The organism is Acinetobacter sp. YH01025, from assembly GCF_013420185.1.
Classification (GTDB): domain Bacteria; phylum Pseudomonadota; class Gammaproteobacteria; order Pseudomonadales; family Moraxellaceae; genus Acinetobacter; species Acinetobacter indicus.
In genome coordinates, this window is record NZ_VOYR01000006.1 from 1 (window position 1) to 56,420 (window position 56,420).

The following is a 56,420-nucleotide window of genomic DNA, read 5'->3' on the forward strand; positions in this document are numbered from 1 at the left end:
CACGATTAATGAGAGCTCTGTTATATGCGGGCCAATTGGTTGTGCGGTAGATTTTGTGTGTAGGCTTCTTCATTTGAAAATTATATTGCTGAAGAAGCCGTCTATGCTAGGTTTGTGCAACAAAGTCGATGGAAAGTATCTACACGGATGAATACAGATATGGTGCTTGATGCACTGGAGCAAGCATTGCACGATCGAAGTATGCCAAAGAATGTGATTCATCATTCCGATAGAGGTGTTCAATATCTTTCTATTCGCTATACCAATCGTTTAGAAGCAGCAAATTTACGAGCATCAGTCGGTACAACTGGTGATTCATACGATAATGCTTTGGCTAAAACGGTGAATGGCTTATACAAAACAGAGGTGATTAAATATCTAAAAGCAGATTGGCAAGGTTTAGCGGATGTACAACTTGCGACATTAAATTGGGTAGATTGGTTCAATAAAGAGCGTGTACATAGTGCACTGGGTTATGTATCGCCTTTTGAGTTTGAAGCAATGTACTATGATAAGATTAACCCGTTAGGTCAGGTGGCCTAACTTAAATAAAAAGTCTCCGACAAACCCGATACGGTTCACCCTATGAACGATTAAAAGAAAAATTATGTTAATATCTTGGTGTCAGTGGAAGTACTGGTATTCACATGTCCCCTTGTCCGTTATAGGTCATTCGTCTTATGCAGCCTCCCTGATGCTCGCGTCACGGAGGCGATTTTATTAAACGCTAATGGGACAGTAGCGGTTTTGAGAGTGCCTAGAAATTATTGTACTTCTGGCGGGAAACCATCTTCATTCAGCGCCGCCACCAGCTGATCTACGCTGGCACTGCTGTCAACGGTCACGATTTTACTGTCCAGATCAATGTCAACTTTGGCATTCGGGTCCACATCTTGAATGGTGGCTGTTACACCGCGGGCGCAGCCGCCGCAAGTCATATTGGCAATATACAGTTTCATTAAGATGCTCCATGAGTCATGTGAAGATGTTTCCAGTTTAAAGCTTGTCATGATGGGAAGGTCAAGCCAAATTTTTATGCGCAGAGACTTGACCTTCCCATGATGTCAATCTGTATGCTGTAGGGAAATCCGGGTATTGGCCGAGGTAGGGCATGAGCATCTCAAATTCATCTGCTGTTTTTCGTGAAACATTGTCTATTCAGGGCATGACCTGTGCTTCATGCGTAGGCCGGGTGGAAAAAGCCTTAAAAAAAGTGGATGGGGTCGAGCAGGCCAATGTCAATCTGGCCACCGAACAGGCCGTGGTGGAATCTTCCGCACCACTTGACCGGGCCGCTTTGGTCAAAGCCATTGAGCGTGCCGGTTATGATGTGGTCGTCGCGGCACCCATCGAATTGTCAATTGATGGCATGACCTGTGCCTCCTGCGTGGCGCGGGTAGAAAAAGCCCTGAAAAAAGTGCCGGGTGTGCAGCAAGCCAATGTCAATCTGGCCACTGAGCAGGCCTGGGTCGAAGCCGATACTACGGTCAGTGCCGATAAACTGATTCAGGTCATCCGTAAGGCCGGTTATGATGCTCAGCTGCAGACTACGACCACCACTGAACAGGCGGATCAGAAAGCCAGTGAGCAGCAGCAACTAAAACGTGATCTGATAATTTCCCTGGTGCTGGCCATTCCGGTATTTGTGCTGGAAATGGGCTCGCATTTAATTCCGGCTTTTCATATGTGGGTCATGCATCAGATCGGGCAGATGCCGAGCTGGCTGTTGCAGTTCGTGTTGACCACGCTGGTATTGCTATTTCCGGGCCGGCGTTTTTATCAAAAAGGCATTCCGGCCTTGCTGCGTTTCGCGCCGGATATGAACTCGCTGGTGGCAGTCGGAACCCTGGCCGCATACAGCTTTTCGGTGGTGGCGACTTTTATGCCACAGCTGTTACCGGAAGGCACGGTCAATGTCTATTTTGAAGCTGCCGCGGTGATTGTAAGCCTGATTTTGCTGGGACGCTATTTTGAAGCCAAAGCCAAAGGCCGCACCTCGCAGGCAATTCAGCACCTGATCGGCATGCAGCCAAAAACCGCCCGCATTGTACGTAATGGCCAAAGTATGGAAGTGCCGCTGGCTGAAGTCAGCTCGGGTATGCAGGTCGATATCCGCCCAGGAGAGCGGATTCCGGTGGATGGGGAAGTGCTGGACGGCCGCAGTTATGTCGATGAATCGATGATTAGCGGAGAGCCGCTGCCAGTAGAAAAAATGGCAGGCAGCGCCGTGGTGGGCGGCACCATCAACCAGAATGGCAGCCTGAGCATCCGCGCAACTGCGGTGGGGGCAGATTCGGTGCTGGCGCAAATTATCCGCATGGTCGAGCAGGCGCAAGGCTCCAAACTGCCCATTCAGGCGCTGGTCGATAAAGTCACCATGTGGTTTGTGCCAGCCGTAATGCTAATGGCTGTGCTGACCTTTCTGGTCTGGCTGATTTTTGGTCCTGAACCGGCGCTGACCTTTGGTCTGGTCAATGCTGTAGCGGTGCTGATTATTGCCTGTCCATGTGCTATGGGGCTGGCCACTCCAACCTCGATTATGGTCGGCACTGGACGTGGGGCAGAAATGGGCATTCTGTTCCGTAAAGGCGAAGCCTTGCAGCTGTTACAGGAAGCGCAGGTGGTGGCGGTGGATAAAACCGGCACCTTAACCGAAGGCAAGCCGCAACTGACCGATTTTCATGTACAGGCCGGTTTTGAGCAGACGCAATTATTAAGCTGGGTGGCGGCGGTAGAAGCCAAGTCGGAGCATCCGATTGCCTTTGCTATTGTCGAAGCCGCGCAGCAACAAGGCTTATCTTTACCAGCTGTGAGCGATTTTGATTCGATTGTCGGGTCCGGCGTGAAAGGGCAGGTCAATGGTCAATGGCTGCATATCGGGGCCGACCGTTATATGCATCAGCTGGGTTTAAGTACCACAGCCTTTGATCAGGTTGCGGTACGTTTGGGGCAGGAGGGAAAAACACCACTGTATGTGGCGGTAGAGGATCAACTGGCGGCCATCATTGCCGTGGCCGATCCAATCAAAGACAGCACCTTTGCCGCGATTGAAGCCTTGCATCAGTTGGGCGTAAAAGTGGCAATGATCACCGGCGATAACCGGCATACCGCCGAAGCGATTGCCCGGCAGCTAAAAATTGATACTGTGGTTGCCGAAGTTCTGCCGGAAGGCAAAGTCGATAGCGTACGTGAATTGCAGCAGCAATATGGCCGTCTGGCCTTTGTCGGCGATGGGATTAATGATGCCCCGGCGCTGGCACAGGCCGATGTCGGGCTGGCCATTGGCACCGGTACCGATGTAGCCATTGAAGCCGCCGATGTGGTGCTGATGTCCGGCAGTTTAAAAGGCATTCCCAATGCGATTGCTTTAAGTCAGGCCACTATCCGCAATATCCGCCAGAACCTGTTTTGGGCCTTTGTTTATAACGTGGCCTTAATTCCGATTGCCGCCGGCGTGCTGTATCCGCTGTGGGGCATTTTACTGTCGCCGATGTTTGCTGCAGGCGCAATGGCACTGTCATCCGTGTTTGTGCTGGGCAATGCTTTACGCCTGAAGCGCTTTGCCGCGCCGCTGCAATAGCCGTTGGCGTCAGGACATTTTCGGTTTAAGATCGGAGGCAGGTCTTAAACCGCCGTATTGAGCGAGAAGCATGTGAATATTGGTCAAGCCGCAAAGCAGTCGGGCATCTCTGCCAAAATGATCCGTTATTATGAAAGTATCGGCCTGCTCACGGCTGCCCAGCGCAGTGCTGCCGGTTATCGGGTCTATTCCGAGCAGGATTTAAAAACCCTGAATTTTATTCGTCATGCCCGCGAGCTGGGCTTTTCTACCGAGCAAATGAAAGAACTGATTTCGCTGTGGAAAAATAGCGGCCGCCAGAGTGCAGAAGTGAAAGCGCTGACCTTAAAACATATTGATGAGCTGAACCAGAAAATCCAGCGTTTACAGGACATGGTCAATTTGTTGCAGCAATCTGCGCAGCATTGTCAGGGCAATCACAGCGCGGAATGTGCCATTCTGGACCAGATTGAAAAAGGCGGATAAGCCAGTAAGCAGCAGGAATCGAATTGCAGGAGGATGAATCAATGCAGATTCATCCTCCTTTTTTATGCTTTATTTACGGATTTGAATGGCAAACTGAATCACATGCGACTTCCCCTGATGCAGCTGTCCTTCATGACGTTCCACTTCACCGACAAAGAAATGCAGCAGATGATCTTGCTGGAAGATCTCTAGAAAATCACGTGGATCATACAGCATGTCAGGATTGCCCGGGCCACCGGTGGCATAGGCCAGTTGTGCTTTGGAATAGACCTCGCCAATGAACCAGCCACCGGATTTCAGGCTATGACGCACGCCGTGCAGTAATTTCTGCTGGGTCGGCTGATTGACATGACCAAACACGCAAATCGCATGCTGAAACTGGTTTTCCGGCCATTCTACCTGACTTAAATCCACCGCGGCGGTGTCCAAGGTCAGCTGTTTGGCCTGGGCATGTTTTTGGGCTTTTTCAAGCGCAACAGTCGAATAATCCCAGAGTAGTCCGGCAAACGGCAGTTGCTGTTCACGGGCGCGCTCGGCCAGATAAATCAGGTTACGGCCTTCACCTTCAGCAATGCCCAGCGTAGCGCCAGAAATCGCTAACTGCTGGGCCATCTGCTGAATAAAAACGTTGGCCGCTTCGCCATATAAATGATCGGTGCTGTGGTAGCGTTCATCCCATGGATTGCTAAAGCGAGGTGTCATATGCAGGCCCTTCATTGGTTAAAAATAAACGGGGGAGAAGATTAAGACTGGCCTTGACTATAACATATTATAAAAACATATATTGTTTTATTCGGCTTCGGCAAGTTGTATTTGGGTGAAGCCTGATGGGCCGGCTTTGCTGCGGTTAATATTCAGGGTATTTACTGCAATAGCGCTTCATCCGCAGGGCCTTCAGGCGTTATCATGGACAGATCAAAGCATTGGATTGCCTTATGAAAATTATTGCCGATGAAAATCTGGCCTTTACCGATTATTTTTTTGCCGAGTTTGGTGAAATCTCCCATCGTCCGGGCCGGACCTTAACTGCGCAGGACCTGCACGATACCGAAGCCTTACTGGTGCGCTCGGTAACCAAGGTCAATGCCGAACTGATCCAGCACAGCAAGCTGCGTTTTGTGGGCAGTGCCACCATTGGTACCGATCATCTGGATATTGCCGCGCTGGAACAGCAGCAGATTCGCTGGTCCAATGCCGCCGGCTGTAATGCACAGGCGGTTGCCGAATATGTGATTACCGCCTTACTGCATGTGCGTCCAGCCTTACTGGAAGCAGGCCAGCAGTTCTGTCTGGGCATTATCGGACTGGGCAATGTCGGTTCGCGTCTGGCGGTAATGGCGGAACTGCTGGGCTGGAAAGTGGTGGCTTATGATCCTTTGGTGCAACGTGAAAGTGTGCAGCAACTGGCATTGGCAGACGTATTGGCTCAGGCCGATGCCATTTCGATTCATGTGCCGCTGACCAAAACCGGTCCGTATCCGACTTATCATCTGTTCAATGCCGAAACCCTGGCCCAGATGAAGCCGGATGCAATTTTAATTAACTCAGCGCGTGGTCCGGTGGTGGCAGAGCAGGCATTAATGACCGATATCCAGCAGACCGGGCGTGCGGTGGTGCTGGATGTATTTGAGCATGAACCGGAAATTTCTGCCGAATTATTACATCTGGTCACGTTGGTAACGCCGCATATTGCCGGTTACAGTCTGGAAGGCAAAGCCCGCGGCACACAAATGATTTATGCCGCTTTTTGTGAAGTCTTTGGGCAAGTGGCACATAAACGCTTTGAAAACCAGTTGCCGCCGTGCAGCGATTATTTTAGTGGTCAGCCGTTAAAAGCCGCACTGCAACAGCATCTGCCACAGATGTATGATATTGCCGCCGATGACGCCAAATTACGTGCCTGCTTAAAAGACGGCAAGGTCGATCAGCAGGCCTTTGACCATTTACGCAAGACTTATCCGCTGCGCCGTGAATGGGCTGCGCATGGAGGGCCAGCCGCATGAGCCTGAACTATCAGCCGACCTGTAGTCTTGAGGCTATGCGCGCCCGCGCCAAGATGTACGCCCAGATTCGCCAGTTTTTTGCTGAGCGCGAAGTGCTGGAAGTGGAAACGCCTATTTTGTCGCAGGCCGGTGTCACCGATGTACATTTAAGCTCGGTACAGGCCAAGCGTCATGTATTGGGCCAGCAGCAGACGCATTATCTGCAAACTTCGCCTGAATTTGCCATGAAACGCCTGCTGGCCAGTGGCAGTGGCCCGATTTACCAGATCTGCAAGGTGTTTCGTGATGATGAGCATGGCCGCAAACACAATAGCGAATTTACCATGCTGGAATGGTATCGCCCGGGTTTTAGCCTGAAAGAGCTGATGTTTGAAGTCACCGATTTACTCAATCTGACCTTGGCACAGCGTTTTGGTGAAGTACGTCCAACGGTACTGAGTTATAAACATGCTTTTATGGATCGGCTGGATCTGAATCCGCTGCAAGCGACATTGCAGGAACTGAAAGCCTGCTGTCAGCGTGTCGGGCTAAGCCTCGATTTAGGTGATGATCGTCTGGGCTATATCGACCTGTTGTTCTCGCATATGGTTGAGCCTAGTCTGGGCTTTGATACGCCGGTATTCCTGACCGATTTCCCGCCGGAACTGGCCTCACTGGCCAAAACTCGTGTCGATGAAGAGGGCGAACTGGTTGCCGCCCGTTTTGAGCTGTACATTGAAGGGCTGGAACTGGCCAATGCCTATGATGAACTGGCTGATGCCGAGGTGCTCCGTGGCCGTTTTGAAGCCGACAATCAGGAGCGGGAAAAACTGGGCTTGCATGTGATGCCACTTGATGAATATCTGCTCAGTGCCTTGCCTCAGATGCCGCCATGTTCAGGTATTGCGCTGGGTATTGACCGTTTATTGATGGTTGCCACCCAGCAGATGCGTTTGGAACAGGTGATTAGCTTTCCGGCCGAACGGTCTTAAGGCGGCTTCATCCAGATCAGCACAGGGGGATGATTCATCCCTGATCAACAAAAATACCCGTGCACGACACGGGTATTTTAAATTTTATGACTCAATTTTAGCTTGCGGCGGTATATTCTGCTTTCAGCACTTCAATCGCTTTAATGCGGCGCTGAATCAGCATTTCACCAATATCGGGGCCTTTAATCTCAGGTGGTAAATCCTGCGCTTTAATGCCGCGCACCACCTGCATGGCTTTTAGCACATAATCGGCCTGCGGATAGTCCCGATCTTCCATGCCTAAACGGCCACGCGAATCACATTCACAGGCCTGGACAAAGGCTTCTACCCGTTCCGGACGACGCAATACATCCAGACGCTGTAGCAGACGCCATAAGGTGCCCGGTTTTAAGGTCAGGGCCTGATGGCATTTTAAATGTTCCTTGCACACCGCCAGCGCCAGCTGTTTGGTATAGGTCGGCACTTTCAGGCGGTCACACAGGTCAGTAACCGGCTGAATACCACGTTCTTCATGCATGATATGACGCGGTAATTCATCGGCTGGGGTCAGGGCCTTGCCCAAGTCGTGCACCAGCACGGCAAAACGCACATCCAGACTGTAATTCTGGCGGCAGGCCTGTTGCAGGGACATTAAGGTATGCACGCCGCAGTCAATTTCCGGATGATATTCCGGGCGCTGTGGAATCCCAAACAGGGCATCAATTTCCGGGAACAAGGCTTTTAAGGCACCGCAGCGACGCAGCACTTCAAAGTATTCATCGGCATGATCTTCCTGCAAGGCACGTGCGGTTTCTTTCCAGACCCGTTCCGGGGTTAAGGTGTCCAGCTCGCCAGACGCTGCCAGCGTGCGCATCAGGGCCAGGGTTTCATCGGCCACACGAAAGCCCAGCGCTTTATAACGCGCGGCAAAACGGGCAATTCTGAGCACACGTAATGGATCTTCAACAAAGGCGTCGGAAACATGACGCAGCACTTTTTGCGCCAGATCCTGCTGTCCACCATAAGGATCATAGACCTGGCCGTTTTCATCCATGGCCATGGCATTAATGGTCAGGTCACGACGGATTAAATCTTCTTCCAGCGTGACATTGGGTGCAGTATAAAACTCGAAACCATGATAGCCCTGACCGGCTTTACGTTCGGTACGGGCCAGTGCATATTCTTCTTTTGATTCAGGATGTAAAAACACAGGGAAGTCTTTGCCCACGGGCTGATAGCCTTGGGCCAGAAGCTGTTCGGGTGTTGCCCCGACAACCACATAATCTTTTTCGTGATAGGGGTGCCCCAGCAAATGATCTCGCACCGCACCGCCTACTAAATAAACTTGCATGAAAAAACCTCTATTCTTGAGGTCATCATGCAACAGAATAGAGGTTTTCTCAAGTCAGAATGCCGAGCTTTTCACTCGGCATTCAGTTTTTATAGCGCGTCTTGTTCCGCTTGCTGAATTTCTGCCACGGTTAACGCAGTCATATTCACCACACGACGGGTGGTCGCTGTTGGCGTTAAAATATGTACCGGTTTCGCTGCGCCCAGCAAGATTGGACCAATGGTCACGTTGCTGCCTGAAGTCGATTTCAACAGGTTAAACGAAATATTGGCTGCATCCAGGTTCGGCATAATCAGCAGGTTAGCTGAACCTTTGAAGCGTGAGTTCGGGAATGCGAAATGGCGAATATTTTCGTCCAGTGCCGCATCACCATGCATTTCACCTTCCACTTCAAGTTCTGGTGCAATCTCAGACAGAATATCAAACACTTTACGCATTTTTTGCGCGCTGGCATCGTTCTGGTCTGAACCAAAGCTTGAATGCGACAGCAGGGCAATACGTGGTGTTACACCAAAACGGCGTACTTCTTCAGCGGCCAGAATGGTCATTTCAGCCAGCTGTTCAGCTGTCGGATTACGGTTGATGTAAGTGTCGGCAATAAACAGGTTACGATCTTCCAGCATCAGCGCATTCAGAGTGAAGAAAGTATTGTGACCTTCTTTCAGACCAATAATATTGCTGACGAAGTCTAAGTGAATGTCGTAGCTTGAATAAGTACCACATAACATACCGTCAGCCAGACCGTGTTTCACCAGCATTGCGGCAATTAGAGTCGAACGGCGACGTGCTTCACGCTGCGCATATTCAGGCGTTACACCTTTACGCTGCATGATGCTGTAGTAATCATCAGCGAATTTTTCGTAATCCGGGTTTTTCTCCTGATCAACAATAGTGATATTCACACCATGTTCCAGACGTAAGCCCAGTTTCTTGATATTCGCTTCAATAACCGCGGTACGACCCACCAGAATCGGTTGTGCCAGACCTTCGTCCACTGCAATTTGTACTGCACGTAAAACGCGTAAGTCTTCGCCTTCTGCATAGGCAATGCGTTTCGGATCGGTTTTCGCCTGCGCAAAAATTGGTTTCATCATAAACGCAGAGTTATATACAAACTCTGACAGACGTTGATGATAAGCCGAGAAGTCCTGAATTGGACGTGTTGCCACGCCTGAATCCATCGCTGCTTTGGCAACCGCTGGAGCAATTTCAAGAATCAGACGCTGATCAAGCGGACGTGGAATTAAATAGTCACGACCAAATGAAGCAGATTTCTCACCATAGGATGCCGCATCTGCTTCTATGTGCGCCATACGTGCAATCGCGTGTACGCAGGCAATTTTCATTTCTTCGTTAATGGTGGTTGCACCGACATCTAGCGCACCACGGAAGATGTACGGGAAGCACAGCGCGTTATTCACCTGGTTCGGATAGTCGGAACGGCCGGTTGCCATAATTACATCATCACGTACTTCGTGGGCATGTTCAGGCAGAATTTCCGGGTCCGGGTTAGCCAGAGCGAAGATGATTGGATTAGCCGCCATCTGCTTGACCATTTCTTTGGTCAGAATACCGGCAGCAGAGAGACCGAGGAACATATCGGCACCGGCAATTACATCGGCCAGTTGGGTTGCTTCAATATCCTGTACGTAGCGTTTTTTCGACTCGTCCAGACCTTCACGTTTGGTGGTCAATAGACCGCGTGAGTCCGCCACAATAATATTTTCTTTTTTCGCACCCAGGGCACAAAGCAGGTCCAGGCACGACAGGGCAGCAGCACCGGCACCTGAAGCCACAATCTTGATTTCGGCAATGTTTTTGCCGTTCAGTTGTAGCGCATTCAGCAGCGCAGAACCGACGATAATTGACGTACCATGCTGGTCATCATGGAACACCGGAATGTTCATGCGTTCACGCAGTTTTTGCTCAATGTAGAAGCATTCTGGTGCCTTGATGTCTTCAAGGTTAATCCCGCCAAAGGTTGGTTCGAGTGCAGCAACGATATCAACGATTTTGTCTGGATCATTTTCAGCGATTTCAATGTCAAATACATCGACGCCGGCGAATTTCTTGAACAGAACGCCTTTACCTTCCATAACCGGTTTAGACGCTAAAGGACCGATGTTCCCTAAACCTAGTACAGCGGTACCGTTACTCACCACGGCAACCAGGTTGCCACGTGCTGTATACAGTGCTGCAGTAGAAGGATCTCGTTCAATCTCTAAACATGGTGCCGCGACACCAGGTGAGTATGCAAGCGCTAAGTCACGTTGGTTGACCAGCTGCTTACTTGGGGTAACGCTGATTTTACCTGGAGTAGGAAATTCGTGATAATACAAAGCCTGCTGTTTTAATGATTGATCGTCCATCTGAATCTCGTATGTTACTGTGTCCAGCGATGCTGGCGGTTTGTGCTAAATCTGCTCGAATATACCATTACTTACGCACTAAGCACAGTCAAAGCTGCGCATTTTTAGAACAAACTTAGAAGTTTAAGCTATAGATTAAGATTCACTAACAATAAGTGGTGTCTGCATTTTTTCACTCAGGAAGCGGGTCGCATCCTGTTGTGGCAGCGGTTTGGAGAATAAAAAGCCCTGGGCGATGTCGCAATCGAGCTTTCTGAGGTACTGAAGTTGATGTTCAGTTTCAATACCTTCAGCGACAATGGTCATGCCCATGGCTTTGCCCATGGCAATCATGGCACTGACAATGGCTTCCTGCTTGCTGTGGCCAATCTTGGACACAAAGCTGCGGTCGATCTTTAAAACATCTATAGGAAAATCGGTTAAGTAAGAGAGGGAAGAATAACCGGTACCAAAATCATCCAGCGAAATATGAATATGGCGCTTCTTGATTTCTTCCAGAATATATTTGACCTCGTCGGTATTTTCCAGCAACGACGATTCAGTAATTTCCAGTTCCAGGCTTTCACCGGAAATATGATAGGTATTGAGCGCCTCATCAATATCTTCCAGCAAATGTCCGCGTTGTAGCTGCTGCGCCACAATATTGACCGAAACCCGGATGTTATCAAAGCCCAGTGCCTGCCAGTCCCGAATCTGCTTGGCGGTTTGCTGAATTACGATATGGCCAATCTCTGAAATCAGGCTGGTTTGCTCGGCAATTGGAATAAATAAGCCGGGTGGAATCAGGCCTTTTTCCGGATGGTTCCAGCGTACCAAGGCTTCAAAACCGGAGACCTGCTGATCATGGAAATTGATTTTTGGCTGGTAATAGACGATCAGCTCATCATTTTTAATGGCCTGACGTAAATCGCGCTCAATGTGCACGTCCTGCTCTAACAGCTTGGTGGTTTCCAGCGAATAGTATTTGGTGGTATTGCCACCCAGACGCTTGGCTTCCGACAGCGCCTGTTCGGCACAGTTGTTTAAATAATCCAGCTGCCGGCCATGTTCAGGATATAAAGACACGCCCATCGACAGGGTAATAATATGGTCCTGACCCTGGATATTAAACGGCGCCGAGAAGGCTTTGGTAATACGTTCGCAATGCTGCTGCACCGATGGGCGAATATGTGACAGCTCATAAATAATGGCAAAGTCATCGCCATTTAAATGCGCCACCAACAGCGCTTCGGCATTAATGAGGCGTAAACGCTGTGCCACCTGTCTTAGCAGTTCATCGCCGCCATTATGGCTTAAATATTCATTCAGCACCCGGAACCGGTCGATGTTCAGACGAATCACCGCCAGTTGTTTAATCGAATCCTGATGGGACACCAGATACTGATGCAGCTGATAGTTATAATAAAACCGGTTAGGCAGATCGGTCAGCGTGTCATAATTTTCCAGATAGGACAGGCGCTGTTCCTGCCGGCGGCGCTCGGTTAAATCCGAGACAATCCCGACATAATGGGTAGAGCGGTTCTGCTCATTGCTGACGGTATTCATGTGCAGGCGGATGGTCAGCTCTTTGCCCGACAGGTATTTTTCATCCATTTCGCCATCATATTCGCCTTCTTTGAGCAGTTGCTTGACAATGGCATTGTGCATACTGCGCTGCCGTGATTTGTAATTGCTGGCAATATCAAACAGATGTTTGCCAATAATCTGCTCGCGACTAAAGCCGGTCAGCTGTTCAAAGCACGGATTGACCTCAATATAACGCAGGTCCTCATTCAGAATAAAAATCCCTTCTGCTGCCTGCTGTAGTACGCTGGCGGTCAGTTTCAGGCGTTCCTGATCAGTTTTTTCCTGATGGATGTCACGGCGGATACCGACCATGCGTAATGGACGCCGGGTTTCGGGGTCACGCTCAATCACACGGCCAACATCATGTACCCAGACCCATTTGCCATTGCTTTGCTGTACCCGGTAGGTCACTTCATAGCGGTCGGTCTGGCCACGCAGATGCTGCTTCATGGTGTTACGAAAATGCGCCAGATCATCCGGGTGAATCAGTTGCTGCAGTTTGTGATGATGGGCTTTGGAGCCGGACATTTTCAGCTGCTGGTGTTCATTGGTCAGGGTAATCAGGCGATGCTTGATGTCCCAATCCCATGGTTTTAACCCGGCCACTTCATGCGCCAGCACCAGATTGGCCTGTTGATCTTGCAGGGCTTTATGGATTTGCTCCAGATCAAAGGTCCGCTCTTTCACTTTCTGTTCCAGCATCTGGTTATTAAACTGCAACTGCTGCTCAATGTCTTTGGAGCGGTTCATTTCCGTTTGCAGTTGCTGGCATAGCTGGTCGGTCCAGGCCACTTGCTGTTCGGCCTGTTTTTTCAGCTGATTATTCTTGAAATAGACGCTAGATAGCCGGCGATGCATGTGCATGGAGGTATTGGCACAAATCAGCAGACAGATTAAGGCAAAGTTGGTGGCCAGATAAAACAGCGGTTCGGTGTTGCTGTTAAAGAACAGTGGGGAAATTAAATACGGCACAATGGCCGGAATAAATACCAGCGAAAAATAGCTCAGGCGCTGGGTTAAAAAGGTGAGGGCAAAGGTCTGGCTAATAATCACCAGCAAAGCCGCCAGAATAATGGCCTGATAGGTGCTCATCTCCAGACTGTACTTCGGCAGGAAATAGTACAGCAGGGCAATGCCAATACTAAGGCTAATACCAACCAGCAGGCATACCAGCTTGATCCAGCGATGTGCCATTTGAATACTGTATTGACCGGGCTTAAAGCACATTTCATTAAAGAACAGGCAGCCGGCCAGCCCCAGTTCACTCAGCAGGAACCAGGCATTAAACGCGAAAGTTGAAAAATTAAAAGAGTAGTGAAAAATAAAATAAATATAAAAACAGAGAATGAGGATGCTCAGCAAAAAGAAGCGCATCAGCCGGATTGTATTGGTGATTTGGGCAGCATACAAATACTGCTCCATGAGCTCATCCTGATGGTCTGACATATATCCCCAAAACCCTATAAATTACAGAGTATGTAAAAATCCATTTTATTTTATGAATAACCTGATATTAGGTGAAATTGTAAAATAATATTTTGAGATTAGTCAGTAAACTTTAAAAAAGCAATCATCTGACTCAGCATTCAGCTAAAAATAAGACGAATTACACGCTGAAGTTAAAATTTAAAATAGAAAGTGCGACCACAGGCGCAGTTTCAGTTCTTAACACGCGCTCGCCTATACACCAGTTCACAAAACCTTTCGTATTTGCGCTACTGATTTCAGCCTCGCTCAGGCCGCCTTCAGGCCCAATTAACAGGGCAAGTTCTGGCGTGGCATTGTGTAAGACATTCACTTCATCTTTGTTGGGTGCTAATACCAGTTTAGTCGCTGGCAGATTGGTGTCGAGCCATTTTTCCAGCGGCATCGGCGGGAGAATTTTAGGCACAATATTCAGACCACATTGTTCACAAGCAGCAATGGCGATACCTTGCCAGTGATCCAGTTTTTTCTGGTCACGGTCGTATTTCAGACGCATTTCGCAGCGTTCAGAGGTGAGGAGCTGAATCTCGGAAACGCCGAGTTCCACCGCTTTTTGAATGGCATAATCCATCCGGTCGCCCTTACTCATGACCTGACCGAGCAGGGCCTTGAATTTAGGTGTACGGTTGCCCGGATTAAAGCTGTTGACCATCACCGTTGCTGTTTTTTTCTGGACGTCGGTAAGGGTCACTTCATATTCGCCACCTTGTCCATTGAACAGGGTGGCTGTGTCGCCCACTTGTGCGCGCAGTACTTTACACCAATGGTGAAATACGGTTTCGGTCAGCGCGAGCTGCGTCTCAACCGTTAATTCAGCTTCAATATAAAAACGTGGCATAAAGTACAACTCGCAAAAAGAAAATTAGGCTAAACCAAGATCAGTCACAAGCTGACGGGTAGGCTCGGTATTGTTCATGGTGTAGAAGTGCAGACTTGGCGCACCACCTGCAATCAGGCGTTCACAGAATTTCAGCACCACTTCATGACCGAAGGCTTTAATCGATGCCGTGTCATCACCATATGTCGCCAGTTGCTTGCGAATCCAGCGTGGAATTTCAGCACCAGTACTATCGGCAAAGCGAATCAGGTTGCTGGCATTGGTAATTGGCATAATACCCGGCGCCACCGGAATATTGACACCGGCTTGCTGAATACGCTCAACAAAGTAGAAGTAGGCATCCGGATTGAAAAAGAATTGCGTTAAGGCTGCATTGGCGCCGGCATTTACTTTTTCAACAAAATGCTGAATATCTTTATCAAAGCTTTCCGCTTGTGGGTGCATTTCCGGATAGGCAGCCACTTCAATATGGAAATGATCACCGGAATGTTCACGAATAAAGCGGACTAGATCCTGTGCATATGGCAATTCACCCAAGCCAACCTGACCGGATGGCAAGTCACCACGCAGTGCCACAATACGGTCAATACCTTGTGATTTGTACAGGTCCAGCAATTCGGCAATACGGGCTTTATCATCACCAATACAAGACAGGTGAGGCGCAACCGGTGTGCCTTTGCCATTGAAGTCGTTAATGGTCGATAAGGTACGTTCACGAGTTGAACCACCAGCGCCATAGGTCACCGAGAAAAATTCTGGATTTAAAAGCTGAAGCTCTTGGTGTACGGTCTTGAGTTTTTCTGCACCGGCATCAGTTTTGGTTGGGAAGAACTCGAATGAAATCGGAATCTGTTTTGACATGTTGAAATCCTTTTTATAAATACTTTTTATTCACCCTCTCCCTGACCTCTCCCAAAGGGAGAGGAGTATTCATTACTGAATAACGCAGAGTCTTGGCTCAAATTACTTAAATTTCACAAGTAAAACTCGTAATGTAAATGATTTGAGAGTTCACCCTCTCCCTATGGGAGAGGGATGGGGTGAGGGCTAATTAATATTTATAAGCATCCGATTTAAACGGACCTTCAACCGCTACACCTAAGTAGTCCGCTTGTTCTTGCGTCAATTGCGTCAGAACGCCGCCAAAACCTGCAACCATTGCAGCTGCAACTTCTTCGTCCAATTTCTTCGGAAGCAGTTCAACGCGAATCGCGGCTTGTTTTTGATCTTCAGGAAGATCAGCAAATTTCTCAGCGAACAAGTGCATTTGACCTAAAACCTGGTTGGCAAATGAACCGTCCATCACGCGTGATGGGTGACCTGTTGCGTTACCCAGGTTCACTAAACGACCTTCAGACAGCAGGATCAGGTAATCGTTTTCATTTTCTGAACGATACACCTGGTGAACTTGAGGTTTCACTTCAACCCACTTGTAACCACGTAGGTAGTTGGTGTCGATTTCAGTGTCAAAGTGACCGATGTTACATACAACAGCACCTGCTTTTAATGTATCCAGCATGGCAGCGTCACAAACGTGGTAGTTACCCGTTGTTGTTACGATCAGGTCAGTGTTTAAAAGAAGGTCAGCGTTAACGTCTTCTTTCTTGCCGGTTTGAACACCATTTTTGTATGGAGAAACCACTTCATAACCGTCCATGCAGGCTTGCATTGCACAGATAGGATCGATTTCAGAAACACGTACGATCATGCCTTCTTGACGAAGTGATTGCGCAGAACCTTTACCTACGTCACCGTAACCAATGACCAGCGCACGACGACCAGATAAAAGCATATCGGTTGCACGTTTGATGGCATCGTTGAGTGAGTGACGGCAACCGTATTTGTTGTCGTTTTTAGACTTGGTTACTGAATCGTTTACATTGATTGCAGGTACTTTCAGAGAACCGTCTTTCCACATTTCAAGCAGACGTTGTACACCTGTGGTGGTTTCTTCAGTAATACCGTGGATTTTCGCCAAAACTTCTGGGTATTTTTCGTGAACAAGTGCAGTTAAGTCACCGCCATCATCCAGAATCATGTTGGCATCCCAAGGCGTGCCATTCACGTTAATTTGTTGCTCTAAGCACCACACGTATTCTTCTTCAGTTTCACCTTTCCAAGCGAACACAGGAACACCAGACGCAGCAATGGCAGCAGCAGCGTGGTCTTGAGTCGAGAAGATGTTACAAGAGGTCCAGCGTACTTCAGCGCCAAGTTCAACCAAAGTTTCGATCAGAACTGCTGTTTGGATTGTCATGTGGATACAACCCAGGATTTTAGCGCCCGCAAGTGGTTTAGCCGCAGAGTAGCGTTTACGCAGACCCATCAGGGCTGGCATTTCAGCTTCTGCAAGTTTGATTTCTTTACGACCGAAGTCTGCTAAAGTGATGTCTGCTACTTTGTAATCAGTAAATGAAGCATTAACCGCGTTCATCACGATCTCCTTAATAAAAACAATTGATCATTCAGTTCGCGGATGCCGTTGTTGATCAAAGCGGATGTTTGACCGATGGTCGAGCCTAGCGCTTTTACATTTCGTACCTGTAAAACGTCGCAGCATCCCTCGACTAGCGCAGTATTGTACTTGGAAATTGCCCAGAGTTCCAATCTGAAATTGTTGAATATCTGGCTAAACTGTTCCGGTTTCTCGCTGTAGTGTTCTTTGATCTCCAAAACAATTAAAAATTCCGGCTAATCCAGCGCCTATCTCCATGCATCAATATAAAAAAGCCCATCATCTGATGAGGTTTTGATCGGGTTGAATGGGTTAATCGGCAGCTTTGGCTTTTTCGGCCCAGTAATCTGCCTGTGCTTCATTAATCTCGACCCCCAGGCCATGTTCATAAATACAAGCCAAATCGCGCATGGCCTGTGCATCACCGAGTTCAGCCGCTTGCTGAACCAAATTTACCGAGGTCGGAATATCTTTTTCTACCACATTCCCACGACGATAATAGCCAGCCAGCTCCAGAATTGCGCCTGCATGTTTCTGTTCGCTTGCTTGTTTCAACCAGTAATAGGCTAACTCAAAGTGAGTTTTGGAATCTTCAGGATCATCTTCCTGCACGTCTTTGGCATAGACGGTATAGCCTTCGCCCAACCAGTACATGGCTTCCAAGTGACCATTTTCAGCGGCTTTTAAGGCCCATTCTTCAGCCAGCAGGTTGTCATCTTCATGCTCGCTTTGCATATACAATTCAGCCAGCTCAAACTGGGCATCGGCTTGGCCTGCAAGCGCACGGTTAATCAGGGCGGGAGGAACTGTGATGGCGTCCGACATGGTCATATCCAGAAAATATTTGCTATAAGCCTAAAAGGTCTGCCGGAAAAAAGCCAATCTGAAATGAAATGTTTTGAGTCATAGCGCAAAATTGCTCGCTAAATTGTGGTAATTTTCAACTTTTAAAATATCAAGTATAGTGCAAATTACTATATAAAATTACAACAATAGCCTTGTATTTTAACCCTAAATTCTCCGAAGATAAGATTTTAAACGGTTATAAAAATCGAGTTTCTATGCAGCTCACTAAAACCTGTCTTAGCTTGGGGTTAGCCATGAGTATCTCTCAGTTTGCTTTTGCAGATTGGGTGGATGATGCCCTACAAAAGTCGAGCAGCATACCATTCAATTGCGTCATCATATTCACGCCAATCCTGAACTTGGCAATATGGAATTTAAAACGTCGGAACTGGTGCAAAAAGAATTACGTTCTTACGGCATTGAAGTGAAAAAAGGCTTTGCCAAAACCGGTGTGATTGGCGTATTAAAAGGTGTAAAACCGAGCCCGATTATGGCCTTGCGTGCCGATATAGATGCCTTACCGATGGAAGAAAAAGCCCAGGTACCTTTTGCCAGTAAAGTCAAAGGTATTTATCAGGGCGCAGAAACACCGGTTGCGCATGCCTGCGGACATGATACCCACACTGCCATGTTGTTAGGTGCAGCTAAAGCACTGGCAGAAAATAAAGATAAAATTGCCGGAACCGTGGTCTTTGTATTCCAGCCTGCGGAAGAAGGTGGTGCCGATATTGATAACTTCCTGAATGGTGATCAGGTCGGTGCACGTAAAATAATTGCCGATGGCGCACTGAATAATCCAAAACCTGAAGTGATTTTTGGGATGCACGTGATGGCGGGTATGCCAAGTGGCAATATTTTCTATAAAGATGGTGTGGCTTTAAACAGTGCCGACAATATTCGAGTGACTTTAACCGGTCAGCAGGTACATGGTTCCATGCCGTGGAAAGGACGTGATTCTATTGTCGCCGCGGCCGATATTATCCAGAATGTACAGACTATGGTGTCTCGTCGTGCTGACTTGAGTAAAGGCATGGGCGTGGTCAGTATCGGGCAGATTCAGGGTGGTACCAGTGGTAATATCTTGCCTGAACAGGTGTCAATGATCGGGACCATTCGTTCCAACCATGAAGATATCCGTCAAAGCATCTACAAAAACCTGCCAACCATGATTAATCACACCGCGCAAGCCAATGATGTAAAAGCCAAAGTAGAAATTTCACCGTATGCACCGGTCACAACCAATGATAAAACCTTAACTGAATTGATGGCGCCATCTTTAATTCAGGCCGCGGGTGAAGGTAAGGCGCATGTTTTAGAACATAACCAGAGCGCCAGTGAAGACTTTTCTTATTATGGCCAGCTGATGCCATCTTTATTTGTATTCCTGGGTGCGACACCAGCTGATCAGGATATGAGTAAAGCCGCACCGAACCATAACCCGTACTTTATTGTCGATGATAAAACCTTAAAAACCGGGGTAGAGTCGCATATGCGTTTTATTCTGGATTATCCAAAAGTTGCCAGCCAGGTACAAAGTGCATGGAAGGCTAAAAAATAATGGTCTTGAACCTATAAAACTCAAGAGAAAAACGGAGCAAATCGGCTCCGTTTTTTATGGCTCATAGATAGAACAATCAAATATCCGCTTTGAAATATAAAATTGAGCAGGAGAGAGTTAGGTAATAACGATGGAAGTTTAACGGAACCCATATATCAAAATAGCCTAAGTTATTTAATCTCTTTTACCTCTCAGAACCTGATCATGCGTTAATTATAAAATGAAGATTAAATATTCCTTGTTTGCGTCTGTTATGACTTAGAGAGAAAACCAGGATAAGGGAGTTTTTGATTTATCAGAGGATGGATAACAGCAGTCGATGTAAACCAATTCATCTTTAATTTAAATTACTTACAAAAATAGAGTTGAGCGGAGCCGTAGCATTTTTTAAGTTAGACCCATACAACGGAACAAAAAAAGAGAAGAAAAAAATGGTGAACTTTCTAACCGCAGAAGATGCAAAAGTGCTTTCGGCGCATGCCAATCTGGACATCAACCTGTATAAAGCGCGTTTAGCCAGTTTAATTGAAGAGAATGCCAAGCAGGGCAACACTGCAGTATTTACGGTATTGCCCAAACATTTGCCTTTGGAAGAAATTCGCAATCTCTCTGCCGAACTGACCCAGCTTGGTTATCAGGTACGTTTTGAAGTCAGTGAATTCTTTTACAGCTTTAATGTGTACTGGATTTAAACCCGTTCGAAATTTACGAGTTGGCCTGATAGTCCTGAATGACTTCTAACGCCGCACGGAAGGCCTCTTGCGTAGCCGGTGCGCCGCAATAGGGCAGGCTATGTAGCAGCACTTCCTGAATTTCTTCCACTGTCGCGCCATTATTTAAAGCCCCGCGTACATGACCTTTTAATTCAGTCGGGCTTTTGAGCGCAGTTAAAAAGGCAATTGTCACCAGTGAACGATATTTGCGCGGCAATACATCTTCACGTTGCCAGGTAGAACCCCAGGCATGTTCATTAATCCAGTCCTGCAAAGGCTGGGTAAACGGCACAGTATTGTCCTGCGCACGTTTCACAAAACTTTCACCCATGACTTCTGTACGTACTTTTAAACCATTGTCATAATCTTGTTGTGACATCTTGTTTCCCTCAATATTGTTTTCGATGTAGCTTAACGGCTTATGTAGTCTATACCATTGGAAGATGGTCGTAGAATGCCTGTCAGAAGTGTCATTTCCAGTCCATAAAAAAGTGGCCCGAAAGCCACTTTATTCAATATTCAGCATATAACTAAAAACGGATAAACGGTTCCGGATCCTCTTTATGATGATCTGTGGCCAGTTGTGCGGTGCCACCGGTTTTCGGTTCTGCCGATGCTGCCGGAGGATGAGCTTCCGTATCGACACCTAAAGGTTCAATTAAATGCGGATTGTCTAGTGGCAGGGTCTGTTCCAGCTGCATATCGAAAATATCGGTCAAAATACTGTCAAAGCGCTGCGCGTTATAACTGAGTAGCTGGCTAGCTTCTTCGGGTTGAATCGCGCCGGTATTTAGGGCATCGGCAATGTGTTCTTCAAAACTGAGGCCATCAAAACTGCCTTTGGCTTCAGCTTTTTTAAAGCGATCCCACAGCGGTTCAATCTCGGTTAAGCTCTGGAAGGTACTTTCCATCCGGCCAAAGACATCGTCCGGGTCCGTGTTATAGAAAACATGCTGTTTCAGCTGCTGGCGAAAAGCATTATCCTGCATCATGCTCATGGCCACATCACGTTTCAGCTGATCGCTTGGTGGCTGCAAGGCACGGCCCCACGGGAAGCAGATCAATTTCACGACGCCAGCCGCCAGTTGCATAGGGAAATTATTGAACAGTCCAAAGAAGGCTTCTTGTGCATTAAACAGTGCTTTGTCTAAAGCCAGTTGCGCATGCAGTTGCTCATCTGCGGTTTTTTGCCCATGTGCATAGTATTTTAAGATGGCGGTGGCAATAAACAGCTGCGCATGAATATCGGCCAGGCGTCCGGACAGCATTTCCTTGCGTTTAATATCACCGGCCAATAAACCCAGACACATATCGGCAGTCAGGGCAAAGGCCGCACTAAAACGGTTGATGGTTTTGTAATAAGGCCGGCTAAATTCATCGGCTTGTTGCGGAGCATCGGATGAACCGCCAAACCAGCCAAAGGCAAATGCGCGCGCAGTCCGGTTAAGGGTATAGCCCAGATGATGATAGAACAGTTCATTAAATTGTGTCAGCGCGGCATCTTTATCAGGGGCTTGTAGCAGTTGTAATTCTTCATACAAATACGGATGGCAACGCATCGAACCCTGGCCAAAAATCATCAGCGAGCGGCTTAAAATATTGGCCCCTTCAACGGTAATGGAAACTGGAATGGCCTGATAGGTCAGCGCCAGAAAGTTCCGTGGACCCAACTGGATGGCGCGGCCACCGACCACATCCATACCATGATTAACCACACGGCGCATAGACTCTGTGGCATAGTACTTGGCCATCGCGGTCATCACGGCAGGTTTGCCGCCCTGATTCAGTCCACAGGTCACCAGATAGCGAAAGGCTTCCAGCATATAGGTTTCACTGGCAATATCACTGGTGACTTCCTGTACGCCTTCAAATTTCCCCACCGACAACTTGAATTGCTGGCGGATTCGCGCAAAAGCACCGACATTTAAATAGGTTATTTCCCCGGCAGCGGTTGACAGTGCCGGTAAGGAAATCCCGCGACCGACGGCCAGACATTCCATTAACATGCGCCAGCCTTTACCGGCATTTTCCACACCACCGATAATCCAGTCGAGTGGAATAAACACATCCTGACCTTCGACCGTGCCATTCATAAATGGTGAACCGGGATGATGGCGCGGCCCGACTTTCACTCCGGCGTGATTGGCCGGCAGCAGCGCACAGGTAATGCCGTAGTCGGTTTTAGTCTTATCGCCGAGTAAACCGTCCGGATCATACAGTTTAAAAGCCAGACCAATCACGGTGGCAATGGGTGCCAATGTAATCCATCGTTTGGAGAAATTCATTTTCAGACCCAGTACGTGCCGGCCTTCAAACTGGCCATAGCAGACCACGCCAGTATCGGGGATGGCACCGGCATCGGAGCCGGCTTCCGGGCTGGTCAGCCCAAAGCAGGGAATTTCTTCGCCTTTGGCCAGACCGGGCAAGTAACGTTTTTTCTGCTCATCGGTACCGTAGTGCAGCAGCAACTCACCCGGGCCTAAGGAATTGGGCACCATACAGCTGACCGCGGCGGTTAGGGAGCGTGAGGCAATTTTGCTCATAATCCGGCTTTGCGCAAAAGAACTGAAAGCCTTGCCGCCGTATTCCTTGGGAATAATCAGGCCCAAAAATCCATGGGTTTTAATAAACTGCCAGGTTTCAGGAGATAAATCTTTGTGCTTATGATGGATTTCCCATTCATCCAGCATGTTGCACAGCTGTTCCACTTCATTGTCTAAAAAGGATTGTTCCTCCGCACTGAGCGTAGGATAGGGATATTGCTCAAAGGTATCCCAGTTGGGCGCACCCATAAACAGCTCTTTTTCCCACCAGCTGGTGCCGGCATCCAGTGCTTCACGTTCGGTGCTGCTCATGCTTGGCATGGCTTGTGACAAAGCCTTATACGCGGGTTGGGTGATGATTTTCATGCGCAAGGCATCCACCATCACAATTATGCTCAGCACAATTAACGGAATGCCTAAAATTAAGGACCAGGGATTAATAAAGGCAGAGACAATACTGACCGCGATCAGGGTCATGGCACCGCTGTTGCGAGACAGCTGAAAATAGAAAATCGCCCACAGTGTAAAAACAAGAATGACGATACTGAGTATAAAAAGCATTATTGTATTTCTCCCGGCTGCTACAGCATCACCGTGCCTGCAAGGAAAAATGAAAGAAATGCTGCTTCATTTTGTCTGAAGTCATCCGGTGAAGGCTGTTCTTGGAACGTCGGTATCGTTTTTTTAAATATCAAGACCATTAAAACGATTGCTAAAAACAAACTCTATGGATGAAGATTGGTTGAAAAATGATCGCTATTCAAGTAAAAACGCGCAACGAAATGTGAAGATAAGTAAGGGATTAGCAGCTAGGTCAAAGAAGGATAGAAATTTATTTCTGATTTGAATGGGGTGTTTTTTTAAAGATGAGCCGTCTTTGGATTTAAGAGGAAATAGATGATCTCTCTGGGCTAAAAATTCTGATTCGAGGACGAAGTAAAAATTTAAGTAAAAGATGACCTTGTAAAAAAGCCCCGAATCCGGGGGCTTGTTTTCTCAGCTTAGTTTTCTCAGCTTATGCTTCGATGGTTTGTACACTAATTTTCTTGGCAGGATCAGTCTTGCGACGTACTTCTGGAACTGGCTCGCCGTAGTATTGACGGTCTGCAAAATAACTTGAACGCACCATTGGTGCAGACCAGATATTTTTAAAGCCCAGTTTGCGGCCATGTTCTGCATAACGCTCAAATTCTTCTGGTGTTACAAAGCGGTCAATTGGTGCGTGCTGTTTTGATGGCTGTAAATATTGGCCAATGGTCACATAATCTACATCATGTGCTCTCAGATCATCCAATAATGAAATCACTTCTTCTTCAGTTTCACCAATACCCACCATCAGGCCACACTTGGTTGGAATTTCTGGGCAGTATTCTTTAAACATTTTCAGCAGGTTTAAAGAGTGCTGATAGTCTGAACCTGGACGCATGGCTTTATATAAACGTGGCACGGTTTCAATATTGTGGTTAAACACATCTGGCGGACATTCAGTCATAATGCGCAGCGCAATATCCATACGGCCACGGAAATCCGGAACCAGAATTTCCAGCAGGGTATTCGGACTTAAGGCACGGGCTTCTTTAATACAGTCAACAAAATGCTGTGCACCGCCATCAAGCAGGTCATCACGGTCTACCGAGGTAATGACCGCATATTTCAGGCCTAAGTTGGCAATGGTTTCTGCCATATGACGCGGCTCATCCGGATCAAGCGCATTCGGACGGCCATGGGCAACGTCACAGAACGGACAGCGACGAGTACAAATATCACCCATAATCATAAAGGTTGCAGTACCGCCACCAAAACATTCTGGCAGGTTCGGACAGGCTGCTTCTTCGCAAACGGTATGCAGTTTTTGCTGACGCAGTGTCGATTTGATCCGTTGAACTTCTTCTGGTGCCGCCATCTTGACCCGAATCCAGTCCGGTTTGCGCGGCGTTTCAACCGTAGGCACAACTTTTACAGGAATACGAGCGACCTTTTCTGCGCCACGAAGTTTAACACCCTGTTCTGGTTTACGGTTTTCAGACATATTCAACTTTTCCACTGTTTTGACGGGGGAGATATTCGAAAAATAGCGCCTCCATTATAACGGACTTGGGTGCAAATAGGAAAAAAACGATATTCATTTAAAAAATGTGGCTATCACGCAATATATGCTAGGTAAATACAGAAAATCATGATGTTTTCAGTCATAATATGCATATGAGATATAAACAGAATAGATTAGTTTAAGGAGCGTTGAATGCCACGTAAAAAAGAGGTGGTTGCCGGAACTTTCGTTAAATATGATGCGGTGGTCTTAGGTTCTGGTCCTGCAGGTGAAGGCGCAGCAATGAAACTTGCCAAATCGGGCATGCGTGTTGCTGTGGTGGATATGCGTGAGCAACTCGGCGGTAACTGTACTCACGTGGGCACAATCCCAAGTAAGGCGCTGCGTCAGACGGTATCCAGCATCATCCGTTACCAGCGTGATCCGATGTTCCAGAAAGTGGGCGACTGGAAACAGTTCACCATGAAACAGGTGCTGCGTAATGCACATAAAGTGATTCAGCAGCAGGTCGATACCCACTCGCGCTTCTATGACCGCAATAAAATTGATATCTATCACGGTCGTGCTTATGTGCAGGACAAAAATACCGTGCTGGTATTCAGTCCGGAAGGCATTAAGGAAACCCTGATTTTTAAGCAGCTGGTGATTGCAACCGGTTCACGTCCGTATCGTCCAGAAATTTTAGACTTTAACCATCCACGTGTATTCGATTCAGACAAGATTCTGGATCTGGATTTCTCGATTCAGAAAATCATCATTTATGGTGCCGGTGTCATTGGCTGTGAATATGCCTCGATCTTCATTGGTCTGGACCATAAAGTCGACCTGATTAACACCCAGCATAAATTGCTCAGCTATCTGGATGATGAAATCTCCGATGCCTTGTCCTATCACTTGCGTGAACAGGGCGTGTTGATTCGTCACAATGAGCAGATTGATCATTTGGAAACCTTTGATGATCACGTAGTGCTGCATTTGCAAAGTGGCAAGAAAATCAAAGCCGATGCCATCTTGTGGTGTAACGGCCGTTCAGGCAATACCGATGGTTTAGGCCTGGAAAATGTTGGCTTAAAACCAAACAGCCGCGGTCAGCTGACGGTAAATGAGCAATATCAGACTGAAGTAGAAAATATTTTCGCTGCTGGTGACGTGATTGGCTGGCCATCTCTGGCGTCTGCTGCCTATGACCAGGGTCGCTGTGCAGGGGCCAACATGAGTGGCGAAGAAAATGTGGCACCGGTGACTGATATTCCAACCGGTATTTATACCATTCCGGAAATTTCTTCAATTGGTAAGACCGAGCAGGAACTGACTGAAGAAAAAATTCCGTACGAAGTGGGTCAGGCTTCTTTCCGTCATCTGGCACGTGCGCAAATTACCGGTGATACGGTTGGTGAACTGAAAATTCTGTTCCACCGTGAAACTTTAGAAGTATTAGGTGTACATTGCTTCGGGAATAACGCGGCAGAAATTATTCACATTGGTCAGGCGGTAATGAACAGCCCGAACAATACCATCAAGTATTTTGTAGAAACCACATTTAACTATCCAACGATGGCAGAAGCGTATCGTGTGGCGACCTTAAATGGTATGAACCGTCTGTTCTAAGCGGTTGCTCATACTGAAAAACCCGTAAACACAGTTTGCGGGTTTTTTTATGGTTGGATGAAAAGGATAAATATCCTGCAGTCAAAGTCCTGAACACGGGTGCATATTCAGTATCTCTAGTTCAGTTCCTGCTTAAAAAGGTCGGCTTCCGGCAAGGCTGATACGTTTTAACAGACGGCGCTGTTCGGCCGGAAATGGACGGCGGGAATGCAGGGTGGCCTGATTATCCCAGAACACAATATCACCGACTTCCCACTGATGCTCATAGGCAAATTCTGGTTGAAGCAGATGGGCACGTAACTGGGCAATCAGTTCGCTACCAGCCTGATCTTCATAGTTTTCCAGTTCCACTTCGGTATGGGTATTGAGCCACAAGGCTTTACGCCCGGATTCTGGATGGGTGCGCACCAAAGGATGTGGATAGGCATGGCTTAAAACCGGTTGATCTTTAAAGCGATACAGCGGACTGTTGCCATAAACGCCGTCTTGCGACGAGGCTTGGGTTTTCTGCCGGCGAACAAAAGGGTTGTAAGTAATTAATTGTAGCTGGTTGATATGTGCCTGAGTGTCGGCATCTAGGGCATTATAAGCTTTGATGGTATTAATCCAGCTGGTCTGGCCACCATTTTGTGGCAGTTCAATAGCATAGAGCAAAGAGCCAAAGGAGGGCAGCGGTGTCCATTGATGATCGGCATGCGGGCTTAATTCACCATGACCAGTATAATCGCCTTGTCCTACTGCATTGGAAACAGGCACGACATCGGGTGGTACACCGCTATCATCCTGCGCGGCCAGTACAGGCGTGTCGGCAGCGGGACGGAAAATTGAACCGAAATAGGTGGCAAAGGCCAGATACTGTAAATCATCCAGCTGTTGCTGTTTGAAAATTAAAACTAAATGTTCTGCCAAGGCCTGTTTCAGCCGGAAAATGGTTTCACCCGATTGAGCCTTGCGCGCATCTAATCCATACACCACCGCACCAAGAGCCTGGTCAGTGTGTGGAACAATACGGATTTCGCTGCCGTCCTGGAATTGATTGGCCTGATGCCAGCGCGGTGCATGGTGAATGGCTTGGGAAAGTTGGGTCAGACTGGTCATGTTTAAGTTTTTCTCTCAGTGTTATTGCTTCAAGAAAATTTAGAAAAAAACGCAGGCCAAATAAAATCAGAAGAAATGCTAAACTTATGAAAAGGCTATAAAAATAATTAAATATATGATTTATATTCTTTTAATTAAAACAGCAAACCAAATAACTGAATTTGCTGTTGATGCTGCGGGTTTTTAAACATTAATGTGCACAAAACGCCTGATTAAAGTATTCAAACAGCTGCGGGGTTTTCATCCATAACAGCAGCGATAAAATAAAAAAGCTGATAATGCACAGGCCAATCAGAATTTTTAACAGCGACATTGAATTAGTCATGCACCACCGCCTGTTCATTCACAAAGAAATGTACCCAGACGCCAAAAGCACTTAGCGCAATCGAGAACATCCAGATGGCATTATAGTTGCCGGTTAAGTCATGGTTCAGGCCGCCCAGCCAGCCACCAAGGAACGAACCAACCTGATGGGTGAAGAATACAATCCCACTGAGCATGGTCAGATATTTCACCCCGAACATATTGGCTACAATGCCATTGGTCAGTGGCACGGTCGATAACCATAACAGTCCCATAATGACACCAAAGCCATAAATTGTCCAAGTACTGAGCGGTAACAGTAAAAAGGCGATAATGGCCAGGCCACGCAGACCATACAGCCACATCAGTAAATGCGGTTTGGAATATTGGCCGCCCAACCAGCCAGCCGTATAGGTGCCGATAATATTGAATAAACCGACTAAGGCCAGGAAGATGGTGCCGGTGGTGGCGTTAAATCCATGATCAATTAAATAACCTGGCAAATGAATACCAATAAACACCACCTGAAAGCCGCAGACAAAAAAGCCCAAAGATAAAAACCAGAACGGCTTGTGGTTTTTGGCAATCACCAGAATCTGCTTAAATGTTAACGCCGGTTGCGGTTTGGTGGTCGCTGCATTCGGGTCGGTATACATCGGTGCTTTTAAAGTCCATGCCAAAGGAATTAGCAGGGTCATTAAAATGGCGCTAACCACCAGCGCACCTTTCCAGCCTAAATTCTGCAATAACAGCAGCGTGGTCGGCAGCATAATAAACTGACCGAAAGAACCCGCTGCACTGGCAATCCCCATCGCCAGGCTGCGTTTTGAAGGATGGGCTGCACGGCCAACTGCGGACAGTAAAATCGGAAAAGAGGTGGCAGAGAGCGCCAGACCTAAAATTAAACCGGCACTTAAATTCAGCAGCCAGCCGGTCGAGCTGACCGCCATCAGCAATAAACCCAGTGCATATAAGGTACCACCAACAGCGACCACAATTTTACTGCCATATTTGTCGGCAAAGGCGCCGGTAATTGGTTGTACCGCACCCCAGATCAGGTTTTGCATGGCAATAGCCAGACTAAAGACATTATGCCCCCAGCCAAATTCATGGCTCATTGGCACCAGATACAGGCCAAAGGCATGTCGTACCCCCAATGACAGCGCCAGAATAATGGCACTTCCCATCAGCATATAAATCAGGGCTTTGGAAAAACGGGTATCTGACATAAAAAGTCCGGCAGCCAGGAAAGACCTGCTTATGTTAGTAGATTGCTGCGCGGGAGGCGATAGAATAAAAATTAAATAAAAGATAAAATTTTTTTATGGCTGCATCAAAAAAGACAGCCCGAAAGGCTGCCTGATGATAGACTGAAAAAATTAAAGCCTAGAAACGGATACCAATACCGGCATAGGCCAGAATCGGATTCACTTCAATATCGGCCTTAGAACGAATAAGTTCGCCATGTGTGGCATCGGTCACGGTAATGGTGGTGTCATTTTGCAGATGTGCATAGGACAGCGAACCAACCGCAAACCATTTTTCATTAAAGTCATAGGTGAAACCGACTGTGGCTACCGGTGCGAATGCGTCGGATGCTTCAAGTTCAACTTTCGGATTGGCATTACTTGGTGTACCTTCCAGTGATGCACCGGCTTGCCCCTGTTTGATATTGGCAATCATATGACCGGCGGCAATCAGATCCTGTTCGGTACGCGGGTTAATTTCCAGTTCGTTAAAGTAGGCATACATTAAACCTAGGCCGACATAAGGACGGAATTTATTTACACCGGTTTTACCGAAATGATACTGAAACTCAAATGCTGGTGTCCAGGCACGTGCCGAAGCTGCAGGACCATGCGCTTCTAGATCGGTAATGAAAATATCATTTTCAAGCTCTAAATTTCCTAAAGCTCCGCCCATAGGTGTTGCAGTTGCTGAAAAAGGTGCATAAATTTTTCCTTTACCTTGTAAATCGACTTTAGGCGGAATACCAGCTTTCATTTCAAAAGAAATATTGTCGGTAAAAAAGTAATTGGTCATGATGCCCAATGTGGTGACATCATCGGCTTCCAGACCGGTGCCCGGGTTATTCCAGCTTTCCAGACCATGAATCTCAGCTGTACCACTCATGGCTGCCGGAATAGTGTCTAGGGTATTGAGGGCGGTTTCTAGTAAAAAAGGGGGATCAAAACCTTCTTTTAAATTGTCTTTTACAGTTTGCGATTGAATGTCACCGACATCAGCGACTTCACCTTCTTTAACCGCGGTATTAACCTGAAAGGGTTGTGCCTTGCCTTGCGGCATGACATGCAATGCCCCGACTGAAACAGAAAAACGTTTAAAACCATCACCATCTTGCAGGCTAAAATACGGTGAGGCATAAGAAACAGCAGGTAAGGCCAACAGCGTGCTGGCAAATAATAAGGTCTTCTTCATATAAGGGACTCCATGTCCAATTTGTTGCTCGTTTTTATAAGGGCCATTATTTAATAGTTAGATAAAGCAAGACTGTTGTTTTTGAAGAAGATTGTTTTATTACATTTGTAACATTCTTGAAATAAGTTTGCTGCTCTGTGACTTATTTATGACTTGTGTAGCTAGAAATAGTGATACAGTTTTTAGGGATGAAACCTAAATCTTTAGATAAGTTGTTGATTAATAAATTTTAAGTAGGAATTTTGGGTGATAAAAAAGGCCACATCAATGTGACCTTTCTGACAATTTTTTTAGTTTTTACGCCAATGACAGCTTAAGACTGGAAACGTGACAGGTCTTCTTCAGGACGTGCAGTCAGGACTTCCAGACCGTCTTTAGTCACTAAAATAGTGTGTTCATATTGCGCTGAAAGTTTGTGATCTTTAGTCACCACAGTCCATTTGTCGCCCAGTAATTTGGTTTGCCAAACACCCGCGTTTACCATTGGTTCAATGGTAAAGGTCATGCCTTCTTCTAAAATCATGCCGGTATCTGGCTGGCCATAATGCAGCACTTGCGGTTCGTCATGGAAGGTTGTTCCAATGCCATGACCGCAATATTCGCGCACCACACTAAAACGCTCAGATTCGACATATTTCTGAATGGCATGGCCAATATCACCAATGGTCGCGCCCGGTTTTACAACTTCCATACCGCGGTACATGGCTTCCTGTGCTACTTTGCATAGACGGTTGGCAAGAATAGAAGTTTCGCCGCCCACCACGTACATCATGTTGGTATCGCCGTGGTAACCATCTTTAATGACCGTGACATCAATATTCAGGATATCGCCTTTTTTTAATGTCTTGTTTTCAGATGGAATACCGTGACACACCACGTGGTTTACCGAAGTACAGATGGTATGCTGGAAGGCTGGACGACCTGGGGCTGCACCATAGCCCAGGCAGGCTGGAATGGCATTTTGTACATTGACAATATAATCGTGACAAATCGTATCAAGCTCAAGTGTGGTTACACCCGGTTTGATATGTGGCTTGATCATATCCAAAACTTCCGCTGCCAGTCGTCCCGCTACCCGCATTTTCTCAATTTCATCTGCGGTTTTAATTAATCGACGAGGCGCTTGATAAGTACTGTTCATGATCTCTAAAAACTTTTGGAAATTTATATGTGACTATGGTATAAATAGCCGCCCATTTTATCAAATGCTTTTTCGTGAATAAATTTCGCGGGCATTGTGCGATGGGGCAACAAAATCCGCACATATATCGTCACATTACTCTGGGTGCCCTTTGGGGTGGAGAATGCGGATATATGGAGGCCTAACCCAAACTTTAAGGTAAAGAAAATGGCAGATTACAACGTAAGCATGCGCGACCTTCTACAAGCTGGCGCGCACTTTGGTCACCAAACTCGTTTCTGGAACCCAAAAATGCGTCAATACATCTTTGGCGCGCGCAACAAAATTCACATCATCAACCTTGAGCACACTGTTCCTGCGTTAAATGATGCTTTGAACTTCGCTAACCAATTAGCAAGCAAAAAGAACAAAGTTTTGTTCGTTGGTACTAAACGTGCTGCTTCTAACATCATCCGTGAACAAGCTCAACGCGCTGGTCAACCATACGTAGATCACCGTTGGTTAGGTGGTATGTTGACGAACTGGAAAACACTTCGCCAATCTATCAACCGTTTAAAAGATCTTCAAACTCAATCTACTGACGGTACTTTCGCTAAGCTGACTAAACGTGAAGCTTTAGAGCGTAGCCGTGAGATGGAAAAACTTGAACGTGCTTTAGGCGGCGTTAAAAACATGGGTGGTTTACCTGACGCATTATTCGTAATTGACGTTGACCACGAAGCAATCGCGATCAAAGAAGCGAAAAACCTAGGTATTCCTGTAATCGGTATCGTTGATACAAACTCTAACCCAGACAACGTAGACTACGTTATTCCGGGTAACGACGATGCGATCCGTGCAGTAACACTTTACGCTTCTGCTATGGCTGATGCGATCATTGCTGGTAAAGAGTACGCTCAAACCCAAGCAAATGCTCAAGCGAAAGGCGAAGAAGCTCCAGCTTCTGAGGCTTAATGCGTTTTTGACGCAAGCTTGTCATTTTTGCGACATGTGATGGTGGCAAAGTAAGCGTCATGTATGCAGGCGGCCCATGAGTATCCTCTGGGCCGTTTCTGTTCTAAAAAGAATTCATTTTCTACCGAATTAGGAGATTCACATGACTGCTATTACTGCAAGCATGGTTAAAGAATTGCGTGACCGTACTGGTTTAGCAATGATGGAATGTAAAAAAGCTTTGACAGAAGCGGGTGGTGACATCGAATTAGCGATTGACAACCTTCGTAAATCTGGTCAAGCAAAAGCTGCTAAAAAAGCAGGTAACATTGCTGCTGACGGTGCGATCACAATCGCTCAAGAAGGTAACAAAGCAATCCTTCTAGAAGTAAACTGCCAAACTGACTTCGTTGCTAAAGACGAAAACTTTGCTGGCTTCTCTGCGAAAGTTGCTGCTGCTGCACTTGCTGCTGGCGAAACTGACGCTGCAAAAATTGCTGAACTGAAACTTGAAGATGGCCAAACTGTTGAAGAAGCGCGTATTGCTCTTGTTCAAAAAATTGGTGAAAACATCCAGGTTCGTCGTGCGCAAATCATTGAAGGTGAAAACCTTGCAGTTTACAAACACGGTCTGAAAATCGGTGTTGTTGTTGCTTACACAGGTGAAGCTGAAACTGGTAAAGGTATTGCAATGCACGTTGCTGCGTTCAACCCGGTTGCAGTAACTGCTGAACAGGTTCCTGCTGAGCTGATCGCGAAAGAGAAAGAAATTGCTGAAGCAAAAGCAATCGAATCTGGTAAGCCAGCGAACATCGTTGAAAAAATGGTAACTGGTTCAGTTGAAAAATACCTGAACGAAGTTGTTCTTGAGCGTCAAATGTACGTAATCGACAACGAGAAGAAAGTTGCTGATGCATTGAAAGCTGCTAACACAACTGTTGCTCAATTCGTTCGCTTCGAAGTAGGTGAAGGTATTGAGAAGAAAGCAGAAATGAGCTTCGCAGAAGAAGTTGCTGCTGCTCAAGCTGCTGCAAAATAATTTATTTTGCGAAAAAGCCCCGTTTCGGGGCTTTTTTTATGACCAAGACAACAACAGGAAGAACAATGTCGAAGAAAACCAATATGGGCATTGGCGCAGTAATTGCGCTGCTGGTTGCGGCTTATTTAGGTATCGACCTACAACCGCAAAACTCCGGTTCAAATACCTTCACTCAACAGCAGTCTGAAACCACACTGCAAGCTCCCGTTCAGGATGATACCGCCAAAATTGCCCAAGCCTTTCAGCAACGAAAAAATGATGTACAGGTACAAGCTACTGGTACAGTAGTGGCACTGTTAAGTGATGACAATGAAGGTTCGCACCATCAGCGTTTTATTCTGGAACTTGGCAATGGGCAAACCTTGCTGGTTGCCCACAATATTGATTTGGCTCCACGCATCGACCGTCTGCAAAAAGGCGATACTGTCGAGTTCTTTGGTGAATATGAATATACCGACAAAGGTGGCGTGATTCACTGGACCCATCATGATCCGCAAAAACGCCATGTTGATGGCTGGTTAAAGCATCAGGGAAGCATCTATCAATAAGCCCTCCAGCACTGGAGCAAAATGCTTCCTGATGTGTAAGCGTCTTTAGGTTTGGACATCCAGATGCGTGGTGTGCTGGCGAGATTTCCAGGATGGTAAAATCTTGCCTAAATAGGCATCCATACACCAGAGCGGTCCAATCAGCAGGAATTGCAGATCTTTAAAGAACGATGGTTTTTTGCCTTCGACCTTGTGGCCATAGAACTGTCCAATCCAGGCAAAAACAAACAGCGCAATATAAAAACCAACACCAACCGGTAAAATCCAGATTAACCAAGCCATCACCAGAGTCAGTGCTGCCATGGCCACGGCCAGTACCAGATCCAGACGTGCATAAAAAATAAAGGCCAGCACCAGTAACAGGGCAGTAAGCAGGGCGCTGAAATGCGCAATGATGCCAATAATGGAAAAATAGATGGTCGGTACACAGACCCAGTGAATCAGTTTATTGGTCTTGTTTTGATGACTTTCGCTATATTCATCCAGCCATTCTGAAATTGTTTTCATGCAGCACTCCTTTTGCATTATTTTTCTGAGTTTTCAAGAATGTTCTCACTATAAACGAGAAACAGAAAACGGTCAAAATTGGCCGGCAAAAATACCTGAAAATCTCAAAATGAGGGAAATAGGGAAATTCCTGTATAAAGGAATAGGGCTAAATGCGCATAGGATGCGTTTTAAGCGCAGAAAAAAATAAAAAGCTACCTAAGGATTCAAAAAGGATGAAAAGCACGCTAAGCGTGGAAATGAATGCAAATCTGTATTTTCAGAACAGATCATTCACTTTGATGACCAGATCAGCGTATTTAAAATCCAAAAAATGGATAGGGAAGTAAGCGTCTTTCCCTGAATTTGGGCATTAAAAAAGCCACCTGAGGTGGCTTTTGGGTCATATGGTGCAGGAGCTTAAACGGGTATTAGGAGTTTGGACCATCTACACGTTCAATGCTGACTTTGGCTACGCCGGCATTGGTAATGCCTAAACGTTTCGCAGCACCGTAAGATAAGTCAACTACACGGTTACCATGGAATGGACCACGGTCATTAACCTTAACGATTACGCTTTTGCCATTGTTCTTGTTGGTCACACGGATATAGCAGTTCAGTGGCAGACTGCGGTGTGCTGCAGTCATGGCATTCATGTCGAATGTTTCGCCGCTGGCAGTTTTACGACCGTGGAACTGACGACCATACCAGGAAGCCATACCAGTCTGGCTGAACTTACGAACAGTATTCGATGCTACGGTGTTTAACTTTTCAATGACAGAAGGCTCTTCTTCTGGGATTTCAATTTTTGCAGCGATGGTTTCGCGGCGGATTTTATCGCCAGAACGTTCTGTAATTGAAAGGCTATTTAAATTAGAGAAGTGAGTATTAAAGCTTTGTGCTTCTTTGTTCAGCACACGGGCAGCCAGGCTAGAACTTTCATTGTCGTTATTGAACGATGATGACTGTACCATTTCGGCTTGCGACTGACTTAAGGTAAATACCGTCGACAGCGCCAGTAAATATTTAATTGAAGAATGCATATGTTTAAAACTCCTGCAGCTTGATGCCGTGAATCAACCCTAAGTGGTTGATATAGCAGACATCATGCCTGTTATTTCACTTTTGCAACCATATTTGACGAAATGGATAATATTCATCGTTTACTAAAGGTGTCTAGTCTTTACACGGAAATAACGACAAAAAATACCAAACTTTTACCTCTTTTGGTTAAAAAATAAACAATATTGTAACAAAGTGTGTGAAAAGTCGTTTTTGTGCGCAAAATCTCGTAAAAAAATCTTGACTTTGTAACTTTTGAGTAAAAATAAGTTCTTATCGACTGACAATTTCAGTGCCCAATAACCAGAGTGCAGTAGCATACATACGGCTGCGGTTATAGGTGGTAATCACCTGAAAGTTTGGATAGGTGATGTAATAAATTGGACCATAATTTTCTTGTAATTGAATGACATTGACCAGATCGAGATCATCAATTTTCACAATCGGATTCAGCGGACTGATGCCCTGATTTTTCAGCACACCATACGGGGTAGGCAAGGTTAGATCTTTGGCAATCACTGCATCTGGAGTTGAGCCGCTATAACGGGCAGGGAATGCAATCGGCTGATTACGCTGCCAGCCATGCTGGGCCAAATAGTTGGCAATCGAACCAATCGCATCTACTGCTGAATTTCTTAAATCAATATGTCCGTTGCCATCATAATCGACGCCAAATTTAGGAATATTGCTTGGCATAAACTGTGGATAGCCAATTGCACCGGCATAGGAACCGACCACAGAATGGGTGGCAACACCATCTTTATAGCTCCAGGCAATTAGCGCAGACAGTTCACTCTGGAAATATTCGGCCCGGCGTGGATAACCAAAACCTAAAGTGGCCAGCGCATCCCGGGTAATAAAAGAGCCTTTATTGGAACCAAAACCGGTTTCCACACCTAAAATCCCCAGAATAATCGCTTGTGGCACGCCAAACTGCTGTTCAGCACGATTCAGGGTATCGGCATATTGCTGTTTGAAACGCACACCGCGTTGAATGGTGCTTTCAGCCAGAAAATTGGTTTTATAGGCATACCACGGTTTGCTTTCACCGGGACGATTCATGATGTTGATAATATTCGGCAGATTTTTGGCACCGCTCATGGCACGATCAATCTGCTCGGAACTGAGCCCATACTGCTGCATGGTTTTTTGCTTAAAGTTTGGATAGTCCGGATGGCTGAGGAAGTCATTGGCCTGAACAACACTGGATAAGGAAAGAGCACCAACAAGTAAAGAAAGACGCTGTAATTTTTTATAGAAATAACGATTCAACATATTGGTTCAATTTCCCAATGTATTATCAATTTAGTGACAAAAAGCAGATGGTGTTTAAAAATTAAAACAGGTTGAGCAAAAGTGTCGATTTAAAAAGACAGTTCACACAGGCAATTAAGATAACATTCATTCTGGCGCTACAGGCAAGCGCATATACAAAAAGTGACAAAGCCTGTCTAAAAAATGCGCGCTGTTTGTAACAAAGTTCAACCGGGGCTTCATCATCCCTTCTTTATAGAGAAATGTTGCGGGAAAAGTGGCATAAAAAAACCTGACCGGAGTCAGGTTTATTGAAGGTGTTTCTACTTATGCATGAAACAGGGTGTCGTGATATTCCGCCAGCGCGACCAGTTCATCTTTGGTCAGATTCGGAATAATTTTATCCACCGCAATATGTACAGCTTTAATAACCGCAGCTGAGCCAATATCAGCTGCTTTACGTTTGATCATGCCCAAATCGAGGGTTTTATTAAAGTCATTCATAAAATGACGCACAGTAGCTTCAGCAAACTGTTTATACAACTCGGCCAAAGCAGACTTGTTAATGTCTTTGCCGGCTTTAATTTCGGCATAGGTGTTTTTTAGATTGGTCACCAGGCTGGCATCTAAACTTTCACCGACACGCGTGTTGCCGTCTGCATCTTTAAACAGGCTGCGTTCAGAAAATTCAATTGATTGCTTGACCACATCGTTCGGGGCTTTACTCAACAATTGCTTGAGTAACACCGCTACGGTGGATTTGACATAACCGGCCAGTTTTTCCGCAGTATCGCGTTTGTCACTTGGCGGGAAACGGCGGACAAGCTCGGTTAAAATGGCATCAATGATTTCATCATTAATCATTAATGCTGTTTTATCACGTAATGGATACAGCGGTTCGCTTGAATTTTTTTTCTGCTGCGCAGTTTGAATGGTATTTAAAAGTTCCTCGGAAGGAATAAAACCAAAAAATGGCATCTGTTAACCTCAATGTTTTTTTATTGTCGCGCTAAACGAATAGGGCGAGGCATCCATGTTAAATCCGATACACGACATGGATTAATGTCTAATCCGCCACGACGTGTATAGGTGGCATACACCATCAGTTTTTCAGGATTCAGGTTTTGCCAGATGTCGGCAAACATCTGTTCAACACATTGCTCATGAAAACCGTTATGCTGACGGTAAGAAATAATATAAGCCAAAATACTGCGATAACAAGGTTTTTTACCCTGATAGCGGATAAAAACTGTGCCCCAGTCAGGTTGACCGGTGACCGGACAGTTACTTCTCAGTAAATGTGAATACAGTTGCACTTCGACCTGTTCGTCTTGCTCGGCATCGTGCTGTAATAAGGACGCATCCGGATGATTTTCCAGTCGGGTCGGGCTTAAGTCATCAATACATATGCCTTCAGGATGGCTAATTGCCAGATCATCGACAGATAACAGTTCCAGATTGACCTGTGCCTGTGCCGCGGCTGATAAATCCTGCTCGACGGTATTGATCAGCGCGTCTGTTGAAGCAAAGGTGCTAAAGTTCAAACTGTTGAAATACAGCTTTAAAGATTTCGACTCGATTAAATTTGGTGAGGTGGCAGGCAAGTGAATCCGGCCAATAGCAACTTGCGGAACGCCGGCTGCATTTAACCAGGACATCTCAAAGACATGCCACCAGTCTTTACCTTGCTGAATACCAGCCACATGCGCATATTTTTCCCGCGCTTCTGCACGCGCAATCGGAAACAGCACATCAGGTTGATAAGTTGTTGGGTACTGAGTGTCTTTACCCAATAAAGAATTTTCTACGCTCATTATTCACGCATTCCTGAACCACGAGAGAGTAAATGATAGGCAATGCCATATAACACAGCACAGCATAATGTAATCACGCCTAAGGAAACGGTCACGTTGACATCGCTATGTCCTAAAATGCCATAACGGAAGGCGTTGACCATATAGACCACAGGGTTAATTAAAGAAAGGTTTTGCCAGAACGGCGATAATGCACTAATTGCATAGAACACACCACCTAAATAGGTGAGCGGTGTTAGCACAAAGGTTGGAATAATGGAAATATCATCAAATGATTTGGCATAAACGGCATTAATAAAACCGCCTAAAGACAGTAATAATGAAGTGATCAGTACGGTATAAATAGTCACAAACCAGTTGGTAATGTAGAGGTCGGTGAAAAACAGGCTCATTAAGGTCACAATAATGCCGACCAGTACGCCGCGACATACTCCACCCAGCACATAGCCCCACAAAATGGCATGTAATGGCACCGGACTCATGATCAGTTCTTCAATGCTTTTCTGGAATTTGGCACTAAAGAAACTAGAGGAGACGTTGGCATAACTGTTGGTAATGACCGCCATCATGATCAGGCCGGGCACAATAAACTGCATATAGCTAAAGCCGCCCATTTCCCCAATACGTGAACCGACCAGATTACCGAAAATCACGAAATATAGACTCATGGTGATGGCCGGTGGTAACAGGGTTTGTGGCCAGATCCGCATAAAACGGCGGATTTCCTTATGAACCAGCGTATACAGCGCAACTCTTAATTGATTAAAGTTCATTGCGCGACTCCTGCAAGATTTTTCTCTACCATCTTCACAAATAATTCTTCAAGACGATTGGCCTTGTTGCGCATACTGCGCACCTGTACCCCTTGTGATTCCAGTAACTGGAACAGCTCATTCACGGTATGGGCCTTGTCCATAGTCACTTCCAGGGTCAGCGGATCGACCAGATTAAAACGTACCCCGATAATATCCAGATGAATGGGCTGAATCGGCTGAACCAGATCGAAAATAAAGGTTTCTTCATTCAGCTGGTTCAGGAAGCCTTTCATGGTGGTGTCTTCTTTAATCACACCGCGGTCAATAATGGCAATCCGGCGGCACAGCATTTCCGCTTCTTCCAGGTAGTGGGTGGTCAGAATAATGGAAGTGCCACTATTGTTCATTTCAATCAGGAAATCCCACATCGAGCGGCGCAGTTCGATATCGACCCCGGCGGTCGGTTCATCCAGAATCAGCAATTTCGGTTCATGCATCATGGCGCGGGCAATCATCAAGCGGCGTTTCATCCCGCCAGATAGCATTCGCGCTTGCGTGGCACGTTTATCCCACAGCCCCAGTTTTTCTAAATACAGTTCGGCGCGCTGCTGCGCCACTTTTTTGGGAATACCGTAATAACCGGCCTGGGTCACCAGAATATCAAAGGTTTTTTCAAAATGACCAAAGTTAAACTCTTGTGGTACCACGCCCAGACACTGTTTGGCTTGAGAGGGATGGGTATCCAGATTGTGGCCAAAAATTTCCACGGTACCCGAGGTTTTCTTGGTTAAGGAGCTAATGATACTGATCGTTGTAGATTTGCCTGCACCGTTGGGACCCAGCAGCGCATAAAATTCACCTTCAGGTACGGTCAAATTGATACCTTTTAAGGCCTGAAACCCGTTGCGATAGGTTTTAGACAAGTCTCTTAACGTCAATGCATCAGTCATGAAAATCTCGCATGGTGTAGGGAGAGGCTATTGTGAGCGATATTGCCCAATAAACCAAGTAATCTACCGGGAATTCTGCATCGTATATTTGGAACGATTGCTTAAAGCATAAGCATAAAAATAAAGAACTTATATATAGTTGCTTTACCTTGTGCATTTTTTTGTTATGATGTGCGACGCGCGCTCGTAGCTCAGTTGGATAGAGTACAAGTTTCCGAAGCTTGGGGTCGTGGGTTCGATTCCCGCCGGGCGCACCACTACTATTTATAAAATCAATAACTTAAACTACCTTTGGCGTAAATTTGGCGTAATCCGTTTTTTACGCAAGAAAAACCCCGCTAAATTCTGCGGGGTCTGCCTACTGCTTTTTTCAGGTCTTCTGGTCTACTTTCTAACCAATCAGACAATTTTTTTAAGTTCCATCTTCGTCCTTTTGTAGTCTCAGTGATGTACTTTGGTTTCGGGAACCCCTTCAGGCAAATAATAGATGCTTTGAAATATCCTTTTTCGTAACTTAAAAACTCTGCCGCCTGATCATCTGTTAGCCAAATGTCAGAGGGCGGCAGGGCAACAACCAGGCTGCCCATATTCGCCATTGCTGTCATTTCATCACCTCCAATCTTTTACCTGCTTTGATTTCGTCGTCGGTGGCGTGGCGAATATCCGCTAATTTAAATCTAGACCATCTAGGTTCACCATCAACCTTTCTGATTAAGTCGGCATGCCCTTCATCAATGGCAGTAATTTTAAGGACATTAGCAAAGCCATCTTTTCTTAGTACATAATCCCCAACCTCAAAAATATTATGCTGACGGCGGTATTTAAGCATGTGCTCGCGCAATCCATGAACATTCATAATAAAATCAATGTTGGGCTGGCTTAAAATATCCTTGCACTTTTCATAACCGCCAAAATCGCTGATCACTCTTTCATAAAATTTCACAACACCCCTCCCAAAGCCTTTACCACACCACTCGGCAGTCCACTCAAATAACAAGTAAATAAGTGATACAACTGATCCGCATTCATTTCATTCACTTCAATCATTGCACCGGTGCCAGACTTAACTCTTTGACGTGACCAGCCTCGCATGTTGTACGTGAACTCATTGTCATAATCCACTGCATTTAAAATCGCATTGAATGAGCCAACGTCACCAGCTGACCACGACTCGATGTATGGTTTATCTTTTGCGACAAGATTATCGAGCTGAAGCTGGGCGAACTGTACGTTGGTTAATTGAATTTCAGTCATTGGTTGGCTCCTGTGCTTCGAGCATGGCTTGCTTCACATAAGCGTCATACAAGCTATATGGTAGAAAGGCATCACCCTCATGTTCTTTTACAACTGCCATAACCATTGTTTCAGTTGGCTTGATTGGCATAAGAACATATCCATCAGGAATGGCTTGGGCTTTGGCTTTCAACCATGATGACCAGCCCCAGTTAATGCAGTCGATAGTTGTTGAGGCTAAATGATCTGAATAAAACATATTCATCCCATCACTTAATTTAAGCGTATCGCACTGTTCTTGAGTTATTGCATTCTCAGCCACCAACATGGCTGTGTAGTCCCATTTCTCTTGATGAATATCCATTACGCATTCGCCCCAGTTAGTTTTTCAATTTCTTCAGCAAGTGCATTTGCATCAACAGCACAAACAATATCGTTACCATCTTTAGCAGCAAAAGAGTGAACTGCTACCCATGATTGCAATTCATTGCCGACATTAATCACTTCCGGCACCGCTTGGGCTTTGGCTTCCCTCCATGCTTTCCAGCTAAAAATCAGAGCTGTAATTAAGTGCCCACACTTCTTTTCAACATTGTCAGGTACGTCAGTTCTTTTGAGATATGCTCCGAACTCAAAGAATGTGTACTGGGCAACGTGTTCAAGTTTTTTAAAGCATTCAGATTGTTCAAATTCAGCCTTTAATTTTTCTATATCCATCACGCCACCACTTCTTCAGACAAATGAACACCAACGAAACGACCACCTTCGACACAGAATTTCACTGTGTTCAGATTAAACAGATCGGCAAGTAAGCTGCCCAGCTGCTCTTCATGAATCGTCAACTGGCTTTTACGTGTGACCACAGTTTCAATCTGCTCTTTAAGTTCATTCAACGGCAAAAAGAATTGTTCAGAGCTGTTTTGCTCAGTTGCCACAGGTGTTTCTTGAGTTTCCATTTGTTCTTCAGCTTGAATTAATTGATAGTGAAAGTTGCCCAGGCTGCCAGTACGCTCAATCTGGTGGTATCTGCGCAGGTTGTACAAGGCCTTTGAAAATTGCTTATCTGTGATCTGCAGATGTTCTTTGATTGAGCTTAAGAACAGGCCATCCGGGTGATCTTGCAGAATGGCCAGCAGATCAACCTGAATATCTTTAACCGCCTTGGTCGGTACAGCAGATTCTGTTGTTTCAGTTGTTTTGGCCACTGGTACAGGTTGCGGCTGCAAATCAATAACCGGGCGCGGGGCATCTGCCAAAAAATAAACGCCGTCTTCTTCACGAACATCAATTGCAGACAGGATGTTCTTAACGGTTTTAATGCTCAGGCGACATACGCCCATCAATTGGTTGACGGACAAACCCATCGGATCATTGCGCAAAGCTTCGACCACTTTGTCTTTTGATTTTTGTAGAGCTGTTTGCTCATGTTGTCTTTTAATTTCGGCTGCAGAACTCATCACGCCACCTTTAAATCAACGCTAATTAAATGATTTTCAAATTCTTGTCCGAGCTCGAAAGCTGCTTGGTTACCACCCAGATCCGCCGTCACCAAAACATGGTGATGGCGTTTCTTGATTTGGCGGTCACTGGTGTTGGCAACAAAGCCTTGACCAGTAATTCGGACAACGTATCCTAATTTTTCAAACCAGATTCGGAATGCCAGAGCATTACGTGGCTTGACCACCTTTTTCATGCCACAACCTCCAGTGCTTTACGCAAATATGAATCAATGTTGTCTTGGCCCAAAAACCACTTCACATAGTCTTTTGGTACTTTGTTCAGTTCCACGCCCTTGTGCTTACCGAATGGCATCACTTTAGGAATACGTGCCTGCTCAGAAAGTACATACAGGCTGTTCATGTCTTTAATGCCCAGCTTTGAGCAGATGTTTTTTAAGATGATGTAGGTGAACCAGATGTCATATTTCGCGCTGTGTGCATTGCGCAAAAGGTCACGGGCCTTGTTCTTGTCAGCGCTCAGGAAGTAAAACAGGGCGCTTAATGTGCGTGAATCATTCTCTGGCCAGACTGTACGTGCCAGGGCCAGCGTGCAGATTGTTTTAATGTCACCCGGAACCGGGCCACATTTACCGATTGCTTCAATGTCATAACCGATGTTGTGGCCAATGATGTAGTCCACACCCTCTGGCAGCTTGAAAGTGTCATAACTCGGCTTGTCAGCAATATCACTTTCCAGAATGTGATGCACTGCCATGGCACCGTATGCGATTGGCTCAGGGCATGAGAAATATTCATCAAACAAACGCGATGAATCAAACTCCAGTGCACCCTCTTTAAAGAAGCAAGGTGCATAGGCGATTTCAATCGGGTACCCATTAATTGTGTGGGTTTCAGTATCTAAAATTATTGCTTTCATGCGCTGATGGTTTCCCTCGCTAATTTTTCAATGTCTTTTTTCACTGCTGGTAGTTTTTGAGCTTCGATTTCAGCTAAAGCATCCAAGCCCAGGTATTCACAAACGGTTTTAGTGTCCAGACCGCGTTCATCAATAAAGCCCTGCAGATCTGCCAGCTGCTGATCATTCAGTCCGTTAAATTCCGGTGGATCAATCCAGGCGTTGCGCTGCTTATCAAACGTGCACCCCAGTTCTTTTGCACGCTGGACCATTTCGGCACGCATAGCCTTGTAATTCAGATGCGTGTCATCAAGCGCTTCAGTCAGCTGGTTTAAGTCACTTGCATACTGAGCTTCAGCACAGCTTTGCTTCCAGTTTTCAAGTTCTTCATTGGCTTTAGCCGCGGCCAGCTGGGCAGGGGTAAGCGTGTTGATATGGTCTTTGGCCTGCTGAATCAGATCCGCTAAAAACTGCGGATGATCTTTCAGGTCTGGTACCCACACTTCACCGGTATCACCACCTAAGGCGCCTGAATTTTTGGCATGGTGAGTTGGCGACGGTCGAAAGCTGATTACCCGGGCATTCTTGCCTTCACCGGTAGTGACAGTGGTCAAATAACCCATGATGTCTGCAATGCGGTACAGCTCATTTCGGTTTTTACCGCCCAGATCTGGACGATAGATAATCTGGTCGCCGTTTTGATCTTCCGAAGCATGGGCAATAAACACGACATCTTTACCCAGACTGATCAGCATGTTGATGTAGTTCTTAAAGGTCTGGTTAGCCAAGCCCTGGGCTTTCAGTTTTAAAGCACCATCTTTCTGGCGGTTGTTGGCCGTCAGCAGCAGGTGGGTTTTGATGCTTTCCAGCATCGCGCCCACGGTATCAATCACCACAGTGTTGTACGGTGCCAGGTCTTGTGGGGTGAGGTTCGTCACATCTGCCCATTGCTGGACCTGTACCACAGCACCGCGACGCAGCTCACCAGTACGGTGCGCACCACGGTCGAAGTCAAACGAGATTGCTTTGTCTGCAGTAAAGCCAAGTGATGTTTTGCCCAGACCAGGATCGGCGTAAATGTAAGTGATGATGGCACTCACATTTAAAACCTGATCTGCAGTAATAATTGGTAAAGCCATGACAGATGCTCCTTATCTGGCCCAACCCATACGACGCTTATATGCTTTGCGCTCGTAGGATGGGATGTGTGATGCCTGTAATGCCTGAGCCAAAGTTTTACGACGCTGATAAGCAGCTTCACGCTCAAAATTGCTCATGATCCACGGGCGGGCAACGTGTGTTTCAAGAGTGACCAGTTCAAGGCCATCATCGCGTTCGATGTAGAAGCGGTGGCCGATGCGTACATAGACATGAGGGCCAAGGCGCATACGCATATTGCCGTTGGCATCAGTGCCCAGGTAGTTAGAAAATTGTTTGGTGTTAGTCGTCATCACGCAGCCTCCACTAAACGGTGTTTTTCGATATAGCCTTTGATCAGCTGGTTGATGTTGTAGTGGTCAACGTGATCGGTGAAATCGTTGTAAGGATTGCCATTGGCATCAAAAACTTTGATTTCACCCAGCTGCTGAACTTCAACCGCATTAAATTCCGAGCCTGGAACGCCGTAGCTGTCCTGGAAGGCTTCAACAGTGAAAGGAACGTGAACGCTAAAGCCATCCAGATTGATGACTGCACGACCTTCGGTTTCAGAAGTCATGACCAAGGTGCTGATGCCGTACTCAGAAGGCGCAACCTTAGGCTGATAAACAGGTGCGCGGGCCGCCTGTTGTGGCTTGTATGCCAGGGCCAAACCGCCAACGCCAACAGTTACAGAAGCTGTAACAATTGTGATGGCCAGGGTATTGAAAGGAGTGAGTTTTCTGTTCATACTTATCTCGCGTTTAGCAAAAGCCCAGTTTCCTTCCAAAGTCGCTGGGCTTTTTTATTGGGTATGAGATAAATATGAACTATTGGTTCAATTAAGTCAAGAACTAAAAGTTCAATATTTTGTATTATTGAATTATTAGTTCTGATTTGTGCTTTAATAGGCAAAAGAAAACCCACCGCTGGGGTGGGTTGATCTTAAGTGAACACTTTATTTTTTTACTTCAGTAATACTGATCGGCTTGTCTTTCATAAATTCTACAATTCCTTCACCACCTTTAAAGTGGATAGACACACCGTCATCGTTTGCTAAGCGAACTCCACTGCCAGAAACAGCGCGTTTAAGATGGTAAATCTTCCCAGAGTTGTCGGTCATTTGTGCCGTTTCAAAGTTATCTGCTGATTGAAGTTTGATAGTTAGATCCATTGGGCCTGTGAAATGAATTACCTGTATATTTGAGGAAGTACCACTCACGACTTTTTCTTGTGAAACATCTTTGCTGTGGTTAGTTGTACAAGCACTAAGCGCGAATCCCAATAATGCAATGCCTAATATATATTTCATGCAATGTACCTTTTTATAAGTAGGAGTTAGGTTGGCTTATTTTAAATGTTATACTATAACATTTAAAGGCAGGGTTACACTTCCATTACACTAAATAAAACCCACCGATGGGGTGGGTTCTTGTTCCAATTTTTTGACTAATTAGTTATCAACTAAACCTTTGTAGCCAAGATAGTTGACACCGACTAGTGTAAGTATAAGTAACTGAAAAATAAAAAATAAAGAAAATAAACTAATCAGAAAGTAGACTATAATACTCAATTCATTCGAGCATGAAAAAACTATAAAGTTTGCATCTTTATTGAGCACAAATAGAAATTTAAAAAGCGCTAAAGTTAATGCGAGTATTAAACTTACGCTTGAAAGGTATGCAAAAAGCATAGTAAGAAAAACGCGACGGGTTAACTTTTGTTTAAAAGTTTCAGACCTATCTGGTTCGAATTTTTCTATATATGGAGCATTCTTCTCATTGATAATCCTATCGATTGCTTTTTTGTTAATAGCTGCAATAGCTGATAGAGATGCAATATAGAAACCCGGAAGAATGGCCAATAAAGTGAATAAATCACCAAACCTCTCACTTAAAAAATAGTTACCATTTTTAAGGTTAAATGCTGCCCATGTAGCAATAATGCTAAACATAATTGCAAGTAAAAGGGGGACAATAAATACTGCACCATAGTGAGCATTGTCGGGATATTTAATTTTAAGAAAATCAAATACTTTAATAGCTTGATTTAGCATATCCCCCCCTTAAAAAATAACATCTCTTAAAAATTGTCCTGCATAATCGCAAAACATTGAGTAATTGGTTTAGGTTCTTTAGATTCCAATCCATTAATTGTATTTATATCACGGTCTTCCCAATTGAGATAAGCCCTTTTAGTTAAACCTAGTGTTACATCATCAATGTATTCATATTTAGTTTCGCCCTTATTATGTTGATTTCTAATCATAAGATAAGTTTTAGGGTCTGCCTTAAATTCACTTTTATAATTCTGTTTTGTATTCTCCAGCCAGTTCTTCAGAGTATTCGGCGTTAATTTACTCAGGAACGAACTGTTATTACTGATCGTAATTCCTAAGCTTTTAGTTTGGTCCTTTAGTACACTATGTTGGTCGAAACTTTGTGTAACTTTGGTTTGTTCAACTAAAACAATACTTTGTAAGAGCCCTTTATTGACAGCTTCAATAATGCTACTTGTTGTAACAGGGGTAACATTAACTTGTGGTTTACATTTAATTTCATCTTGAGTCATCGGATCTGTTGCGATCCAAAACTGTGAATCATAAGTTAGTGAAAAAAGTTCAGTAAATAAAGCAGGAATAAACTTCTGACTCATGCCTGGGACTAATTGAACACATAAATTTGCTTCTGTTTTTGATACAGGTTTTGTCTTGATAATTACATGAAGTAACGTACGAAGTCCGTGTTCTTTTGGGATTTTTTGAGTTAAGACATTATTTTTAGTGTTCTCAAGAATACGAGGATCAACTTCTAGATCATTAAATGTAAATAAAAGCTTATATCCCTCTTTTATCTTATCAATTGAAACCCATTTTATCCATTTTTTACCACTATTAAATTCTTTAATTATTTTCCCATTAGTGCCAAATGCGCTTCTGTTTAAATTATAATAAGATTCTAGTTTTTGACAAAAGTCCAAAGTTGGGATTTCGCCAAAAAAATATTGAGCATCCTCTTTTCTACGCACTCGTGTTCTATCTGCCCGAAAATGAAAATAATCAAATCTAATATTAATTGCCATACTTATCTCCCCCCGATTAAAGAGTCGCTCGGGTTGCGACTTTCATAAAACACCCAAGCCGCATAAGCGGCTTTTTAATTTTTTAATATTTAAATTCTCTGTGGTGCTGGACCACTACACCAATAATCGAAATTTCAATCTGTGTGGAGTTATAGGTCGGGTAATCTGGGTTTAGCGGCACCAGCTCGATAATGTCCACGCCATGCTCATTGATCCCGATGACACGATATTTCTTGAAAGTAGTTAAGGCTGAGCCATGTTGAATTTCTTGAGCTACAACTAAGGAACCGGGTACTGGAACCTTTGCTGCATCCACAACAATTTCATCACCCGGTTTAAACTCGGGTGCCATACTCATCCCGTCTACAATAAGCGAGAAGACAGCCTTGGGGTTTATGCCTTCATAAGTCGTATATGTTTCACTTTTTGGATTTAATCCATCATAAGCAACTTCACGCCATGCGCCGGCTTGAACAAAATCTAACACAGGGATCTTTCTCAGTAATTTTTCTGATGGTCTTACATTGCCAAACACCTCGCCGGCATATGTTTTTTGTTCTGAATCACCAGTTCCATTTAACAGCCACTCAGCAGATACGCCAAGGAAATCAGCCAGCAGGGGGATTTTTGACGTTTCTGGAATTGCTTCACCTTTCAGCCACTTTCCAGCGCCCTTATCAGAAACATCAAACTCTCGGCTCAGTACCCGTGCACGTCCACGAACAGGATAATTTTTATCATCCATAGCCTTATGAATTCGCTTGGCAAACTCTTCCTTAATTTTTTCTGTAGAACTATTCATTAGAAAAACCCTGTGAACCATGAGTTCAATAATAATTAGTATTGAAAGAACTATCAGTTCTTGTTAAAGTTGAACCAAAAGTTCAGTATGGAGAATTAATGTGAACTTGAAGTCATATATAGATCAGGCTGGTGGAGTGTCCGCCGTAGCAAATATGCTCAATATCTCAAACCGCGCTGTTTACAAGTGGTTGCACAAAAATGAGTTACCGCGAACTGAATATACCGGCGAAACAAACTATTCAGCGACTATTGAGAAGGAAACTGAAGGCAAAGTCCTTAAGCAGAACCTTTTAAAAGTCGGTAAGCCTAAAAATGCCACCGCCGCATAAATCAATTATCAACTGATTGATTCTAATTAAATACGTTCAAAGGAATCACAAATGAACATTGTAGACGCGGCTTATCACACGGTGCACGACTACCCAGGCGGTGCAAATGCACTGGCTCCACGCATGGGTATTAAAAGCCCGGCTGTTCTCAACAGCAAAGTAAATCCGAATACCGATACGCACCATATTTCACTTGTTGAAGCCTCAAAACTCATGGCCATTACAGGCGATCCACGCATTTTGCAAAGCCTCAATGCTGAACATGGGAAAGTCGCTATTGATTTACCGGTCATTCCTGAATGCCGGGATTCTGCACTGACAGAACTGATTTTGAATATGGGAATTGCTGGTGGAGATATACAGGCGGTTTTCAAGGAAATGATGGCTGATGGCCGGGTAACGCTGGGAGAGGCAATGGATATGTCCAAAGTCATCCACACGCTTCACATGGTCTTAGCTGAACTGGATGCGCAGGTCCATGCCTGTGTTGATGAAAAAGAAAAAGCCTGATGGTTCAGATCAGGCTTTTGGGATTCTTATTCGAGGTAAATCAAATATGAATGCAAGAGCAAATTTAGCACATGAACCAGCAGCACCTCAAGCTGAAGTGGTTTGGTTCCCCAAAAAAGAGCGACAAGTAATGTCAAAAAAAGAAGAGGGCTACACAAGAACGCCTAACTCTTTAATTGACGACCAGATAATGGCGCAATTAAACGATAAAGCTTTTAAGTGCCTTATGTTCATTGTGCGGCAAACATCCGGCTTTGATCGTGCATCTCACTCAATCTCAATTACCCAATTTCAGAAGTATTGCGGCATCAAAAAACGTGACACGGTGATGACCTGTATCAAGGAACTGGAAGATAAAAAACTCATCAAAGTTGAGCGCAAAACCGGCTGTTTAAATGTGTACAGTTTGTCCCTTAACCAGTCCCATGAAACGGGACTACCTTCAAACGGGACTAGTACCATTGAACGGGACGGGACTAGTACCACGAAACGGGACGGGGGTAGTCCCATCAAAGGGGACGGGACTAGTACCGTTGAACGGGACCCTATTAAAGAAACACTTAAAGAAAATATTAAAGAAAATTTTAAAGAGTGTAGCGCGCAAGAAAATTCAGTCGATCAGGTTTTACAAATCTGGACACCTGATTTGCACTCACTGAATTCCTGGTTACAGCGATCAGGTGAAGCCAAAATGACCCAAGAGCAGGTCGATCAAATTCTGCTTGAGGTGAATGCGTATTACGAACCCCGTTTGAACGCTGGCTCACTCACACCGACCCAGATGTATGCAAATTTCGTGAAGTGGGTGAAACGCAGCAAGGTTGGCCAAAGATCGGCTCAATTCGAAAAACCACTGAGTCAGCCGGACCATTCCCGAAACGTCAACGATGCCTGGGGAGAGATCCAGCACTACGCACCGTGTACCGATGACATTGAGCTGGGGGATTTGATATGAACTCAACCGCTGTTACTCAACAATTCAATCTTGAAGTCAGTCACGAGCTTTGTGCAATTCACGCCGAGCCAAAACTGATCACCGGTGGTGGCCCGATTTGCGGTACCTGTGCCAAAGAAAAACTGAACCAGGCAAACCGTGAACACCAGAAGCAGGTGGATACCGAAGTGCGTAAAAAACACTTTGCCGGTGCCAGGTTGCCAGCCCGTCATGCTCAAAGCGGCTTTGCTGAATACCAGACCCAGAACGATGGCCAGAAGCTGGCAAAAATGACCTGCGTGAAATTCACCAAGGATTTTATTGCCGGTAAAACCCGCAACCTCATCATGGTGGGCCGTACGGGTACCGGTAAAACGCATCTGTCCTGTGCGGTGGCAAGAAACGTATTGGAGCGCGGTAAATACGCCCGTTACATCACTTCCGAAGACATGGCCAATGAGATTGCCAATGCCTGGAAGAAAGAGGCTAATGACAGCGAATCAAACGCAATCTACCGGTTTACGGAATATGACCTCCTGATCCTGGATGAATATGGCCTGCATGATCGACATGAAAACCGTCTGCAGCTGGTCCACAAGGTTTTGTATTCCCGCTATGACGAAGGCAAACCAACGATGCTGATTTCAAACTTTACGCTTGAAGAACTGCGCAAGGATTTGGGTGATCGCCTGTGGTCCCGTTTCCAGCACGATGGCTTAGACATGGTTGAGTGCAATTGGTCTGATGCGCGTATGAGAGGTGGGGTGTGAGTGTAATTTCTGAATACAAAGACTCAAGCGGTCTTACAACTTATCCAGCGCCGCTTACTGATCATGCGTTTGCTGGATTGAATGAGCAGGAAAATATCGACTTCAAAATCTGGCTTGGCTTGATTGGTGAAAATGAAATCGAGGTCGCAGCTGATCAAAAGTTAGAAACCTATTTTGTTAAAGCTTTTAAAGAACAAAAAGAAGATCGCTGCCAGTACATGAATCTAGCTCAAAAAACATCTCTTATTAGCTTTTGGTTTCTTCAGGCGCAAGCTGATAAGGCTTGTGCAGGCTTGAGACATGGATGTGAATTTTGGCAGCTGGTTGATTGGGTCCCGACTCAAGAGGAATTTAATAAAGCATTCCCGGCACCAGAGTCGCTGGAGCTTGAATATGCGCCACCCATGGAGCCAGTGGTTAAGCCAAAACCTATAAAGCAGGCCGAAGCTAAAGCAAAACCAGTTCGTGATGAATGGACTTTGGATTTATTTGGGGGCGCAGCATGAACAATCGCAAAACCTATGTCGAAAACTTTGAGGTGATGCTGGAAATTTTGCTCTTCATCACCTACTCAGGCAAAGCAGCAACCTGGCAGGATATTCACGACAACGTAATTGATAAGCATAGAGCTACGCTGAATCGCTACTTAAAAGCTCTAGCCGAACTAGGTTTTCTGACCAGGTGTGAAAGAACTAAAAACGGAATTTTTAGCTATGCGGCATCAAGCAAGGCTAAAGAGTTATTTGGAGTGAAGGGATGAGAAGTCTAAATAAAGCTTTGCGTGAGTGGTTGTTAGAAAGACGCGGCAGAGGTATAGCACTAGCTAAAAAGCTTAACTGCTCAAAGCAGTATATCTCGGAAATATCGAAGATGGAGACCGGGCTTTCACTGGCGAAATGGGATGAAATTCAGTGGGCCATGCTTGAAGTGGAAGGCAATGAGCGAGGAGTAAAGGGATGAACTTAACAATCGAAGAAATGCGGAAAATTGTGGAGGGGGCGCCTGTGGGAGCGACAGATTTTCTACATGATACCTACTTCCAAAAAAGAAATGCAGTTGAGTGGTATTACTGGGAGGAGGATCAATGGAAATTTACTAGCTATTCCGAGCGTTTTAAGCACCTTCTAGTTTGTCTTGGGGATCTGCGCGCAACCATCGCCGACCATGACCGCACCGACCATGTGAGTGATATTCGGAATCATATTAGCCCCACTACGAAGGTGATTGAGCATGAGTGATTTTGAAAAGTGGCTTGAAGACCAGGACTTCTACACAAACATGCGATTCATACACGGTGACAAGCTGTTTGATAGGGATGGCGATGTTTATCGGGTGTTGCCGGTGCAGATGGCTTATCAGGCTTGGGATTATCGAAAAGCCCAACTCAACAACATGGAGGCTTGTTATATCGAGAAGAAGAAGCAGGTTGAGGCTGTTTCTCACATGCTTGAAGGGGATTTGAAATATGTGGAGCAAGACAGGCGAGGAAATTTTGATTTTCTTCAAATGGCAATGATTCGTTGCTTGGGTGATGCGATCAAAGCCCTGCGAGGTGACAATGACTAATCTCCGTATCACCGCAGCACAGGCACGAAAAGCCGGTATTGGTCCTCGATTTGGTGTAACAACCAAGTCGGGGAAGAAGAAATCCAATCCAGATCCAATGCCAAAGGTTCCAGCCCACCTGGTCGAAGGGAAAGGGTTTGGTGTGATGAATGATGAATTGCTCTGGTGTGAAGTTTTTATCACACCCCCTTCGGTAAATCACTACTGGATTCGCGGGGCCAACAAAACCAACCGATTAAGTAAGCGCGCAATCCACTTTATTGAGGTTATGAAGCGTTTTATTGAGCCGGCAGGGTATCAGGGCAGAGTTCGCGTAAAGATCGAATACGCGCCACCTGATGCGAAAATACGCGACATCGATAACATCGTAAAGCCTTGCTTTGATGCTTTATCAAAAGGCGGTTTGATTCTGGATGATTCCCAGGTGGATGAATTGCTCGTGAAGCGGTTGCCATCAGAAAAGGGTGGGAAGCTGATTATTCAAGTTGAAAAGTTAAGGGCTTAAGAGGGAATAGGGATGAATGCGGCGACAGGGTTAAAAATGAATTGGTCTAAGCGTTCTGCGCACCAATGGCTTGAGCAATATGGGGCTTGGGTAAGAACAGTAAAAACAAACGTGTCAGCCAATCCGCTTGCTGTGTTGATTGACCAAAATGACAAAACAAGAATACGCGCAAGCAAGGTGTCAATTCCAGTTGAGATTGAAGATCATGAAGCGGTGCGAGTTAGTCAATTGTTGGCAAAAATGCATAATGATAGTCGGGAGTTTATGCAGGAAAGAGCTTGGTTTTTAATCCTTTTTTATGAAAACAATTGGTCGTATTTGAGTATTGCAAATGCTCATGATTGCAGTAAAGCAAAGGTACGTGCTGAGATTGATAAAGGACTTTCGTATCTTGATGGTGTGATTGAGAATTTGCCCTATTGACAGTGCAGCACACTTTGTTTAAATTTGTGATAAGTGGTCGAAGTTATGTATACGCACTTAACCACCTGAAAAGCAAATGACGATCAGGAAAGACTGATAATTACCGTAAAGGCTCACAGAAATGTGGGCTTTTTGCGTTTTGGCGGCTTTCTTTATTCGTAGTGGTTTAAATTGAATGCCGCCATTTATTAGTTTTAAAAGGTGAGTATTACTTGAGCCTGGCGAACTCTTAACACAATCAGTTATGAGCCATTAAGCACACACTACCAAGCCAACTAGGAAGAATTATTTCTTAGTTGGTTTTTAATGGGCCTTAAGCTTAAGTGGTATAAGCGTCCCGCTCATAACGGGGAGATAGTCGGTTCGAATCCGATGGGGCTAACCAGATTCTTTTAGGAGATTGCGATGCTCCGATTCCTATTCTGTTTATTCGGCTTCCATGGTGCAACCGAGATTGATTACACGATTGATGATGAAGAAATCAAAGTGTGTCGAGAATGTTTAAAAGAGATTGATTAATTTCTCCATCGCCGGACGGATTACGGCACATAAAACCCTGCCACATACTGGCTATTGGCAGGGTTTTCTTTTCTTATTGGTGGTGTTTATGACTCAGTATAGCGATGAAGCTATTGCGCAAGAGTTGCAGGCTGAGCTAATTCAGGCTGTGAAGCGCACACAAGACAAGCTTGATGTGAAATTTATAACCGTGAATATGGACCTTGATATTTATGGCGAGGGTTCAAAAGTGAAATTCTCAACAATACCAGAGCATGTTTTAAAGCCTGTGAGTTGATTTTATTTGGTGGCGGTCATGACAGACAAAGTACAAGCGAAACGAGACTTAGAATTTTGCAGTGCTGAGCTGTCTAAGTATCAGAATCTCAGCCGTTCAGGTCTTAAGCGTCATCAAATGATCGCGATTGATGAAATCATGATTGAGCTTAAGGAACGCATCCGAAACTTACGGAACGTACTGCAATGATCAATGAAGTCGGACAAGCCATACCAGTTCGACCATATCCACCAAAAGAAATATTCGATTTAGATACGCCTAACTTTATCCCAGCACCAGAACTGTGGGCATGGATTAAAGCGGTATTTCTAAATGAACATTCCGAAGTGTTTAATCCTGATCATATTCATCTGGACTCATTTTACTGGCCACAGATCGCCGTGATGTGGGCAAATGGTGGATTCATCAAACAGGGTCGCTTTGTTGTTGGCCAGGCTGAAAAAGTCATGATCAATGTGGGTGGATGGAAGAAAGCACGCCAAGAGGAACAATTTGAGCAATGGTTCGGTCAAGTTCCTGAATACCTCATTACCGTTGATGCCAAATTTGCCCAAGTGGCGAATGATATTGCCTTTTGTGCACTGGTTGAGCATGAGCTTTACCACATTGCACATAAGCGTGATGAATGGGGTATCCCACAATTTAACCGTGAAACAGGTTTACCAAAGCTTGAGATCAAAGGGCATGACGTGGAGGAATTCACTGGTGTGGTACGCCGTTATGGTGCAAGCGAAGAAGTTCAAACCATGATTGATGCAGCGAAACAGCGACCTGAAATTTCAAGAGCCGATATTTACCATGCGTGCGGTACTTGCTTTCTGAAGGTCGTTTAAATTTTTTTGTCCATTGAGTTGGACGAAGTTGGACGGATAAAGAGCAATGGCAACGCTAAATCAAAAGCACAAACTCTTTATCGTGCGTAGCTTGGCGCAGTGGAATACACCTACTGAAACCGTTGAGCTTGTCCAACAAGAGTTTGGCATCACTATTTCACGTCAGCAGTGTGAGGCATACGACCCGACCAAACGGACAGGGCAAAACCTCAGTAAAGCATTAGCTGATGAGTTTTATAAAACCCGGGAGCAGTTCCGTAAAAACACAGATGAAATGCCCTTGGCGAATCTAGCCGTGCGCTTACGTCATTATGAGAATTTGCTGAATAACCCACAGAACAAACGCAATCCGATTTTACAGCTGACCATTCTTAAACAAGTGGCTGAAGATGTCGGTGGCAAGTACACCAATAAAACAGAATTGACTGGCGCAGGTGGTGGACCATTACAAAGCGAAAATGTTACCTACGTGGATGCTAGCCCTGAATTAGTGAAGCAGGTGTTAGATGAACTCGAAAGTAAATACTAGACCGCTTGAGATAAAGATCGAACGTGAGAAATGCGAACGTGAACATCTATTTTTCACACGCCGTTTTTTCATGCCTCGTATGGGCTTTAAATTTTCAGTCAATTGGCACCATGAATATATTGCATGGGCAATTGATGAAGTCATTGCTGGTCGCATTGAAAACCTAGTCATTAACGTTCCACCAGGTTCAGGTAAGACTGAATTACTGACCAATCTGATTGCACGTGGTATCGCACGTAATCAGCGTTCACGATTTTTATATTTGTCATTCTCCCAGTCTTTGGTCGAGGATGTGTCATCCACTGCCCGAAACATCGTTAAATCGGATGATTTTCAGGAGTTATGGCCGGTTAATATTTCGACCAGTACCGATGCAAAGGCTAGCTGGAAAACGACTGTAGATGGCTATGAAG

Annotated in this window: 63 protein-coding genes, 2 tRNA genes and 2 pseudogenes (1 of these 67 running past the window's edge); 28 read left to right on the forward strand and 39 right to left on the reverse strand. The window is 45.5% G+C overall.

Going from position 1 to position 56,420, the window contains the following annotated elements; genetic code table 11:
• Positions 1-129: 129 nt before the first annotated feature.
• Positions 130-543 (forward strand): annotated as a pseudogene (locus FTT89_RS07640) (integrase core domain-containing protein); the annotation flags it as partial.
• A gap of 221 nt (positions 544-764) precedes the next feature.
• Here the strand turns inward: FTT89_RS07640 and FTT89_RS07645 are convergent.
• Complete coding sequence (locus FTT89_RS07645; RefSeq protein ID WP_127799610.1) at positions 765-959, reverse strand: heavy-metal-associated domain-containing protein; 195 nt, start codon at positions 957-959, stop codon at positions 765-767.
• 152 nt (positions 960-1,111) lie between these two features.
• Here FTT89_RS07645 and FTT89_RS07650 point away from each other — a divergent pair, with 152 nt between their 5' ends.
• Positions 1,112-3,580, forward strand: coding sequence for a heavy metal translocating P-type ATPase (locus tag FTT89_RS07650; protein ID WP_180006461.1), 2,469 nt, complete (start codon positions 1,112-1,114; stop codon positions 3,578-3,580).
• Between the two features lie 72 nt (positions 3,581-3,652).
• Positions 3,653-4,045: a Cu(I)-responsive transcriptional regulator gene (gene cueR, locus FTT89_RS07655; RefSeq protein ID WP_005179173.1), complete on the forward strand. Its 393-nt coding sequence runs from the start codon at positions 3,653-3,655 to the stop codon at positions 4,043-4,045.
• Positions 4,046-4,114: 69 nt separating this feature from the next.
• Here the strand turns inward: cueR and FTT89_RS07660 are convergent, their stop codons facing one another.
• Positions 4,115-4,747, reverse strand: coding sequence for a class I SAM-dependent methyltransferase (locus FTT89_RS07660; RefSeq protein WP_005179171.1), 633 nt, complete (start codon positions 4,745-4,747; stop codon positions 4,115-4,117).
• 233 nt (positions 4,748-4,980) lie between these two features.
• Between FTT89_RS07660 and FTT89_RS07665 the strand changes: the two genes are divergently transcribed.
• Both FTT89_RS07665 and epmA read left to right on the forward strand, forming a co-directional pair.
• Positions 4,981-6,048, forward strand: coding sequence for a 4-phosphoerythronate dehydrogenase (locus FTT89_RS07665; RefSeq protein ID WP_005179168.1), 1,068 nt, complete (start codon positions 4,981-4,983; stop codon positions 6,046-6,048).
• Positions 6,045-7,019, forward strand: coding sequence for an EF-P lysine aminoacylase EpmA (gene epmA / locus FTT89_RS07670; protein ID WP_180006460.1), 975 nt, complete (start codon positions 6,045-6,047; stop codon positions 7,017-7,019). Before FTT89_RS07665 ends, epmA begins: the two co-directional genes overlap by 4 nt.
• 97 nt (positions 7,020-7,116) lie before the next feature.
• On the opposite strand, the gene FTT89_RS07675 is transcribed toward epmA, so the two are convergent.
• The 7 genes from FTT89_RS07675 to FTT89_RS07705 all read right to left on the reverse strand — a co-directional run bounded on the left by FTT89_RS07675 (position 7,117) and on the right by FTT89_RS07705 (position 17,887).
• Positions 7,117-8,349, reverse strand: coding sequence for a multifunctional CCA addition/repair protein (locus tag FTT89_RS07675; RefSeq protein ID WP_075168179.1), 1,233 nt, complete (start codon positions 8,347-8,349; stop codon positions 7,117-7,119).
• Positions 8,350-8,438: 89 nt separating this feature from the next.
• Complete coding sequence (locus FTT89_RS07680) at positions 8,439-10,718, reverse strand: NADP-dependent malic enzyme (RefSeq protein ID WP_104488292.1); 2,280 nt, start codon at positions 10,716-10,718, stop codon at positions 8,439-8,441.
• A 135-nt stretch (positions 10,719-10,853) separates the two neighbouring features.
• Entirely contained in the window at positions 10,854-13,730 is a 2,877-nt protein-coding gene (locus FTT89_RS07685; protein ID WP_180172774.1) for an EAL domain-containing protein, read from the reverse strand.
• A 160-nt stretch (positions 13,731-13,890) separates the two neighbouring features.
• Positions 13,891-14,607: a 16S rRNA (uracil(1498)-N(3))-methyltransferase gene (locus FTT89_RS07690; protein WP_127799600.1), complete on the reverse strand. Its 717-nt coding sequence runs from the start codon at positions 14,605-14,607 to the stop codon at positions 13,891-13,893.
• Positions 14,608-14,631: 24 nt separating this feature from the next.
• The gene (gene metF, locus FTT89_RS07695; protein ID WP_016659212.1) at positions 14,632-15,468 is read right to left on the reverse strand and encodes a methylenetetrahydrofolate reductase [NAD(P)H]; all 837 of its coding nucleotides are present in this window, start codon (positions 15,466-15,468) and stop codon (positions 14,632-14,634) included.
• Between the two features lie 190 nt (positions 15,469-15,658).
• Positions 15,659-17,041, reverse strand: a complete 1,383-nt coding sequence (ahcY, locus tag FTT89_RS07700) for an adenosylhomocysteinase (protein WP_005179150.1) — start codon at positions 17,039-17,041, stop codon at positions 15,659-15,661.
• Between the two features lie 333 nt (positions 17,042-17,374).
• Positions 17,375-17,887 (reverse strand): tetratricopeptide repeat protein, encoded by a 513-nt coding sequence (locus tag FTT89_RS07705; protein WP_180054973.1) that lies wholly within the window; start codon positions 17,885-17,887, stop codon positions 17,375-17,377.
• Positions 17,888-18,123: 236 nt separating this feature from the next.
• Here FTT89_RS07705 and FTT89_RS07710 point away from each other — a divergent pair.
• Both FTT89_RS07710 and FTT89_RS07715 read left to right on the forward strand, forming a co-directional pair.
• Positions 18,124-19,466 (forward strand): annotated as a pseudogene (locus FTT89_RS07710) (amidohydrolase).
• A gap of 431 nt (positions 19,467-19,897) precedes the next feature.
• Positions 19,898-20,158, forward strand: a complete 261-nt coding sequence (locus tag FTT89_RS07715; protein ID WP_005179143.1) for a hypothetical protein — start codon at positions 19,898-19,900, stop codon at positions 20,156-20,158.
• A 13-nt stretch (positions 20,159-20,171) separates the two neighbouring features.
• Here FTT89_RS07715 and FTT89_RS07720 read toward each other — a convergent pair whose 3' ends face one another.
• The 3 genes from FTT89_RS07720 to lipA all read right to left on the reverse strand — a co-directional run bounded on the left by FTT89_RS07720 (position 20,172) and on the right by lipA (position 24,751).
• Entirely contained in the window at positions 20,172-20,558 is a 387-nt protein-coding gene (locus FTT89_RS07720) for a carboxymuconolactone decarboxylase family protein (RefSeq protein WP_104484600.1), read from the reverse strand.
• Between the two features lie 151 nt (positions 20,559-20,709).
• The gene (locus FTT89_RS07725; protein ID WP_180061381.1) at positions 20,710-23,283 is read right to left on the reverse strand and encodes an acyl-CoA dehydrogenase; all 2,574 of its coding nucleotides are present in this window, start codon (positions 23,281-23,283) and stop codon (positions 20,710-20,712) included.
• Between the two features lie 454 nt (positions 23,284-23,737).
• Entirely contained in the window at positions 23,738-24,751 is a 1,014-nt protein-coding gene (gene lipA / locus FTT89_RS07730) for a lipoyl synthase (protein ID WP_180061382.1), read from the reverse strand.
• A 213-nt stretch (positions 24,752-24,964) separates the two neighbouring features.
• Here lipA and sthA point away from each other — a divergent pair, with 213 nt between their 5' ends.
• Positions 24,965-26,380: a Si-specific NAD(P)(+) transhydrogenase gene (gene sthA, locus FTT89_RS07735; RefSeq protein WP_005179136.1), complete on the forward strand. Its 1,416-nt coding sequence runs from the start codon at positions 24,965-24,967 to the stop codon at positions 26,378-26,380.
• A gap of 132 nt (positions 26,381-26,512) precedes the next feature.
• Here sthA and FTT89_RS07740 read toward each other — a convergent pair whose 3' ends face one another.
• From FTT89_RS07740 to map, 5 genes are all read right to left on the reverse strand, one after another.
• A complete protein-coding gene (locus FTT89_RS07740; RefSeq protein ID WP_180061384.1) occupies positions 26,513-27,478 on the reverse strand; it encodes a TauD/TfdA family dioxygenase in 966 nt (321 codons plus the stop codon).
• Between the two features lie 190 nt (positions 27,479-27,668).
• Positions 27,669-27,803, reverse strand: coding sequence for a hypothetical protein (locus tag FTT89_RS14545; protein ID WP_005179131.1), 135 nt, complete (start codon positions 27,801-27,803; stop codon positions 27,669-27,671).
• Positions 27,796-29,010, reverse strand: a complete 1,215-nt coding sequence (locus FTT89_RS07745) for an MFS transporter (RefSeq protein ID WP_180172775.1) — start codon at positions 29,008-29,010, stop codon at positions 27,796-27,798. The genes FTT89_RS14545 and FTT89_RS07745 overlap by 8 nt, the downstream gene beginning before the upstream one ends.
• Positions 29,011-29,167: 157 nt before the next feature.
• Positions 29,168-30,220 carry an OmpW family protein gene (locus FTT89_RS07750; protein WP_180172776.1) on the reverse strand — a complete coding sequence of 351 codons (1,053 nt, stop codon included), beginning with the start codon at positions 30,218-30,220 and terminating at the stop codon, positions 29,168-29,170.
• A 313-nt stretch (positions 30,221-30,533) separates the two neighbouring features.
• On the reverse strand, positions 30,534-31,361 hold the full coding sequence (gene map, locus FTT89_RS07755; RefSeq protein WP_005179123.1) for a type I methionyl aminopeptidase: 828 nt from the start codon (positions 31,359-31,361) through the stop codon (positions 30,534-30,536).
• 207 nt (positions 31,362-31,568) lie between these two features.
• On the opposite strand from map, the gene rpsB reads away from it, so the two are divergent.
• From rpsB to FTT89_RS07770, 3 genes are all read left to right on the forward strand, one after another.
• A complete protein-coding gene (gene rpsB / locus FTT89_RS07760; RefSeq protein ID WP_005179120.1) occupies positions 31,569-32,315 on the forward strand; it encodes a 30S ribosomal protein S2 in 747 nt (248 codons plus the stop codon).
• A 142-nt stretch (positions 32,316-32,457) separates the two neighbouring features.
• Positions 32,458-33,333 carry a translation elongation factor Ts gene (gene tsf / locus FTT89_RS07765; protein ID WP_005179118.1) on the forward strand — a complete coding sequence of 292 codons (876 nt, stop codon included), beginning with the start codon at positions 32,458-32,460 and terminating at the stop codon, positions 33,331-33,333.
• A 65-nt stretch (positions 33,334-33,398) separates the two neighbouring features.
• Positions 33,399-33,881, forward strand: coding sequence for a DUF3465 domain-containing protein (locus tag FTT89_RS07770; RefSeq protein ID WP_180172777.1), 483 nt, complete (start codon positions 33,399-33,401; stop codon positions 33,879-33,881).
• A 45-nt stretch (positions 33,882-33,926) separates the two neighbouring features.
• On the opposite strand, the gene FTT89_RS07775 is transcribed toward FTT89_RS07770, so the two are convergent.
• The 7 genes from FTT89_RS07775 to FTT89_RS07805 form a co-directional block, all read right to left on the reverse strand.
• Positions 33,927-34,388, reverse strand: a complete 462-nt coding sequence (locus tag FTT89_RS07775; protein ID WP_016659199.1) for a DUF962 domain-containing protein — start codon at positions 34,386-34,388, stop codon at positions 33,927-33,929.
• A 410-nt stretch (positions 34,389-34,798) separates the two neighbouring features.
• Complete coding sequence (locus FTT89_RS07780; protein WP_005179113.1) at positions 34,799-35,410, reverse strand: septal ring lytic transglycosylase RlpA family protein; 612 nt, start codon at positions 35,408-35,410, stop codon at positions 34,799-34,801.
• Positions 35,411-35,702: 292 nt separating this feature from the next.
• Positions 35,703-36,704, reverse strand: a complete 1,002-nt coding sequence (mltB, locus tag FTT89_RS07785; protein WP_005179112.1) for a lytic murein transglycosylase B — start codon at positions 36,702-36,704, stop codon at positions 35,703-35,705.
• A 306-nt stretch (positions 36,705-37,010) separates the two neighbouring features.
• On the reverse strand, positions 37,011-37,661 hold the full coding sequence (locus tag FTT89_RS07790) for a hypothetical protein (protein WP_005179111.1): 651 nt from the start codon (positions 37,659-37,661) through the stop codon (positions 37,011-37,013).
• A 20-nt stretch (positions 37,662-37,681) separates the two neighbouring features.
• Positions 37,682-38,497, reverse strand: a complete 816-nt coding sequence (queF, locus tag FTT89_RS07795) for an NADPH-dependent 7-cyano-7-deazaguanine reductase QueF (protein ID WP_005179110.1) — start codon at positions 38,495-38,497, stop codon at positions 37,682-37,684.
• Entirely contained in the window at positions 38,497-39,270 is a 774-nt protein-coding gene (locus tag FTT89_RS07800) for an ABC transporter permease (RefSeq protein WP_005179108.1), read from the reverse strand. The genes queF and FTT89_RS07800 overlap by 1 nt, the downstream gene beginning before the upstream one ends.
• Entirely contained in the window at positions 39,267-40,202 is a 936-nt protein-coding gene (locus tag FTT89_RS07805) for an ABC transporter ATP-binding protein (protein WP_005179107.1), read from the reverse strand. The genes FTT89_RS07800 and FTT89_RS07805 overlap by 4 nt, the downstream gene beginning before the upstream one ends.
• Before the next feature lie 180 nt (positions 40,203-40,382).
• Between FTT89_RS07805 and FTT89_RS07810 the strand changes: the two genes are divergently transcribed.
• A tRNA-Arg gene (locus tag FTT89_RS07810) sits at positions 40,383-40,459 on the forward strand.
• A gap of 81 nt (positions 40,460-40,540) precedes the next feature.
• Here the strand turns inward: FTT89_RS07810 and FTT89_RS07815 are convergent.
• The 15 genes from FTT89_RS07815 to FTT89_RS07885 form a co-directional block, all read right to left on the reverse strand.
• Positions 40,541-40,807 (reverse strand): hypothetical protein, encoded by a 267-nt coding sequence (locus FTT89_RS07815; RefSeq protein WP_180036716.1) that lies wholly within the window; start codon positions 40,805-40,807, stop codon positions 40,541-40,543.
• The gene (locus tag FTT89_RS07820; protein WP_180172778.1) at positions 40,804-41,145 is read right to left on the reverse strand and encodes a hypothetical protein; all 342 of its coding nucleotides are present in this window, start codon (positions 41,143-41,145) and stop codon (positions 40,804-40,806) included. Before FTT89_RS07820 ends, FTT89_RS07815 begins: the two co-directional genes overlap by 4 nt.
• Positions 41,142-41,456, reverse strand: a complete 315-nt coding sequence (locus FTT89_RS07825; protein WP_180172779.1) for a hypothetical protein — start codon at positions 41,454-41,456, stop codon at positions 41,142-41,144. Before FTT89_RS07825 ends, FTT89_RS07820 begins: the two co-directional genes overlap by 4 nt.
• Positions 41,449-41,799 (reverse strand): hypothetical protein, encoded by a 351-nt coding sequence (locus FTT89_RS07830; protein ID WP_180172780.1) that lies wholly within the window; start codon positions 41,797-41,799, stop codon positions 41,449-41,451. The genes FTT89_RS07825 and FTT89_RS07830 overlap by 8 nt, the downstream gene beginning before the upstream one ends.
• Positions 41,799-42,152 carry a hypothetical protein gene (locus FTT89_RS07835; RefSeq protein ID WP_180172781.1) on the reverse strand — a complete coding sequence of 118 codons (354 nt, stop codon included), beginning with the start codon at positions 42,150-42,152 and terminating at the stop codon, positions 41,799-41,801. Before FTT89_RS07835 ends, FTT89_RS07830 begins: the two co-directional genes overlap by 1 nt.
• Positions 42,152-42,892 (reverse strand): hypothetical protein, encoded by a 741-nt coding sequence (locus FTT89_RS07840; protein WP_180172782.1) that lies wholly within the window; start codon positions 42,890-42,892, stop codon positions 42,152-42,154. Before FTT89_RS07840 ends, FTT89_RS07835 begins: the two co-directional genes overlap by 1 nt.
• Entirely contained in the window at positions 42,892-43,128 is a 237-nt protein-coding gene (locus tag FTT89_RS07845) for a hypothetical protein (protein ID WP_045796584.1), read from the reverse strand. Before FTT89_RS07845 ends, FTT89_RS07840 begins: the two co-directional genes overlap by 1 nt.
• A complete protein-coding gene (locus tag FTT89_RS07850; protein ID WP_180172783.1) occupies positions 43,125-43,811 on the reverse strand; it encodes a putative quorum-sensing-regulated virulence factor in 687 nt (228 codons plus the stop codon). Before FTT89_RS07850 ends, FTT89_RS07845 begins: the two co-directional genes overlap by 4 nt.
• Positions 43,808-44,929, reverse strand: coding sequence for an ATP-binding protein (locus FTT89_RS07855; RefSeq protein ID WP_180172784.1), 1,122 nt, complete (start codon positions 44,927-44,929; stop codon positions 43,808-43,810). The genes FTT89_RS07850 and FTT89_RS07855 overlap by 4 nt, the downstream gene beginning before the upstream one ends.
• A 12-nt stretch (positions 44,930-44,941) precedes the next feature.
• Positions 44,942-45,241, reverse strand: a complete 300-nt coding sequence (locus FTT89_RS07860; RefSeq protein ID WP_075175333.1) for a hypothetical protein — start codon at positions 45,239-45,241, stop codon at positions 44,942-44,944.
• Positions 45,241-45,678 carry a hypothetical protein gene (locus FTT89_RS07865; RefSeq protein ID WP_180172785.1) on the reverse strand — a complete coding sequence of 146 codons (438 nt, stop codon included), beginning with the start codon at positions 45,676-45,678 and terminating at the stop codon, positions 45,241-45,243. Before FTT89_RS07865 ends, FTT89_RS07860 begins: the two co-directional genes overlap by 1 nt.
• Before the next feature lie 207 nt (positions 45,679-45,885).
• Positions 45,886-46,239, reverse strand: coding sequence for a hypothetical protein (locus FTT89_RS07870; RefSeq protein WP_180172786.1), 354 nt, complete (start codon positions 46,237-46,239; stop codon positions 45,886-45,888).
• Positions 46,240-46,380: 141 nt separating this feature from the next.
• Positions 46,381-46,983, reverse strand: coding sequence for a hypothetical protein (locus tag FTT89_RS07875; RefSeq protein ID WP_180172787.1), 603 nt, complete (start codon positions 46,981-46,983; stop codon positions 46,381-46,383).
• Positions 46,984-47,009: 26 nt separating this feature from the next.
• Positions 47,010-48,008 (reverse strand): hypothetical protein, encoded by a 999-nt coding sequence (locus tag FTT89_RS07880; RefSeq protein WP_180172788.1) that lies wholly within the window; start codon positions 48,006-48,008, stop codon positions 47,010-47,012.
• Positions 48,009-48,090: 82 nt separating this feature from the next.
• Positions 48,091-48,810, reverse strand: coding sequence for a LexA family transcriptional regulator (locus tag FTT89_RS07885; protein ID WP_257229703.1), 720 nt, complete (start codon positions 48,808-48,810; stop codon positions 48,091-48,093).
• Between the two features lie 100 nt (positions 48,811-48,910).
• Here FTT89_RS07885 and FTT89_RS07890 point away from each other — a divergent pair, with 100 nt between their 5' ends.
• The 16 genes from FTT89_RS07890 to terL form a co-directional block, all read left to right on the forward strand.
• Positions 48,911-49,141 (forward strand): YdaS family helix-turn-helix protein, encoded by a 231-nt coding sequence (locus FTT89_RS07890; protein ID WP_075174451.1) that lies wholly within the window; start codon positions 48,911-48,913, stop codon positions 49,139-49,141.
• A 51-nt stretch (positions 49,142-49,192) separates the two neighbouring features.
• A complete protein-coding gene (locus FTT89_RS07895) occupies positions 49,193-49,651 on the forward strand; it encodes a phage regulatory CII family protein (protein ID WP_075174452.1) in 459 nt (152 codons plus the stop codon).
• A 46-nt stretch (positions 49,652-49,697) separates the two neighbouring features.
• Complete coding sequence (locus tag FTT89_RS07900; protein WP_180172831.1) at positions 49,698-50,606, forward strand: replication protein; 909 nt, start codon at positions 49,698-49,700, stop codon at positions 50,604-50,606.
• On the forward strand, positions 50,603-51,355 hold the full coding sequence (locus FTT89_RS07905; protein WP_180172789.1) for an ATP-binding protein: 753 nt from the start codon (positions 50,603-50,605) through the stop codon (positions 51,353-51,355). Before FTT89_RS07900 ends, FTT89_RS07905 begins: the two co-directional genes overlap by 4 nt.
• Positions 51,352-51,861, forward strand: coding sequence for a hypothetical protein (locus tag FTT89_RS07910; RefSeq protein ID WP_180172790.1), 510 nt, complete (start codon positions 51,352-51,354; stop codon positions 51,859-51,861). The genes FTT89_RS07905 and FTT89_RS07910 overlap by 4 nt, the downstream gene beginning before the upstream one ends.
• Positions 51,858-52,115: a hypothetical protein gene (locus FTT89_RS07915; protein WP_163170159.1), complete on the forward strand. Its 258-nt coding sequence runs from the start codon at positions 51,858-51,860 to the stop codon at positions 52,113-52,115. The genes FTT89_RS07910 and FTT89_RS07915 overlap by 4 nt, the downstream gene beginning before the upstream one ends.
• Before the next feature lie 196 nt (positions 52,116-52,311).
• Positions 52,312-52,593, forward strand: coding sequence for a hypothetical protein (locus FTT89_RS07920; RefSeq protein ID WP_180172791.1), 282 nt, complete (start codon positions 52,312-52,314; stop codon positions 52,591-52,593).
• Positions 52,586-52,921, forward strand: a complete 336-nt coding sequence (locus FTT89_RS07925; RefSeq protein WP_180172792.1) for a hypothetical protein — start codon at positions 52,586-52,588, stop codon at positions 52,919-52,921. The genes FTT89_RS07920 and FTT89_RS07925 overlap by 8 nt, the downstream gene beginning before the upstream one ends.
• On the forward strand, positions 52,914-53,426 hold the full coding sequence (locus FTT89_RS07930; RefSeq protein WP_180172793.1) for a RusA family crossover junction endodeoxyribonuclease: 513 nt from the start codon (positions 52,914-52,916) through the stop codon (positions 53,424-53,426). The genes FTT89_RS07925 and FTT89_RS07930 overlap by 8 nt, the downstream gene beginning before the upstream one ends.
• A 12-nt stretch (positions 53,427-53,438) precedes the next feature.
• Entirely contained in the window at positions 53,439-53,849 is a 411-nt protein-coding gene (locus tag FTT89_RS07935; RefSeq protein WP_180172794.1) for an antiterminator Q family protein, read from the forward strand.
• A gap of 307 nt (positions 53,850-54,156) precedes the next feature.
• Positions 54,157-54,234: transfer RNA gene (locus tag FTT89_RS07940), tRNA-Ile, on the forward strand.
• 222 nt (positions 54,235-54,456) lie between these two features.
• A complete protein-coding gene (locus FTT89_RS07945; protein ID WP_180172795.1) occupies positions 54,457-54,645 on the forward strand; it encodes a hypothetical protein in 189 nt (62 codons plus the stop codon).
• 18 nt (positions 54,646-54,663) lie between these two features.
• Complete coding sequence (locus FTT89_RS07950) at positions 54,664-54,834, forward strand: hypothetical protein (protein ID WP_180172796.1); 171 nt, start codon at positions 54,664-54,666, stop codon at positions 54,832-54,834.
• Positions 54,831-55,478, forward strand: coding sequence for a putative metallopeptidase (locus FTT89_RS07955; protein ID WP_180172797.1), 648 nt, complete (start codon positions 54,831-54,833; stop codon positions 55,476-55,478). Before FTT89_RS07950 ends, FTT89_RS07955 begins: the two co-directional genes overlap by 4 nt.
• A gap of 46 nt (positions 55,479-55,524) precedes the next feature.
• Positions 55,525-56,007 carry a DUF2280 domain-containing protein gene (locus FTT89_RS07960; protein WP_168396906.1) on the forward strand — a complete coding sequence of 161 codons (483 nt, stop codon included), beginning with the start codon at positions 55,525-55,527 and terminating at the stop codon, positions 56,005-56,007.
• A protein-coding gene (gene terL, locus FTT89_RS07965; protein ID WP_180172798.1) for a phage terminase large subunit crosses the window boundary here: on the forward strand, positions 55,985-56,420 show its beginning. It continues 1,091 nt past the right edge of the window; the window shows 436 of its 1,527 coding nt (coding positions 1-436); the start codon lies at positions 55,985-55,987; the stop codon falls past the right edge of the window. Before FTT89_RS07960 ends, terL begins: the two co-directional genes overlap by 23 nt.

Coding starts and splice junctions, on each gene's coding strand:
- FTT89_RS07865 (WP_180172785.1), bottom strand. CDS start 45,678: ATGAACAGAAAACTCACTCCTTTCAATACCCTGGCCATCACAATTGTT.
- FTT89_RS07660 (WP_005179171.1), bottom strand. CDS start 4,747: ATGACACCTCGCTTTAGCAATCCATGGGATGAACGCTACCACAGCACC.
- FTT89_RS07740 (WP_180061384.1), bottom strand. CDS start 27,478: ATGACCAGTCTGACCCAACTTTCCCAAGCCATTCACCATGCACCGCGC.
- FTT89_RS07805 (WP_005179107.1), bottom strand. CDS start 40,202: ATGACTGATGCATTGACGTTAAGAGACTTGTCTAAAACCTATCGCAAC.
- FTT89_RS07825 (WP_180172779.1), bottom strand. CDS start 41,456: ATGACTGAAATTCAATTAACCAACGTACAGTTCGCCCAGCTTCAGCTC.
- FTT89_RS07815 (WP_180036716.1), bottom strand. CDS start 40,807: ATGACAGCAATGGCGAATATGGGCAGCCTGGTTGTTGCCCTGCCGCCC.
- FTT89_RS14545 (WP_005179131.1), bottom strand. CDS start 27,803: ATGACTAATTCAATGTCGCTGTTAAAAATTCTGATTGGCCTGTGCATT.
- FTT89_RS07780 (WP_005179113.1), bottom strand. CDS start 35,410: ATGCATTCTTCAATTAAATATTTACTGGCGCTGTCGACGGTATTTACC.
- FTT89_RS07775 (WP_016659199.1), bottom strand. CDS start 34,388: ATGAAAACAATTTCAGAATGGCTGGATGAATATAGCGAAAGTCATCAA.
- FTT89_RS07885 (WP_257229703.1), bottom strand. CDS start 48,810: ATGAATAGTTCTACAGAAAAAATTAAGGAAGAGTTTGCCAAGCGAATT.
- FTT89_RS07945 (WP_180172795.1), top strand. CDS start 54,457: ATGACTCAGTATAGCGATGAAGCTATTGCGCAAGAGTTGCAGGCTGAG.
- lipA (WP_180061382.1), bottom strand. CDS start 24,751: ATGTCTGAAAACCGTAAACCAGAACAGGGTGTTAAACTTCGTGGCGCA.
- mltB (WP_005179112.1), bottom strand. CDS start 36,704: ATGTTGAATCGTTATTTCTATAAAAAATTACAGCGTCTTTCTTTACTT.
- epmA (WP_180006460.1), top strand. CDS start 6,045: ATGAGCCTGAACTATCAGCCGACCTGTAGTCTTGAGGCTATGCGCGCC.
- FTT89_RS07830 (WP_180172780.1), bottom strand. CDS start 41,799: ATGGATATTCATCAAGAGAAATGGGACTACACAGCCATGTTGGTGGCT.
- FTT89_RS07800 (WP_005179108.1), bottom strand. CDS start 39,270: ATGAACTTTAATCAATTAAGAGTTGCGCTGTATACGCTGGTTCATAAG.
- FTT89_RS07915 (WP_163170159.1), top strand. CDS start 51,858: ATGAACAATCGCAAAACCTATGTCGAAAACTTTGAGGTGATGCTGGAA.
- FTT89_RS07725 (WP_180061381.1), bottom strand. CDS start 23,283: ATGCTTTTTATACTCAGTATCGTCATTCTTGTTTTTACACTGTGGGCG.
- FTT89_RS07665 (WP_005179168.1), top strand. CDS start 4,981: ATGAAAATTATTGCCGATGAAAATCTGGCCTTTACCGATTATTTTTTT.
- FTT89_RS07845 (WP_045796584.1), bottom strand. CDS start 43,128: ATGAAAAAGGTGGTCAAGCCACGTAATGCTCTGGCATTCCGAATCTGG.
- FTT89_RS07835 (WP_180172781.1), bottom strand. CDS start 42,152: ATGGATATAGAAAAATTAAAGGCTGAATTTGAACAATCTGAATGCTTT.
- FTT89_RS07950 (WP_180172796.1), top strand. CDS start 54,664: ATGACAGACAAAGTACAAGCGAAACGAGACTTAGAATTTTGCAGTGCT.
- FTT89_RS07880 (WP_180172788.1), bottom strand. CDS start 48,008: ATGGCAATTAATATTAGATTTGATTATTTTCATTTTCGGGCAGATAGA.
- ahcY (WP_005179150.1), bottom strand. CDS start 17,041: ATGAACGCGGTTAATGCTTCATTTACTGATTACAAAGTAGCAGACATC.
- FTT89_RS07895 (WP_075174452.1), top strand. CDS start 49,193: ATGAACATTGTAGACGCGGCTTATCACACGGTGCACGACTACCCAGGC.
- FTT89_RS07955 (WP_180172797.1), top strand. CDS start 54,831: ATGATCAATGAAGTCGGACAAGCCATACCAGTTCGACCATATCCACCA.
- FTT89_RS07720 (WP_104484600.1), bottom strand. CDS start 20,558: ATGTCACAACAAGATTATGACAATGGTTTAAAAGTACGTACAGAAGTC.
- queF (WP_005179110.1), bottom strand. CDS start 38,497: ATGAGCGTAGAAAATTCTTTATTGGGTAAAGACACTCAGTACCCAACA.
- metF (WP_016659212.1), bottom strand. CDS start 15,468: ATGTCAAAACAGATTCCGATTTCATTCGAGTTCTTCCCAACCAAAACT.
- map (WP_005179123.1), bottom strand. CDS start 31,361: ATGAACAGTACTTATCAAGCGCCTCGTCGATTAATTAAAACCGCAGAT.
- FTT89_RS07935 (WP_180172794.1), top strand. CDS start 53,439: ATGAATGCGGCGACAGGGTTAAAAATGAATTGGTCTAAGCGTTCTGCG.
- FTT89_RS07645 (WP_127799610.1), bottom strand. CDS start 959: ATGAAACTGTATATTGCCAATATGACTTGCGGCGGCTGCGCCCGCGGT.
- sthA (WP_005179136.1), top strand. CDS start 24,965: ATGCCACGTAAAAAAGAGGTGGTTGCCGGAACTTTCGTTAAATATGAT.
- FTT89_RS07790 (WP_005179111.1), bottom strand. CDS start 37,661: ATGCCATTTTTTGGTTTTATTCCTTCCGAGGAACTTTTAAATACCATT.
- FTT89_RS07750 (WP_180172776.1), bottom strand. CDS start 30,220: ATGAAGAAGACCTTATTATTTGCCAGCACGCTGTTGGCCTTACCTGCT.
- FTT89_RS07860 (WP_075175333.1), bottom strand. CDS start 45,241: ATGACGACTAACACCAAACAATTTTCTAACTACCTGGGCACTGATGCC.
- FTT89_RS07900 (WP_180172831.1), top strand. CDS start 49,698: ATGAATGCAAGAGCAAATTTAGCACATGAACCAGCAGCACCTCAAGCT.
- FTT89_RS07855 (WP_180172784.1), bottom strand. CDS start 44,929: ATGGCTTTACCAATTATTACTGCAGATCAGGTTTTAAATGTGAGTGCC.
- FTT89_RS07680 (WP_104488292.1), bottom strand. CDS start 10,718: ATGGACGATCAATCATTAAAACAGCAGGCTTTGTATTATCACGAATTT.
- FTT89_RS07905 (WP_180172789.1), top strand. CDS start 50,603: ATGAACTCAACCGCTGTTACTCAACAATTCAATCTTGAAGTCAGTCAC.
- FTT89_RS07650 (WP_180006461.1), top strand. CDS start 1,112: ATGAGCATCTCAAATTCATCTGCTGTTTTTCGTGAAACATTGTCTATT.
- FTT89_RS07925 (WP_180172792.1), top strand. CDS start 52,586: ATGAGTGATTTTGAAAAGTGGCTTGAAGACCAGGACTTCTACACAAAC.
- FTT89_RS07930 (WP_180172793.1), top strand. CDS start 52,914: ATGACTAATCTCCGTATCACCGCAGCACAGGCACGAAAAGCCGGTATT.
- FTT89_RS07675 (WP_075168179.1), bottom strand. CDS start 8,349: ATGCAAGTTTATTTAGTAGGCGGTGCGGTGCGAGATCATTTGCTGGGG.
- FTT89_RS07715 (WP_005179143.1), top strand. CDS start 19,898: ATGGTGAACTTTCTAACCGCAGAAGATGCAAAAGTGCTTTCGGCGCAT.
- FTT89_RS07850 (WP_180172783.1), bottom strand. CDS start 43,811: ATGAAAGCAATAATTTTAGATACTGAAACCCACACAATTAATGGGTAC.
- FTT89_RS07770 (WP_180172777.1), top strand. CDS start 33,399: ATGTCGAAGAAAACCAATATGGGCATTGGCGCAGTAATTGCGCTGCTG.
- rpsB (WP_005179120.1), top strand. CDS start 31,569: ATGGCAGATTACAACGTAAGCATGCGCGACCTTCTACAAGCTGGCGCG.
- FTT89_RS07960 (WP_168396906.1), top strand. CDS start 55,525: ATGGCAACGCTAAATCAAAAGCACAAACTCTTTATCGTGCGTAGCTTG.
- FTT89_RS07685 (WP_180172774.1), bottom strand. CDS start 13,730: ATGTCAGACCATCAGGATGAGCTCATGGAGCAGTATTTGTATGCTGCC.
- FTT89_RS07920 (WP_180172791.1), top strand. CDS start 52,312: ATGAACTTAACAATCGAAGAAATGCGGAAAATTGTGGAGGGGGCGCCT.
- FTT89_RS07745 (WP_180172775.1), bottom strand. CDS start 29,010: ATGTCAGATACCCGTTTTTCCAAAGCCCTGATTTATATGCTGATGGGA.
- FTT89_RS07690 (WP_127799600.1), bottom strand. CDS start 14,607: ATGCCACGTTTTTATATTGAAGCTGAATTAACGGTTGAGACGCAGCTC.
- FTT89_RS07705 (WP_180054973.1), bottom strand. CDS start 17,887: ATGTCGGACGCCATCACAGTTCCTCCCGCCCTGATTAACCGTGCGCTT.
- FTT89_RS07840 (WP_180172782.1), bottom strand. CDS start 42,892: ATGAGTTCTGCAGCCGAAATTAAAAGACAACATGAGCAAACAGCTCTA.
- FTT89_RS07875 (WP_180172787.1), bottom strand. CDS start 46,983: ATGCTAAATCAAGCTATTAAAGTATTTGATTTTCTTAAAATTAAATAT.
- tsf (WP_005179118.1), top strand. CDS start 32,458: ATGACTGCTATTACTGCAAGCATGGTTAAAGAATTGCGTGACCGTACT.
- FTT89_RS07870 (WP_180172786.1), bottom strand. CDS start 46,239: ATGAAATATATATTAGGCATTGCATTATTGGGATTCGCGCTTAGTGCT.